This is a genomic window from Nitrospinota bacterium (genome assembly GCA_016208975.1).
Taxonomy (GTDB): domain Bacteria; phylum Nitrospinota_A; class UBA7883; order UBA7883; family JACRLM01; genus JACQXA01.
Genome location: JACQXA010000004.1, coordinates 555,172 through 612,203 on the forward strand (window position 1 = coordinate 555,172; position 57,032 = coordinate 612,203).

General features: G+C 56.3%; 56 protein-coding genes and 2 tRNA genes (2 of these 58 only partly in view). 28 read left to right on the forward strand and 30 right to left on the reverse strand.

Translation table 11 applies throughout. The annotated features are described in order from the left end of the window. Positions 1-368 carry the end of a hypothetical protein gene (locus HY751_06250; protein ID MBI4665991.1) on the forward strand. The gene continues 1,960 nt to the left of window position 1, outside the view, so the window shows 368 of its 2,328 coding nt (coding positions 1,961-2,328); its start codon lies beyond the left edge, outside the window; its stop codon occupies positions 366-368. 62 nt (positions 369-430) lie between these two features. Here the strand turns inward: HY751_06250 and HY751_06255 are convergent, their stop codons facing one another. Beyond that, positions 431-808 carry a prepilin-type N-terminal cleavage/methylation domain-containing protein gene (locus tag HY751_06255; protein ID MBI4665992.1) on the reverse strand — a complete coding sequence of 126 codons (378 nt, stop codon included), beginning with the start codon at positions 806-808 and terminating at the stop codon, positions 431-433. A 520-nt stretch (positions 809-1,328) separates the two neighbouring features. Here HY751_06255 and HY751_06260 point away from each other — a divergent pair. From HY751_06260 to HY751_06285, 6 genes are all read left to right on the forward strand, one after another. Beyond that, on the forward strand, positions 1,329-1,976 hold the full coding sequence (locus HY751_06260; GenBank protein ID MBI4665993.1) for a histidinol phosphate phosphatase domain-containing protein: 648 nt from the start codon (positions 1,329-1,331) through the stop codon (positions 1,974-1,976). A 98-nt stretch (positions 1,977-2,074) separates the two neighbouring features. Beyond that, a complete protein-coding gene (locus HY751_06265) occupies positions 2,075-2,899 on the forward strand; it encodes a DUF72 domain-containing protein (protein ID MBI4665994.1) in 825 nt (274 codons plus the stop codon). 1 nt (position 2,900) lies between these two features. Further along, positions 2,901-3,710 (forward strand): twin-arginine translocase subunit TatC, encoded by an 810-nt coding sequence (tatC, locus tag HY751_06270; protein ID MBI4665995.1) that lies wholly within the window; start codon positions 2,901-2,903, stop codon positions 3,708-3,710. Between the two features lie 7 nt (positions 3,711-3,717). Beyond that, the gene (gene pyrF / locus HY751_06275) at positions 3,718-4,440 is read left to right on the forward strand and encodes an orotidine-5'-phosphate decarboxylase (protein ID MBI4665996.1); all 723 of its coding nucleotides are present in this window, start codon (positions 3,718-3,720) and stop codon (positions 4,438-4,440) included. A 293-nt stretch (positions 4,441-4,733) separates the two neighbouring features. Further along, positions 4,734-5,069 (forward strand): PilZ domain-containing protein, encoded by a 336-nt coding sequence (locus tag HY751_06280; GenBank protein MBI4665997.1) that lies wholly within the window; start codon positions 4,734-4,736, stop codon positions 5,067-5,069. 106 nt (positions 5,070-5,175) lie between these two features. Beyond that, positions 5,176-5,265 (forward strand) — tRNA-Ser (locus tag HY751_06285). 23 nt (positions 5,266-5,288) lie between these two features. Here the strand turns inward: HY751_06285 and HY751_06290 are convergent. The 5 genes from HY751_06290 to HY751_06310 form a co-directional block, all read right to left on the reverse strand. Next, positions 5,289-5,807 (reverse strand): GNAT family N-acetyltransferase, encoded by a 519-nt coding sequence (locus HY751_06290; protein ID MBI4665998.1) that lies wholly within the window; start codon positions 5,805-5,807, stop codon positions 5,289-5,291. Between the two features lie 4 nt (positions 5,808-5,811). Beyond that, positions 5,812-6,081 (reverse strand): hypothetical protein, encoded by a 270-nt coding sequence (locus HY751_06295; protein ID MBI4665999.1) that lies wholly within the window; start codon positions 6,079-6,081, stop codon positions 5,812-5,814. 179 nt (positions 6,082-6,260) lie between these two features. Then, the gene (locus HY751_06300) at positions 6,261-6,653 is read right to left on the reverse strand and encodes a DUF4339 domain-containing protein (protein MBI4666000.1); all 393 of its coding nucleotides are present in this window, start codon (positions 6,651-6,653) and stop codon (positions 6,261-6,263) included. Positions 6,654-6,680: 27 nt separating this feature from the next. Beyond that, a complete protein-coding gene (gene glgP, locus HY751_06305; protein ID MBI4666001.1) occupies positions 6,681-9,245 on the reverse strand; it encodes an alpha-glucan family phosphorylase in 2,565 nt (854 codons plus the stop codon). Between the two features lie 48 nt (positions 9,246-9,293). Further along, a complete protein-coding gene (locus tag HY751_06310) occupies positions 9,294-10,820 on the reverse strand; it encodes an Rne/Rng family ribonuclease (protein ID MBI4666002.1) in 1,527 nt (508 codons plus the stop codon). A gap of 183 nt (positions 10,821-11,003) precedes the next feature. On the opposite strand from HY751_06310, the gene HY751_06315 reads away from it, so the two are divergent. From HY751_06315 to HY751_06325, 3 genes are all read left to right on the forward strand, one after another. After that, the gene (locus tag HY751_06315; GenBank protein ID MBI4666003.1) at positions 11,004-13,268 is read left to right on the forward strand and encodes a bacteriohemerythrin; all 2,265 of its coding nucleotides are present in this window, start codon (positions 11,004-11,006) and stop codon (positions 13,266-13,268) included. Between the two features lie 698 nt (positions 13,269-13,966). Continuing rightward, positions 13,967-15,247: a DNA polymerase IV gene (dinB, locus tag HY751_06320; GenBank protein ID MBI4666004.1), complete on the forward strand. Its 1,281-nt coding sequence runs from the start codon at positions 13,967-13,969 to the stop codon at positions 15,245-15,247. Between the two features lie 373 nt (positions 15,248-15,620). Then, positions 15,621-16,286: a hypothetical protein gene (locus HY751_06325; GenBank protein ID MBI4666005.1), complete on the forward strand. Its 666-nt coding sequence runs from the start codon at positions 15,621-15,623 to the stop codon at positions 16,284-16,286. A 14-nt stretch (positions 16,287-16,300) separates the two neighbouring features. Here HY751_06325 and HY751_06330 read toward each other — a convergent pair whose 3' ends face one another. From HY751_06330 to polA, 6 genes are all read right to left on the reverse strand, one after another. Continuing rightward, positions 16,301-17,365: an energy transducer TonB gene (locus tag HY751_06330; protein ID MBI4666006.1), complete on the reverse strand. Its 1,065-nt coding sequence runs from the start codon at positions 17,363-17,365 to the stop codon at positions 16,301-16,303. Beyond that, on the reverse strand, positions 17,362-18,036 hold the full coding sequence (locus tag HY751_06335; protein MBI4666007.1) for a phosphoribosylanthranilate isomerase: 675 nt from the start codon (positions 18,034-18,036) through the stop codon (positions 17,362-17,364). Before HY751_06335 ends, HY751_06330 begins: the two co-directional genes overlap by 4 nt. A 30-nt stretch (positions 18,037-18,066) precedes the next feature. Then, positions 18,067-18,636, reverse strand: coding sequence for a hypothetical protein (locus HY751_06340; GenBank protein MBI4666008.1), 570 nt, complete (start codon positions 18,634-18,636; stop codon positions 18,067-18,069). A 92-nt stretch (positions 18,637-18,728) separates the two neighbouring features. Next, positions 18,729-19,598 (reverse strand): glycine--tRNA ligase subunit alpha, encoded by an 870-nt coding sequence (glyQ, locus tag HY751_06345; GenBank protein ID MBI4666009.1) that lies wholly within the window; start codon positions 19,596-19,598, stop codon positions 18,729-18,731. A gap of 88 nt (positions 19,599-19,686) precedes the next feature. Next, positions 19,687-21,105 (reverse strand): amidophosphoribosyltransferase, encoded by a 1,419-nt coding sequence (locus tag HY751_06350; protein MBI4666010.1) that lies wholly within the window; start codon positions 21,103-21,105, stop codon positions 19,687-19,689. Positions 21,106-21,260: 155 nt separating this feature from the next. Further along, positions 21,261-23,936 (reverse strand): DNA polymerase I, encoded by a 2,676-nt coding sequence (gene polA / locus HY751_06355; protein ID MBI4666011.1) that lies wholly within the window; start codon positions 23,934-23,936, stop codon positions 21,261-21,263. A 118-nt stretch (positions 23,937-24,054) separates the two neighbouring features. On the opposite strand from polA, the gene HY751_06360 reads away from it, so the two are divergent. The 3 genes from HY751_06360 (at position 24,055) to HY751_06370 (ending at position 26,165) form a co-directional block, all read left to right on the forward strand. After that, positions 24,055-24,687, forward strand: a complete 633-nt coding sequence (locus HY751_06360) for a hypothetical protein (GenBank protein MBI4666012.1) — start codon at positions 24,055-24,057, stop codon at positions 24,685-24,687. An 84-nt stretch (positions 24,688-24,771) separates the two neighbouring features. Further along, positions 24,772-25,584, forward strand: coding sequence for an RNA polymerase sigma factor RpoD/SigA (locus HY751_06365; GenBank protein ID MBI4666013.1), 813 nt, complete (start codon positions 24,772-24,774; stop codon positions 25,582-25,584). Next, positions 25,581-26,165 carry a hypothetical protein gene (locus tag HY751_06370; protein MBI4666014.1) on the forward strand — a complete coding sequence of 195 codons (585 nt, stop codon included), beginning with the start codon at positions 25,581-25,583 and terminating at the stop codon, positions 26,163-26,165. Before HY751_06365 ends, HY751_06370 begins: the two co-directional genes overlap by 4 nt. A 12-nt stretch (positions 26,166-26,177) precedes the next feature. On the opposite strand, the gene HY751_06375 is transcribed toward HY751_06370, so the two are convergent. From HY751_06375 to HY751_06390, 4 genes are all read right to left on the reverse strand, one after another. Then, positions 26,178-28,391, reverse strand: coding sequence for a bifunctional (p)ppGpp synthetase/guanosine-3',5'-bis(diphosphate) 3'-pyrophosphohydrolase (locus HY751_06375; protein MBI4666015.1), 2,214 nt, complete (start codon positions 28,389-28,391; stop codon positions 26,178-26,180). 248 nt (positions 28,392-28,639) lie between these two features. Beyond that, positions 28,640-29,881, reverse strand: coding sequence for a nucleoside:proton symporter (locus HY751_06380; GenBank protein ID MBI4666016.1), 1,242 nt, complete (start codon positions 29,879-29,881; stop codon positions 28,640-28,642). Positions 29,882-29,968: 87 nt separating this feature from the next. Continuing rightward, positions 29,969-31,963, reverse strand: a complete 1,995-nt coding sequence (locus HY751_06385) for an EAL domain-containing protein (GenBank protein MBI4666017.1) — start codon at positions 31,961-31,963, stop codon at positions 29,969-29,971. A gap of 304 nt (positions 31,964-32,267) precedes the next feature. Further along, positions 32,268-33,491, reverse strand: coding sequence for an MFS transporter (locus HY751_06390; GenBank protein MBI4666018.1), 1,224 nt, complete (start codon positions 33,489-33,491; stop codon positions 32,268-32,270). A gap of 196 nt (positions 33,492-33,687) precedes the next feature. Here HY751_06390 and HY751_06395 point away from each other — a divergent pair, with 196 nt between their 5' ends. The 14 genes from HY751_06395 to HY751_06460 all read left to right on the forward strand — a co-directional run bounded on the left by HY751_06395 (position 33,688) and on the right by HY751_06460 (position 46,140). Continuing rightward, positions 33,688-35,151, forward strand: a complete 1,464-nt coding sequence (locus tag HY751_06395) for an adenylate/guanylate cyclase domain-containing protein (protein ID MBI4666019.1) — start codon at positions 33,688-33,690, stop codon at positions 35,149-35,151. A gap of 15 nt (positions 35,152-35,166) precedes the next feature. Beyond that, positions 35,167-35,892: a TrmJ/YjtD family RNA methyltransferase gene (locus tag HY751_06400; protein ID MBI4666020.1), complete on the forward strand. Its 726-nt coding sequence runs from the start codon at positions 35,167-35,169 to the stop codon at positions 35,890-35,892. A gap of 63 nt (positions 35,893-35,955) precedes the next feature. Next, a tRNA-Gln gene (locus HY751_06405) sits at positions 35,956-36,029 on the forward strand. Positions 36,030-36,162: 133 nt separating this feature from the next. After that, positions 36,163-37,569, forward strand: coding sequence for a PocR ligand-binding domain-containing protein (locus tag HY751_06410; protein MBI4666021.1), 1,407 nt, complete (start codon positions 36,163-36,165; stop codon positions 37,567-37,569). A 315-nt stretch (positions 37,570-37,884) separates the two neighbouring features. Further along, positions 37,885-39,237 carry an ABC transporter substrate-binding protein gene (locus tag HY751_06415; protein ID MBI4666022.1) on the forward strand — a complete coding sequence of 451 codons (1,353 nt, stop codon included), beginning with the start codon at positions 37,885-37,887 and terminating at the stop codon, positions 39,235-39,237. 97 nt (positions 39,238-39,334) lie between these two features. Next, positions 39,335-40,210: a branched-chain amino acid ABC transporter permease gene (locus HY751_06420; GenBank protein MBI4666023.1), complete on the forward strand. Its 876-nt coding sequence runs from the start codon at positions 39,335-39,337 to the stop codon at positions 40,208-40,210. Positions 40,211-40,214: 4 nt separating this feature from the next. Beyond that, positions 40,215-41,225 (forward strand): branched-chain amino acid ABC transporter permease, encoded by a 1,011-nt coding sequence (locus HY751_06425; GenBank protein ID MBI4666024.1) that lies wholly within the window; start codon positions 40,215-40,217, stop codon positions 41,223-41,225. After that, complete coding sequence (locus HY751_06430; GenBank protein MBI4666025.1) at positions 41,222-41,944, forward strand: ABC transporter ATP-binding protein; 723 nt, start codon at positions 41,222-41,224, stop codon at positions 41,942-41,944. The genes HY751_06425 and HY751_06430 overlap by 4 nt, the downstream gene beginning before the upstream one ends. Continuing rightward, the gene (locus HY751_06435) at positions 41,937-42,641 is read left to right on the forward strand and encodes an ABC transporter ATP-binding protein (protein ID MBI4666026.1); all 705 of its coding nucleotides are present in this window, start codon (positions 41,937-41,939) and stop codon (positions 42,639-42,641) included. The genes HY751_06430 and HY751_06435 overlap by 8 nt, the downstream gene beginning before the upstream one ends. Before the next feature lie 19 nt (positions 42,642-42,660). Next, positions 42,661-43,350: a CBS domain-containing protein gene (locus HY751_06440; protein MBI4666027.1), complete on the forward strand. Its 690-nt coding sequence runs from the start codon at positions 42,661-42,663 to the stop codon at positions 43,348-43,350. A gap of 275 nt (positions 43,351-43,625) precedes the next feature. Continuing rightward, positions 43,626-44,906: a hypothetical protein gene (locus tag HY751_06445; protein ID MBI4666028.1), complete on the forward strand. Its 1,281-nt coding sequence runs from the start codon at positions 43,626-43,628 to the stop codon at positions 44,904-44,906. Positions 44,907-44,922: 16 nt separating this feature from the next. Then, positions 44,923-45,315 carry a cytochrome c gene (locus tag HY751_06450; protein MBI4666029.1) on the forward strand — a complete coding sequence of 131 codons (393 nt, stop codon included), beginning with the start codon at positions 44,923-44,925 and terminating at the stop codon, positions 45,313-45,315. Beyond that, positions 45,312-45,923 carry a NapC/NirT family cytochrome c gene (locus HY751_06455; GenBank protein MBI4666030.1) on the forward strand — a complete coding sequence of 204 codons (612 nt, stop codon included), beginning with the start codon at positions 45,312-45,314 and terminating at the stop codon, positions 45,921-45,923. Before HY751_06450 ends, HY751_06455 begins: the two co-directional genes overlap by 4 nt. Further along, complete coding sequence (locus HY751_06460) at positions 45,907-46,140, forward strand: hypothetical protein (GenBank protein ID MBI4666031.1); 234 nt, start codon at positions 45,907-45,909, stop codon at positions 46,138-46,140. Before HY751_06455 ends, HY751_06460 begins: the two co-directional genes overlap by 17 nt. A gap of 28 nt (positions 46,141-46,168) precedes the next feature. Here the strand turns inward: HY751_06460 and HY751_06465 are convergent, their stop codons facing one another. Together HY751_06465 and HY751_06470 are read right to left on the reverse strand one after the other, a co-directional pair. Further along, complete coding sequence (locus HY751_06465) at positions 46,169-47,953, reverse strand: menaquinone biosynthesis decarboxylase (GenBank protein ID MBI4666032.1); 1,785 nt, start codon at positions 47,951-47,953, stop codon at positions 46,169-46,171. A 35-nt stretch (positions 47,954-47,988) separates the two neighbouring features. Continuing rightward, the gene (locus HY751_06470) at positions 47,989-49,512 is read right to left on the reverse strand and encodes a 2,3-bisphosphoglycerate-independent phosphoglycerate mutase (GenBank protein ID MBI4666033.1); all 1,524 of its coding nucleotides are present in this window, start codon (positions 49,510-49,512) and stop codon (positions 47,989-47,991) included. A gap of 230 nt (positions 49,513-49,742) precedes the next feature. Between HY751_06470 and HY751_06475 the strand changes: the two genes are divergently transcribed. Continuing rightward, complete coding sequence (locus HY751_06475) at positions 49,743-49,910, forward strand: hypothetical protein (protein MBI4666034.1); 168 nt, start codon at positions 49,743-49,745, stop codon at positions 49,908-49,910. A gap of 155 nt (positions 49,911-50,065) precedes the next feature. Here HY751_06475 and HY751_06480 read toward each other — a convergent pair whose 3' ends face one another. From HY751_06480 to HY751_06535, 12 genes are all read right to left on the reverse strand, one after another. Then, positions 50,066-50,518: a thioredoxin fold domain-containing protein gene (locus HY751_06480; GenBank protein ID MBI4666035.1), complete on the reverse strand. Its 453-nt coding sequence runs from the start codon at positions 50,516-50,518 to the stop codon at positions 50,066-50,068. 15 nt (positions 50,519-50,533) lie between these two features. Then, complete coding sequence (gene soxB / locus HY751_06485; protein MBI4666036.1) at positions 50,534-52,231, reverse strand: thiosulfohydrolase SoxB; 1,698 nt, start codon at positions 52,229-52,231, stop codon at positions 50,534-50,536. A gap of 76 nt (positions 52,232-52,307) precedes the next feature. Then, complete coding sequence (gene soxA / locus HY751_06490; GenBank protein MBI4666037.1) at positions 52,308-53,090, reverse strand: sulfur oxidation c-type cytochrome SoxA; 783 nt, start codon at positions 53,088-53,090, stop codon at positions 52,308-52,310. 17 nt (positions 53,091-53,107) lie between these two features. Further along, entirely contained in the window at positions 53,108-53,437 is a 330-nt protein-coding gene (gene soxZ / locus HY751_06495; GenBank protein ID MBI4666038.1) for a thiosulfate oxidation carrier complex protein SoxZ, read from the reverse strand. Positions 53,438-53,455: 18 nt separating this feature from the next. Beyond that, entirely contained in the window at positions 53,456-53,911 is a 456-nt protein-coding gene (gene soxY / locus HY751_06500) for a thiosulfate oxidation carrier protein SoxY (GenBank protein ID MBI4666039.1), read from the reverse strand. 35 nt (positions 53,912-53,946) lie between these two features. Continuing rightward, a complete protein-coding gene (soxX, locus tag HY751_06505) occupies positions 53,947-54,423 on the reverse strand; it encodes a sulfur oxidation c-type cytochrome SoxX (protein MBI4666040.1) in 477 nt (158 codons plus the stop codon). Beyond that, on the reverse strand, positions 54,420-55,007 hold the full coding sequence (locus HY751_06510; GenBank protein MBI4666041.1) for a thioredoxin fold domain-containing protein: 588 nt from the start codon (positions 55,005-55,007) through the stop codon (positions 54,420-54,422). Before HY751_06510 ends, soxX begins: the two co-directional genes overlap by 4 nt. Before the next feature lie 153 nt (positions 55,008-55,160). Further along, positions 55,161-55,670, reverse strand: coding sequence for a HyaD/HybD family hydrogenase maturation endopeptidase (locus HY751_06515; GenBank protein ID MBI4666042.1), 510 nt, complete (start codon positions 55,668-55,670; stop codon positions 55,161-55,163). Between the two features lie 16 nt (positions 55,671-55,686). Continuing rightward, positions 55,687-56,253 carry a hypothetical protein gene (locus tag HY751_06520; protein ID MBI4666043.1) on the reverse strand — a complete coding sequence of 189 codons (567 nt, stop codon included), beginning with the start codon at positions 56,251-56,253 and terminating at the stop codon, positions 55,687-55,689. Then, positions 56,232-56,462 (reverse strand): hypothetical protein, encoded by a 231-nt coding sequence (locus HY751_06525; protein ID MBI4666044.1) that lies wholly within the window; start codon positions 56,460-56,462, stop codon positions 56,232-56,234. Before HY751_06525 ends, HY751_06520 begins: the two co-directional genes overlap by 22 nt. 75 nt (positions 56,463-56,537) lie before the next feature. After that, positions 56,538-56,969 carry a HEPN domain-containing protein gene (locus HY751_06530; protein ID MBI4666045.1) on the reverse strand — a complete coding sequence of 144 codons (432 nt, stop codon included), beginning with the start codon at positions 56,967-56,969 and terminating at the stop codon, positions 56,538-56,540. After that, positions 56,956-57,032, reverse strand: partial view of a nucleotidyltransferase domain-containing protein gene (locus HY751_06535; protein ID MBI4666046.1) — the 3' end only. 241 nt of this gene lie beyond the right edge of the window; the window shows 77 of its 318 coding nt (coding positions 242-318); its start codon lies off the right edge, out of view; the stop codon is at positions 56,956-56,958. Before HY751_06535 ends, HY751_06530 begins: the two co-directional genes overlap by 14 nt.

Sequence of the window (57,032 nt, forward strand, 5' to 3'; positions counted from 1 at the left end):
ACATTCCGGCCCTGTCCCGCTTCCGCCTCATCGCCGACAGCCCATACGACGATAGGGATGAGACCAGCCTGAAACTTTATGAGTTCGTGAAAGGCGCAAGGCTATCGGTGGCAGGGGTTAAAAAAGGTGGCTCATGCTCCATCACCTACAAGTTTGTTTCCAGCGCAGGACGGGAACGGATTTATACGGATACAGCCATGGCCGGTGAGGATGGACGGTTGAGCTTTCTTCTCCCCTATTCCTCCGAACGGCCCGAGTACGGCCATACCGCCGGTTACGTCATTACATGCGGCCAGGGGTTTTCGGCTAACATCCACATCCGTGAAAAAGATGTGGTGGATGGCGGGCTGGTGGAAATCAGGCTATAAAAAAAACGGCGCCCGGCCGCAAAGCCGGACGCCATTCCAAGCCCAGGATGTAATCCCGGTTTTTACTGCATACCGCCAGCAGTGGAGTCCCAAGTGAAGACATCCGCCGTGCCGTCGTTGTTCGCGTCACAGTTGGCATGGGTAGCCGTGGACGAGAAGCCGCTGATGCCGATCAAGGAGACAGCGCCGGTCACCAGGGTGCCGCCGGTGTTCGTGTAGGTGAAACCGACAAGGGTGGCGGGGTCGGTGGTGTAGGCGTTGTTATCGGTGAAGTAGGCCTCTTCGGCTATGGCCAGGTTGGCCAGGTCGGACTTAACAGCGGAACAATAGGATTTCGCGCGATAGGCCGCGAATTGCGGTATGGCGATGGCGGCCAAAATGCCGATGATCGCGACGACGATCAGAAGTTCCACCAGTGTGAAGCCTTCTTTTTTCTGGATAGAGCGCAACATGTTGTTTCCTCCAATACTTTTGCGTATTTCATCCGGGTTCCCCGTGACCCCCACGGGATGCTCCCTGCCAAACCATAGTTACAATGCCTGTGCCATATTGGGTTAATGCGGATTTATATTGATATGCCCTTGTTTTTCAAGACATGCTACATATGTTAACCCAAATACTTCTGCCCCGCTCTCCACTCTGGCTATTACACTAATTGACAAAGAGTGACGATTTTTGTCACCAAGGGTTTTCACCGAAAACCGCCCCGCCATACCCAATATTTTTCAAAAGATTGGAACTGTTCTGGACATCTGTCCAACGGGCCGCAAATTGTCACATACGCTTATCTTATTGTTATTACAATCATTACTCGATAAACCGAATTGTCCGTCATAGTCTTTCCGAAAAGCCTGCCTCTTGGAGACATCAACTGCGGTACACCCTCTTATCTTTGGTTCAAGAAACTTTGCGCCGGTGATAACATAGTTAAATCCGACATGACATGAGGGTTATATAACCGTGATCGACCTGCATACGCACACACTGTTTTCCGATGGGGAGCTTGTTCCGTCAGAGCTGGCCCGCAGGGCCCAGGCCGCCGGTTACCGGGCGCTGGGATTGACAGACCATGTGGATTACTCCAACTTCGATATGGTGATCCCGCAGATTGCGCGGTTCTGCCGGGAGATGGCCGGAGGGGAGATCACTGTTTTGCCCGGAGCCGAAATAACCCACGCCCCGCCCTGGCAGATAGCCAAACTGGTAAGGCTGTGCCGCGAGGCTGGGGCCAGCGTTGTGGTCGTCCACGGTGAAACAATAGTGGAGCCGGTGGCCCCCGGCACGAACCGGGCCGCCATAGAGGCCAGTGTGGACATTTTGGCCCATCCGGGTTTTATAACCGAAGAAGAGGCGCGTTTGGCGGCTGAAAAAGGGGTGGCCCTGGAAATCAGCGGCCGTGGCGGGCACAGCTTCACCAACGGCCATGTGGCGGCCATTGCGCGTAAAACAGGGGCCTCGCTGGTGTTCAATACCGACACTCACGCGCCAAAAGACCTGATGGGGCTTGAGATGGCCCGCAGTGTGGCCATGGGCGCAGGGATGAGCGAGGACGAGACCGGGGCCATGTTCGAAAACTCCCGGAAGCTTTTAAGCCGCCTGACCCGGTAGCGCCCGTGGGCGGCGGCTGGCGTTAATGCCCGCTTATTTTCCCATTCCGGCCTCCTGTCTTGCTATCCTATTAGGCTTATGAAGTTTTTATGGCGCTAATGGAACAGAAAAAATCATCAATATTGATCGGCACCTCCGGGTTCTCCTATGACGACTGGATAGGCCCCGTGTATCCGGAAGGGATCCAAAAGGGGGACATGCTCCGCTATTACTCCCACGAACTGGGATTTAAAGTTGTGGAGCTCAACTTCACTTATTACACCATGCCTTCGCCCAGGGTTTTCGAGTCCATGCTAAAGGAAACCCCGGAGGACTTTTATTTCGTGGTGAAGGCCCATTCCTCCATGACCCACAAGATAAGGGCCGAGGATGGCTCTTTTTTGCGGGACGAGGGGGCGTTCGAGGCTTTCTTGAAAGGTGTGGAGCCGTTAACCCAGGCCGGGCGGCTGAAATGCGCGCTGGCCCAGTTCCCCATGAAATTCAACCGCACGGCGGACGCCGTTGAGCATTTAAAGTGGGTCGCCGAAAGCCTGAAATCCATCCGGCTCACTGTGGAGTTCCGCAACTCCGCATGGGTGTCCCAGTCTGTCTTTAACACCCTTAAAAGCCTGGACGTGGGCTATTGCGTTGTGGACGAGCCGGATCTGCCGGGCCTTGTGCCATTCACGCCGGTGGTCACCGCATCCCCTGCCTATGTGCGGTACCATGGCAGGAACCCGAAGTGGTTCAACACGCCCATCAATGTGAGGTACGATTACCTTTACCCCGAATCGGAGTTGAGGGGGACGCTGGGCGACATGGCCAGGATCACCCGCTCGGCGGACGAGACGCTGGTTTTCTTCAACAACCATTTCAGGGGTTCTGCGGTAAAAAACGCGAAAATGATGATCGAGTTATTGGGCGCGGGGCAAGAGGCGGTTTGAGATGACGGAAGAAAAATCTAAAGAAGCGGAAGGCGGGCAAACCGGCGCGCCGGATGGGCGCAAGAAGGTGGTGCGGCGGGTCAATCCCGATGAAAAACTCCCTTTCACCTCGCATTTGGAAGAGTTCCGCTGGCGGCTGATTTACTGCCTTGTCACCGTGGGGGTGGCGTTTGCCCTGCTTTATGGCGTGTCCGACCAGATATTCCTCTTCATAAAAAAACCCATCGGTGTTGATCTGGTTTTCCTGGCCCCCGCCGAGGCCTTCTTCGTTTATTTAAAACTGGCCTTGTACATGGCGGTCATCGTTTCCATGCCGGTCATCCTCTATCACACGTGGGAGTTTGTGGCCCCGGGCCTTCTGGATACGGAGCGGAGGTTCACGGGGCTTTTCGTGGTGTTCGGCGTGCTGTTCTTCGCGGCCGGGGCGGCGTTCTGCTATTTCGTGGTACTGCCTTACGGCCTGAAGTTCCTCATAGCCTACGGCGGCGAAGGCTTAAAACCCATGATCTCCGTGGGGAACTACATATCCTTCGTTTTCATGTTCCTGCTGGCGTTCGGCCTGATTTTCGAGATGCCGCTGGTAATCGTATTCGTGACAAGGCTTGGCATCACCACCCCGGAATGGTTCGCAAAACAACGGTCTTACTTCGTGGTGGGCAACTTCGTGGTGGCCGCCATCCTCACCCCCACGCCGGACGTGGTGTCGCAACTTATGATGGCGGTGCCGATGATGTTCCTTTTCGAGCTGGGGATAATAGCCGCCAAAATCCTGCGCCCGCGAAAAAACAGGGAAGCCGTGGGAAATGAGTGATGACCCCATGAAGGACCCGGCGGAACGGCTCATGGTGGCTTTAGACCTTCCCACAGCCGACGAGGCTTTGCGGATGGTGGATTCCCTGGGAAATATCGTGCGCTGGTTCAAGGTGGGCAGTCAGCTTTTCACCGCCTGCGGCCCTGACATTGTCATAAAGATAAAGGGAATGGGGTTCAAGGTTTTCCTGGACCTGAAATTCCACGACATACCCACCACCGTTTCGCTGGCGGGCGTTTCGGCGGCGAAGCTGGGGGTGGACATGTTCAATGTCCACTCCATGGGCGGAACCAGAATGATGTCGAAAACGGTTAGCGGTGTGTCGGATTTTTGCGCGGACAAAGGATTAAAACGGCCCATTATAATCGCCGTCACCGCCCTCACCAGCATGACCGGGCCCGACTTGAACGAGATTGGCATCGGCGGCCAGGCGGCGGATGCCGTGAAAAACCTGGCGGGTCTGGCGAAAAATTCCGGACTGGACGGGGTGGTGGCATCGCCGGAAGAGGTGGCTATGATAAAGGACGCCTGCGGCGAGGGTTTTGTTGTGGTCACCCCCGGAGTGCGCCCTGTATGGGCCGAACGGGACGACCAGGCCAGGGCGCAAACCCCTTTCGGGGCCATCCGCAACGGTTCCGACTACCTGGTGGTAGGCCGCCCAATCCTAAAAGCCCAACACCCGGCGGACGCCGCCCAAAGGACGCTGGACGAGATAGCCGCCGCCCTCTAAAAAACCGGCCTGTCCAAAAGGTGGTGTCTCAGTTTGAATCCCAAATAACAGACAGATCCTTCACTTCGCTTGCGCTTCGCCCAGGATGACAATGTTATCAGCGGCTTTTATATTGTCATTCTGGGCGTAAGTGAAGAATCTCCCCTGTACTTCCAAACTGGGACACTACCGTCCAAAAACGTTGTTTTCCAATCCGCCGGAAAACGGGTAGAATGGAAAACCAGAGGGAAATATACAGTCCGGTTTCCAGCCATATTATCTTTACAACCGCCATGTAATGGGTTTTGGCAAACATGACTACAGCAGGGCATGTGGACAAACGCCGTCACAGAAGAAGCGACGAGTTCGCCGGAACGGTAGTAGATGTTATGGTGGAGGACAGGAGCAATTACTCCATAATCCACGGGGCGGTCATCCAGAACCATTCCGAAGGCGGCCTGCAAATGAGCTTTCCGGACAGCCATGCCCTTTGCGTGGGGGATACTGTGGTAGTCTTCGCCTACGTGGGCTCACCGCCGCGAAAAGAGAGGCTGGACGCCCACGTGGTGTGGATGAAAGAGAACGCCGGCAAAACCCAGGCCGGCCTGGAATTGGTAAATCCCCTCATGGGCGTACCCTATTATTTCTAGCCCGCCGGTCTTTTTAGTTAAGCTTAAGCGCCCTTAATTTTATCAAAACCGGAACGCTAAATAATTTCACAGCCCGCCCGGTGACAGGTTATAATAGCCCCCTTGCGGAGAGGTGACCGAGCGGTTGAAGGTGCACGCCTGGAACGCGTGTGTGCTGGAAACGGTACCGTGGGTTCGAATCCCACCCTCTCCGCCAGTTGAACCGCAAATACCCCTCCTTCACCCCTTAATTGCCTGAATAATCGTTCCGATCGGAAGAAAAAGGGATGCAGGTTGCGGGCGGTCGCCCAACCATCCACTTTGCAGGTTGAGCGGCGCAAAACCGAGTTTTTCATAAAAAGCCGCGGCTTCCGGTTTCGCGTCCACCACCACCCCGGCGCAGGCTATTTTTTCATGGAGATCCACGGCGGCCAAAAGCATTGCCCGCAACAACGCGCTACCCACCCCTTGTCTTTGATACCGGAGAGCCACCCCAAGCCTGGCTATCCTGAAGACAGGAATTGGATAGGATGGAAGTTTTTTGCGGATTGCGATGGCAATCTTATCGGTGGTCAGCTCACCCACCGAAACGGTAACGAAACCGAGAATCACACCATCGCGGGTGGCTATATAGGTTGAACCCAGGTAGTGCCGCCACTGGTTCTGCCCGGCGTATTTCCTGAAAAACCGGTCAAGGTCTCCATCACCACAGGAAAAGCCTGAACGGTCGTCGGAAGGTTCGAGCTTTCGAATCTCCATCCGCCTATTTGCCGCGTATCAGTTCTTTAAGCGCCTTAGGCGGTTTCGGGGCGCCGGACAGGCTGGCCGCCACCTGTTTCATGCTGTCATCGGAAATCACCAGCCGCGAGGGTATCACCAGTTCCTCAGGGATCTCGCGGAGCGCCTGGAGGTGATGCAGCAACGCCTCTTCGATGAAATAGGCCTTCTTTAAACCACGTCCCCGGACGTAGGCTTCCAAGGCGTCGAGCGTGTCATCCGAAATAATCGCCGATATTTGCCGCGAGCCGGACATAATGATCCTCCAATATATTTATCTACATTTTTGTAGATAAATATATTTATTCACAAGACAGGATGCAAAGTCAAACGCATCTGTTCTTCTCGCTATTTTACTAACAGCGATGGAGAAATAATGTCTCCGGCATTCCTGTATCTGATTTGGCAATTTGGAGGAACGTAGAATTCAACACCTCATCCCCCCATTCCCATCAGGGCCATGGACATGCCGCCGAAAATGGCCATCAGGAACCCCCCTATCATGAAAAGGATTATCAGCGCGGGGATGGAGGCCAAGGCCCATTTGATCATGAACACCACCATGGAGCCGAAGCTCATGTTGATGTCGGCCACGTAAACTTTCACGGGCCGGTCATCGTGCCGGGGATTCATCGCGGGCGGGTTCGGGGCTGGCGGCGTGGGTGGAATGTGGCCGAGTTCCCCCAGCCTTTTCCACTCGGCCATCCCCTCGGCCCAAACCATGGTGACAGGCGTTACCGCGCCCGAAACCTTGAGGGCGTTTAATTCCTCTTCGGTTACCGGGCCGGCCTTTTCGCCCTTTTCATTTACGTAATGCCACTGCGCCATTAAAATGCTCCCGTCTTTTTCCTGCCCTTAGCTCCAGATGGCGTAACCGGGCTCTATCCTGTCGAACAGGTCCGGGTGGTTGGGCATGACCCGGATGGAGAACCCGTGACGGCCGCTTTCCGTAAGGGGTATGGAGCCTTTGAACACCCCCTTGTCCCCCTCCTGGGTGGCGAAGGTCATGGGCGCGGGCTTGCCATGGCTTAAATGGTCGCGCGAGTCCAGCGAGCCGAAGTATATCTCCACCTTCAGGCTGTCCGGGGTAAGCCCGCCGAGCCTTACTGTTACGATAACCTCCAGCATCTGGCCCACCCGCAGGTCCTCGGAGTGCATTTGCTTGACATCTTCCACCGCCACGCCGGACCATTTTTCGGCCACCTTCTTCTTCCATGCCGCCAGGTCCTTCAACCGCTTCCTGGTATCCTGCGACAGCGCCTGCGCCCGCATGGCGCATGGCAGGTAGAAGTTGGTGGTGTAGTTCCTCACCATGCGGTTGGTGTTGAAGAACATGTTCAGCTTGGACATGGATGATTTCATGAGTTTTATCCAGCCCCGGGGCATGTCGTCCCGGCCCCGGTCGTAAAACAGGGGAACCACTTCCTTCTCCAGCAGGTCGTAAATTTCCTTGGACTCTATAAGGTCCCACTCGGCCTCGTTGGGATAGTCCCGCGCCTCTTTCCCGCCGCCTATGGCCCAGCCGGTGTCCGTGCCGTAACCCTCGCACCACCAGCCGTCCAGCACCGAAAGGTTCAGCGCGCCGTTGGCCGAGGCTTTCATGCCCGACGTGCCGGAAGCCTCCAGCGGCCTCCTGGGGTTGTTCAGCCACACGTCCACCCCCTGCACCATGTAACGGGCCACGTTGATGTCGTAATTCTCCAGGAAAACTATCCTGTTCCTCAGCTCCTCGTCGCGGATGAGATGGATAATGTCCTTGATCAGGGTTTTACCCTCGTTGTCCCTGGGGTGGGCCTTTCCGGCGATGACAAACTGCACGGGCTTGTCTTTGGCGCACAGGATGGCCTTGAGCCGGTTCAAGTCCTTAAACAACAGCTGGGCGCGTTTGTAAGTGGCGAACCGGCGGGCGAACCCTATGGTGATGGCGTCGGGGCGCAGGGCCTCGTCGGCCATGCGGATTTCCCCCACGGGGGCGCCCCGTTTCACCAACTGCTCCTTCAGCCGCTCCCGGGCGAACCCCACCAGCCGCTCGCGCCGCCGCTCATGGGTGCGCCAAAGCTCGGCGTCGGGTATGTCGTTGAGCCGTTTCCACACAGTGTCGTTGGATGGCTCGTGCACCCAGTGATGCCCCAGGTAGCGGTCGAACAGCCCCCACATGTCGTCGGACAGCCACGAGCGGATGTGCACGCCGTTGGTTATGGATTTTATGGGCACATCGTGCCCGTCCAGCCCTTTGTATATGCCGTGCCACATCTGCCGCGACGTTTCGCTGTGAAGCTCCGAAACGCCGTTGGTGAAGGTGGAAAGCCTGATGGCCAGCACCGTCATGCAGAAAGGCTCCTGATCGTTGGCCTGGTCTTGCCGGCCCAGGCCCAGGAAGGTTTTATGGTCTATCCCCACGGATCGCTCGTACTCGCCGAAATACTCCTGCATCAGCGGCGCGGGGAACATGTCGTTCCCGGCGGGCACCGGCGTGTGGGTGGTGAACACCGATGAGGTTATCACCTCTTCCCGCGCCTCGTCGAAGGTCATTTTCTCCTCCGCCATCAGCAGGCGGATGCGCTCCAAAGCCAGAAAGGCCGAGTGCCCCTCGTTCATGTGGTACACGGCGGGGTTGATCCCGAGGGCCTTGAGGGCCATCACACCGCCCATGCCCAGCATTATCTCCTGCTCTATGCGCACCCTTATGTCGCCGCCGTAAAGCTGGTGGGTTATGGCCCTGTCCGCGTCGCGGTTATCGGGTATGTTGGAGTCCAGCAGGAAAAGCGGCGTCCTGCCCACCTGGGCGCGCCACACGCGGGCGGTAACGGTCCGGCCCGGGTAGGGGATGCGCACCTTCACTTCTTTTCCCTCGGCGTCCCGCTCCGGGAACACCGACATGTTATAAAAATCGTTCTCCGGGTATAGCTCCTGTTGCCAGCCGTCTATGTTCAGATACTGCTGGAAATACCCCTGCTGGTACAACAGCCCCACCCCCACCAGCGGCAGGCCCAGGTCTGAGGCGGATTTTAAATGGTCGCCCGCCAGGATGCCCAGGCCGCCCGAATATATTGGCAGAGACTCGCTGACGCCGAATTCGGCGGAAAAGTAGGCTATCTTTATGTCTCCCACCCGGGGCGCGTGGGTCTTCTGGAACCAGAAGGAGGACTCCATATAATCGGTGAGGGAGTAGATCACCCGGTCCATGTGGGTGGTGAACCCGTCATCCTCGGCCAGCTGGTCCAGCCGCGACTGGCTGATTAGCCCCAAAAGCTTCACCGGATTGTGGTTCGTCTCCACCCACAGGTTCGGGTCCAGCCTGCTCCACAGGTTCACCGCGTCCGGATGCCACGCCCACCAAAGGTTTTTGGCCAACCCCTCCAGCGGGCGCAGGCGCTCCGGGAGGGAGGGATGGATCATGTACTCCTGAATTTTCCGCATGACGCAAAGCTCCGATTAAAAAAGTTATTCCAAGGCGTCTGCCAAACCCTACGCGGGCCTCACCTCAAACTTCTCCTGATGCAGTTTCTCGTCGGGGGTGATAATCACCTCCACGTTCAACGCCTCCTCCAGATGGTCCAGATAGGCGCTTTCCTCCTCGAACATTATGTCCGCGACTCCGGGGTTGACCGAACATATTATCCCCCTTTTGGCCCCCCCGTCCCGGGCCGCCACCCGGCGTATTTCCCTGTAAACTTCATACAGTACCGTAAGGTTGGATTTTACCACTCCCCGCCCCTCGCAGTACGGGCAAGTGGTGGTGAGGGCGCGGGTAAGCGAGTCTCTCACCCTCTTGCGGGTCATCTCCACCAGGCCCATGTCGGAAATCTTCAGGATGTTGGTCCGGCTCCTGTCCGTCTTCAGCGCCTGGGCCAGCGCGCCGAACACCTTCTCCTTGCTTTCCTCTTTTTCCATGTCTATAAAGTCGATTATTATCAGCCCGCCGATGTTCCTCAGCCGGAGCTGGTACACGATTTCCTTCACCGCCTCCAGGTTGGTCTTAAGGATTGTCTCCTCCTGGTCGCTCTTCCCTACGTACTTGCCGGTGTTCACGTCTATGGCGGTGAGCGCCTCGGTCTGGTCTATCACTATGTACCCGCCGGACTTCAGCCAAACCCTTCTGCCCAGCGCCCGCTCGATCTCTATCTCCAGCCCGTAGGCGTCGAATATGGGCTCGGCCCCCTGGTAAAGCTCTATTTTCTCCACTATGTCTGGCACATAGGAGGAGCAGAAGGAAACGGCCCTGTCAAACTCCTCCGGGTCGTCTATTATCATCCTGCTCACGTCGCGGTTGAAAAGGTCGCGGATGGAGCGCTGGATTATGTTGAGGTCCTGGTATATCAGGCTGGGGGCCTGGGCTGTCTCGTATTTTATGGCCACATCGGCCCAAAGCTTGTCCAGAAACTCCGTGTCCCGCAGAAGGTCTATCTCGTCCTTCCCCTCGGCGGCGGTGCGGATTATGTAACCGGCCCCGTCTTTCTTCAACCGGCGCAATATGTCGCGGAGCCTCTTCTTCTCCCCTTCCCCTTCTATCCTGCGGGATACGCCTATCTGCCCCGCGCCTGGCATGTACACCAGGTACCGCCCCGGCATGGCTATATAGCTTGTGATCCTGGCGCCCTTGGTGCCCATGGGGTCTTTGGAGATCTGCACCATGATGTCCTGACCTTCGTAGAGCAGGTCGTCTATTTTCAACTGGTCGCCATTGGCCTGGTACGGGTCCATCTCCACGTCTTCATCGTGGGCGGGGTCTCCCGCGCCGCCGGCCAGATAGCCGGTCATGGGGCTGGCGGAACGGTCCACGTCGGATATGTACAGGAAACCGGCTTTCGGCATGCCTATGTCCACAAAGGCCACCTGCATCCCCGGCAGGACTTTCATCACCTTCCCTTTGTAGATGTTGCCCACGATGCCCTGGTCCGAGGCGCGTTCGATGAAAAGCTCGGAGAGGGCCCGGTTCTCCAGAAGGGCCGCGCGGGTTTCCCTGGAGGTGACATTGCAAATTATCCTGGACACTTAAACCCCACCAACTCCCTTAATGTCAATTTCGTGATTGTAACATACCAAGCCGCCACCGCTCCCGTCCGGCGCCCCGCAAAACTATCTCTTTTAGCTTTGAATAACCAGTTAGAAGTGTTTTAATATGTCAGCGGCAAAGCCTTATGAAACCTCCCTCTTAAAAAAACGGAGCATCCGCGTATGAAAAGCCTGCAGGCTAAGCTATTGGGGATTGTTTCCCTGATGTTGCTCGTCTCTCTCATTCTTGCGTCGTTTCTCATTAAAGGATCCCTGGAAACCCGGACAAGTTCCAGCCGCTATAACATACTCAACAAGATCGCCGGGCATTTGAACGTGGCGGCGGGCTGGCAGGCCATTGAACGGGGCACGGGCAACACCATCATAGGCAGTGAAAGCCCTTCACCGGAGCTTTTGTCGCGGTTCGACGAGGTTGGCGCCAAAGGGGATGAGGAGGCTCAAAAGGCCCACGCTTTGATAAACCAACTGCTGGACATGGGGGAAAACTCGGATTTTAAAACCCAGGCCACAGCTTGGAAATCCAGCTATGAGGGGATGAAATCCCTCCGGTCGCAGGTTAAGGGCAAAAGCATCGCCAGCAAAGACTGGGTGGCCAAAAGCACCGAGAACATAGACGCCGAGTTCCTGCTGAGAAACGTGAGTTTCGCTCCCGATGATCCCCAGGGGAAAGTGCTTTATTACAACAGCGTCCTCCGGGCGGACGTGGCCACGCTGGCCGAGTACGCCGGGCGCGAACGGGCGCAGATCGGCGGAGCCGTGGCCACTGGCGCCCCTATCGCGCCGGAAACGCTGGAGAAGCTTAAAGCTTTCCGCGCCATTGTGGACAACTCCGCTGGAAAGATAGTCGCGCTCAAATCGCTAAAGTCCACGCCCCCCGCCCTGTCGTCGGCCATCTCCGGCTTCGAGACCGAATTTTTAAAGACATACCAGGAATTGAGGCTTTCGGTATATAAGGCCAGCGAGGAGGCCCAGCCATACCCGGTGGACGGGCCCACATGGATAGCCAAATCCACCCAGGCAATAAACTCCGCGCTCAACATCTCCAACGTGGTGGGGGATTTGTCGGACGAATCTGCCCAGGGTCTCCAGGCCGCGGCGCGCAACGAGATAATACTCAACACCACCCTTTTCGGCCTGGCGGTGCTGGTGTTCGTGTTTGTGGCCATTTTCATCCGCCGGGCAGTAGTGAATCCGGTGAACAGGATTATTGATGTCCTCAACGAAGGCACAAGCCAGATAGTGGCGGCTTCCGGCGAGGTGTCGTCCGCCAGCCAAACCCTGGCCGAAGGCGCCACCGAACAGGCCTCTTCCATAGAAGAGACATCCGCGGCGCTGGAGCAGATAACCGGCAGGACACGGCAGAACGCCGACCAGGCATCCAACGCTAGCCGCCTGGCCACGGATACCCGGGAGGAAGCCGAGAAGGGCGCCCATGCCATGGGCGAGATGATAGCCGCCATGAAGGCCATCAACACCTCGTCCCACGAGATAAACAAGATAATAAAGGTGATCGAGGAAATAGCTTTCCAGACGAACCTTCTGGCGCTAAACGCCGCCGTGGAGGCGGCCCGGGCCGGTGAACACGGCAAGGGTTTCGCCGTTGTGGCCGAGGAAGTAAGGAACCTGGCCCAAAGGTCCGCCTCCGCCGCAAAGGACACGGCTTCGCTTATAGCCGACGCGGTGAAAAAGGCCGAGGCTGGCGGCGATATGGCCAACAGGGCTGAGAAGGTTTTGCAGGGCATCGTGGGAAGCGTGAACAACGTGACCGACATCGTGGGGGGTATCGCCGGAGCCTCCAACGAGCAGGCGCAGGGGGTTGGCCAGGTGAACATAGCCGTGGCGGAGATGGATAAAGTCACCCAGCGCAACGCCGCGGCCGCCGAGGAAATAGCCGCCGCCGCCGAGGAGATGAACGCCCAGGCCGAAAGCATGACCGAAGTGGTTAAAGACCTTCTCCACCTGGTTCACGGCTCCGATGTGGAGGCCGCCAGCGCAATGTTGCTGGGAGGCGGGAAATTGTTGCTGGAATGGGATCCGGTGGAGCTTGGCATCAGCGTGCCGGAGATGGACCGCCAACACAAAAAACTGGTGGACATAATAAACAACCTCAACCGCGAGGTGCAATCCGGCTCCCATGGCAACGGGGCCGCCAAGGCGCTGGACGCGCTGATGGAATACGCCGCCACCCACCTTAGGGAAGAGGAAGCGTTCCAGAGGAAGATAAAATATCCAGATTACGAGACCCACAAGAAACTTCACGACAGCCTGCGCTCCAAACTTACCGGCCTGAAGGAACGGTACGAACGGGGCGACAAGGACGTTGTCGTGGAGCTAATGATGTTCCTGAAAGACTGGCTGGTAAACCACATCAAGAAGGTGGACAGGAAATACGGGGAGCACTTCACCCACACGAGAGGGTTGAGATAACCTTGATGTAGGGGCGGCGCGCCCGGGGTTCCCTCGGGAGGTTCCGCCTCGCCACTAAAGAAAACACCCGCTCAACCCATCGCCCACGTTGTCGCCATTTGCTCGTTTCCCCGTAGCCGCTTTTCGATCGCTTCCCCGTGGTCACCATTTAATCGCTTCCCCGTGGCCGCCTGACCACGGATTTCCCCTCTTTTGCTTCCCCATGGTCGCCCGACCACGGGGAAGCGCAACATTTTATTGCGGCTCGTTCCATGTCACCCTTCGATAAACTTGCGGTACGCCAAGTGTCATCCCGGCCAAGCGACAGCGCGAGCCGGGATCAGGGCCTAAAAGAAGGAGCCCCGACGCCGGGTCAAGCCCGGCATGACAATATCCCCCACCATCTTCCGCTGTGCAAAGAATCCCGGTTCCATTTTCAATTGAAGCCCTGTCGAAAATTTCAAACTGAGGAGTTACCTAAAAATCCGGTAGTGTCTCAGTTTGAAAGTACAGGGGAGATTCTTCGCTTACGCCCGGAATGACAATATAAAAGCCGTTGCTAACATTGTCATCCTGAGCGAAGCGCAAGCGAAGTGAAGGATCTGTCTATTATTTGATATTCAAACTGGGACACCACCAAAAACCCCCTTGCTTTTCGCTTTTTATTTGCTATCATGACTATAGCGAACATTATACGAACATATAATGACGAGGCGGTAATGATGGAACTTTTAAGCGAAACGGGCCCGGATGGGGAGTTGGGGGAAAAAATCATCCTGCATGTGGACATGGACGCGTTCTTTGTGTCCGTGGAAGAAGTTTTGAACCCCAAACTAAAGGGAAAACAGGTAATTGTGGGGGGCGACCCGAACGGGCGCGGGGTGGTTTCCTCCGCCTCTTACGAGGCCAGAAAAATGGGCGTAACCTCCGCCATGCCCATGAAAACCGCCAAGCGCCTGTGCCCCCGGGGAATATTTTTGAAAGGCTCCCACTATGTTTATGGGGATTTTTCCCGCAGGATAATGGAAATTCTCCGGCGGTTCACCCCGGCGCTGGAACAAGTGAGTGTGGACGAGGCTTACTTGGACCTTACCGGGTGCCAACGGGTACACAAGGCCGGGCCGGTGGCCATAGCCCAGAGGATCCACGACGCCGTGCGCGATGAGGTGGGTGTGCCCTGCTCCATCGGCATAGCTTCTAACAAGGTTACCGCCAAAATCGCCTCCACCCTGTCCAAACCCCATGGGTTGATCTATATAAAACCGGGCTACGAGGGGGCTTTCCTGGCGCCGTTGCCCATAGGCAAAATGCCCGGGGTGGGGCCCGCCACGGAAACCGGATTCGTGAAAATGGGCATCCGCACCATTGGCGACCTGGCCCGGTTCCCCCAGGAGGCGCTTTCTAAAGTTTTCGGCGTCCGCGCCACGGAGCTTTCGGACCGGGCCGGTGGAAAGGGGGGAAGCGAAGTGGATCCGGAAGGTGACGACGCCAAATCCATCGGGCGGGAGCTTACATATTCCACCGACACTGACGACCCGGAGCTTTTGCTGGCCACCCTCTCCTATCTTTCCGAAAGCGTGGGCACGCGCCTGCGGCGGGCCGGGTGTGTGTTCCGCCGGGTGACAGTGAAACTGCGGTACGCCGATTTCAACACATACACCCGTTCCAGGACGCTGGAAGAGCCTTCCGGCGACACCCGGGCCATATACAAATCCGCCTCGGACCTTTTAAGCCTCCTGCATCATCGGGGCAGGGGCGGCGTGCGGCTGGTGGGTGTATCCGTTTCCATGCTGGCCGAACCGCCGCGCCAGGCCGGGCTGTTCGAAAACAGGAGCGCCAAAAAGGTGGAACGGCTGAATTTCTCCGTGGACAGGGCGCGGGAGATGTTCGGATTCGAGTCGGCCATGACGGCCCGTTCATACATCCACGCGTCCCTGCGCGCGTCATCTAAAGACGGGGTAGCGGCAGTAGCTGTGAACCGCGGTGCGCGGGCGGCGTAACAAATTATGCGAATAATGTGGTAATTTTACAACGCCAGTAGGATAATTTTAGAAGTAGTTATTATTGTTTTCCTGAAAGGAGAGGGGACATGAAAGGCAAGAAGAAGATCGTAACCAAGAAACTTCTCCGGGGCTTTCTCCCAGAACCGATGGGTTGTTGCGGTGGAGCGCAAGCCAGATTCGTATAACGCGGTTTGGCCAGATAACCGCCGGTTCGGCGTCTGGTGAACCCAACTCGGGCCGCTTGGCTTATAATCATCAGGCGGCCATTTTATTACCTTCCTTATTGACTCTCCCCGCGTATGGATGAACAATAGCCCCATAGAGTTTTTCGGCGCGCCAGCGTAAACATAAATTAAGGAGAGCCGGACCCATGAGCAATACTTTCGACCTCCAGCGGTACCTGAAAGAGGGGTGGGAATTATTCAACGCCAACATGGCCAACCTGGTGGTTGCCACCCTGGTATTCCTGGCGGTAAATTTCGCGGCCAGTTTCATACCACTAGGGCTGGGATCCATACTGGTGTCCGGCCCCATCACGGGCGGCATGTACTTTCTGCTATTAGACCTTATGAAAGGTGAGCCGTTCAACGTGATGCGGATATTCGACGGGTTCAAGAAGTTCGTTCCATTAGTGCTTGTGGGGCTTCTTACCTCCATATTCATAGCGGCTGGAATGATTTTCCTTATCCTTCCTGGCCTGTTGGTGGCCGGGTGGTACCTGTTCCCCTATCTTTTCGTGGTGGACGAGGATATGGATTTCTGGCCCGCCATGGAAGCCTCGCGGGAGATAGGCTTTCAAAACCATCTCAACGTGTTTTTAATGATAATCGTCTTGATAATGATCAACATCGCGGGCGCGCTGGCTCTGCTTGTGGGGCTTCTCGTAAGCATCCCGCTATCGTTCTGCGTGATACTCAAGGCTTATCAGGACATTCACGGCATTAAAGGGCTTGCCGTCCCGGCCACCAGCTCCGGAGCCATGGGTTTCACTCCGCCCCCGCCGCCTCCTCCGCCGCCGCCCTCTACCCCTGAATAAGGGGGCAAGGGGGGCTAACGCACGTTGTTGAAGGTGGGCTGGTATATGAACGTGCCCACAATGTGCAGGCGCTTTTTGTTCAGGGTTTTGGGAAACGGGTTGTAAGGGCCGGCCACTTTCACCGCAAGCTGGGCCTCGTCGTCCAAAATCTTGTGTCCGCTGGTGCGCATCAGCCTCACGTCTTCCAGCTCCCCGGCGCTGTTGAGCGTGAACTTCACCACCGCCGCCCCTGACATTCCGTGGATGATAGCCTCCTCGGGGTACGCCCACACAAGCTCCACCGCTTTCTTGATGGAGGTGAAGTAATCAATATACTTGAACGATGAGGTGTTCAGCGAGACTATGGCCTCGTCCCCCATCTCAATCACATCGCCCGTGGACGAGGAGGCGAACTTTGCCGCCTCGGCGCCCTTGAATCCTTTCACTCCCGACAGGCGCGTGGCGTCGGCCGAAGGCGTGGGCTGGTCGGTCATTTTGGCGCTCAGCTGGCGTCTCTGCTCTTCTCTGGGTTGCGCGTCTTTTTCAAACCTGCGGGCCTTGTCGGTCTCCAGGGCTTTCCTTATGGCTTCCTCGGAGAAGAGGTTGACGTCTTTAACGCTGTCCTTGCGCCCGAAATCCAGCCTGGGTTTTGTTATGGCCGCCACCTGTGTCTTGGGTTTTTCCTTGCGCGTTTCGGTCAGGTCCTGTTTTGCCCTGGTAAGCGACGGGGCGGGAATCTCTTTTTCCTCCCGGGGGATGGCTGTCTTCCGGGCCTTAAGTTTGTCCCCCTTCTCGGGTGAGTGGGCCTTGCTGTCGTATTTGGAGAGTATGTCGGCCTTCGCCGGTTTGTCCACCTTTGGCGGCATGGGCAGGTCTTCAATGCGCCCCTCTGGCATGTCCTCCTGCTTTGGGATGTCCATATACGCCAGATTCACCTTGATGGGGACCGCCGCGTTTTTCCCCGGCACGGCCACCAGCAACGTGGACAACGCCAACAGGGAAAGATGGAGAAGTGCAGAAACGCCCATGAACTTGTACAGGGGCTGTTTTGCGTAATGGGGGCCCAAAACCGGCTTCGGATTTCCGGACGGCTGGCTCATCGGCCCGCCTTAAGGGTTTCGGCTATGGTGGAGAACAGGCGGGCCACTTTGGCCTCGGATTTTTTCCCTTTCTCCTCCTCCACTCCACTGGCCAGGTCTATACCGCTAATGCCCGGCACTTTTACAGCCTCGGCCACGTTATCCGGGTTTATGCCCCCCGCCAGAAAAACCGGCAGGGGCGAGACGGCCACTATCCGCGCCGCCAGGCCCCAGTCGCTTTTTTTGCCCGTGCCGCCAAACATCCCGGCTGAGGATGTGTCCAGAATAAAACCGTCTATCCCGGCCTTGGCGTACTCCTCCATCCGCGATTGGATAGAGGCCACATCCACATCCCCCTCGCCCGATGGCGGCAGATGGATGGATTTGTACACAGCCCTGCCAGCGCTGGCCCGGGCCAACCCGGCGGTTTCAGGCGTCTCATGCCCGGTCAGCTGAAGGGCCAGGGGATTGAGTTTTTCCACTGCGGACAGGTAAGCTTCGTCCACTTGGCGGTTAAATGTGAGCATGAAGGTTTTCGGGCGGAACTTCTCGAATATCCCCTTGGCCTGGTCAACGGTGAGCGACCGGGGGGTCCATGGCACATCCACCACCACGCCAAGATAGTCCGCCCCGTGGGCCAGGCTCATGGCGCAATCCTCCACGGAGGTTTGCCCGCAGATTTTAACTTTCATGGCGTCCTTGCGGAGAAATGGCGGGACTCGTTAAAACTGCTGGATCAGGGTTTGCACCTGTTTGGAGCGGTAGATGTTCACGCTCCCCGCCGATACCATCTCCCCCGAGGCGGAGTGGATTATCTTCACGGTCAGGTCCACGTCCGACCCTTTTTGCAGATCCGCCACCATGCCGGTGGCTATAGCGTCCACGTCCAGTTCCGTTCCAAGCTTTTCGGCCTGCTCCCGGGTAAGCTCCGTAACGCTTGTGATCTTGAGTTTGGCCAGCGCCTCTCTCACCTGCCCCTGCGGGGTAACCTTGAACGACTGTTTAGCCAGCGCCCGCTCGGAGAATTTGCCGGTAAGATATCTACCCAGTTCGGAAACCTGCCCGTTGGGGTTGATGAAATCCAGCGCCGCCACCCGGCGGAACGTTTTTGTCTGGCTGGCCCTTATCCTGTCCAGCAGAAGGTCGGTCTGCTTATTAAAATATACGGAATCCGTCACGGGCGGCGGAGCTTCGGCAAGCCCAAGGGAGACCATCGCCGGGTTCACGGCCGCGCAACCTGCCATGCCGGTTATAAGGAATATGGATGCTGAGAAAACAAGGATTTTTCGCATGGGGATATTTTTAACATATTTACGCCCATAGCGACAGGGGGAAGCATAATTGCCCCAAGCATGCGGCTCGCCGTCCAGCCTGGTTTCCACCTTTACCCTTTCAACATCGGGAAGCCCATCTGCTCCCGCAGGGCCAGGTAGCTCTCCGCCGTCTTTCGCGCGATGGCGCGCACCCTGGCTATATAACGGGTGCGCTCGGCCACGGAAAGGGCGCCCCGGGCGTCCAGCATGTTAAACGCGTGACTGCATTTCAGGCAGAAATCGTACGATGGCAGGACAAGCCCCGCCTCGATAAGCCTCAAGGCCTCCCGCTCATACTCGTCGAACCATTTCAAATGCAAGTCCACATCGGCGTGGTTAAAGTTATAGTCCGAAAACTGAACCTCATCCCGGTGATGCACGTCACCGTAACTCACCCTATCGTTCCATTTCAGGTCGTACACATTGTCGCACCCCTGAAGATACATGGTGATGCGCTCCAGCCCATAGGTAAGCTCCGCCGTGACAGGCTTTAAGTCTATGCCGCCCACCTGCTGGAAATAGGTGTACTGGGTTATCTCCATACCGTCCAGCCACACCTCCCATCCCAAACCCCAGGCGCCAAGGGTGGGGGACTCCCAATCGTCTTCCACGAAACGGATGTCGTGCTCTTCCGGCTTTAAACCCAGGGCGCGGAGCGAGTCCAGATAAAGCTCCTGGGTGTTCTCCGGGTTGGGCTTCATCACCACCTGGAACTGGTAATAGTGCTGGAGCCGGTTGGGATTCTCGCCATAGCGGCCATCGGTGGGGCGGCGGGATGGCTCCACATATGCCGCGTTCCATGGCTCCGGCCCCAACGCGCGCAAAAATGTGTGCCGGTTGAACGTGCCCGCGCCCACTTCAATGTCGGTGGGCTGGAGTATCAAAAGGCCCCGTTCGGACCAGAAATTCTGAAGACGCAGGATAACATCCTGAAAATACATCTTTATGAAACCCTATTAATTGGAAAAAGGATACTGAAGGATAACGCGCTTTCAGCGGTTTTTGCAACACGGGGCGCGGGGTTTTATTTTACCCTGCTGGCTTGGGTTCCGGCTCTTTGTCGAAAATGGCCAGCTGGGCTTCGATGGCCGGGGTTGTAACAGGGTAATCGCCGCTGAAACATGCCTTGCAGAAATCGCCCTCCCTGCCCGGCACGGCCGTCAGCATACCCTCCATGGAAAGGTAGGCCAAAGAGTCCACCCCCAAAAACCGCGCGATGTCCTCCACGGAATAATTGGCGGCGATAAGGTCGGACCTGGCGGGGGTGTCTATCCCGTAAAAGCATGAGTAGGTGGTGGGCGGCGAGGAGATTCGCATGTGCACCTCCAGCGCCCCAGCGTCCCGCACCATTTTTACAAGCTTCCTGGAGGTGGTGCCGCGCACTATGGAGTCGTCCACCAGAATTACCCGTTTGCCCCGGATTATCTCCCGCACCGGGTTCAGCTTAACCTTCACCCCGAAATGCCTGATGGACTGGGTGGGTTCGATAAACGTCCTTCCCACATAGTGGTTCCGTATAATGGCTTTTTCGAAAGGGATACCGGACCGCTCGGCGTATCCCAGCGCCGCCACGATGCCCGAATCCGGCACAGGCACCACCATATCGGCGTCCACAGGTTTTTCCATGGCGAGGCTCCGGCCGAACTGTTTGCGCACAAGATGCACGTTGGCCCCGAACACCAGCGAGTCTGGCCGGGCGAAATAAATGAACTCGAAAATGCAGTGGTTGCGTGGCTCCTTGGGGAAGGGGAAATGGCTGAACATGCCCTCATCGTTCACCACCACCACCTCGCCCGGCTCCAGTTCCCGCACGAAAGTGGCGTCTATCAGGTCGAAAGCGCAGGTTTCAGATGCGAAAACGTAAGATTTGCCCAGCCTGCCTATACACATGGGACGGAACCCGTGAGGGTCCCTGGCCACGATAAGCTCGTTGGCGGCCAGTATGGCTATGGAGTAGGCGCCGCGTAGCTGGGAGAGCGCCTCCACCACCTGGTCGTAAAGCCTGGGCCTCCTGCTTTTGGCGATAAGGTGGATGACCACCTCCGAATCCATGGTGGAGCGGAAAATTGAGCCTTCTTTCTCCAGCCTGTCGCGGACGGATTGGGCGTTCACCAGGTTTCCGTTGTGGGCCAGCGCCAGCGGGCCGGAGTGGTACATTATGGAGATGGGCTGGGCGTTTTTTATTTCAGACTCGCCCTGGGTGGAGTAGCGGTTGTGCCCGATGGCGGCAAACCCTTCCAGGGTTTGGATGTTTTGCTCGTTGAACACGTCGGACACCAGCCCCATGCCAACCTCGGCGAAGTGGCGTTTTCCGTCTGTGGACACTATTCCCGAAGACTCCTGCCCCCGGTGCTGGAGGGAGTAAAGGCCCAGATAGGCCATGTTGGCGGCCTCATGATGGCCCCAGATGGCCATCACCGCGCATTCTTCGTTAAACTTGTCCACCATTATAGATACGACTAAAACAGGCGTTGAAGCTCAAAAAAACCATTATACATTAATGAGGCGCGGTTTTGCGGGGCCCTTTTTAACAATCCATGGTTTCCGGGCCGGGTCAAAGCGTCAGGAATACCTTGTTGTGGCCTCGGGCCGGGTTGACGGCGTTAGTGGGCCTCGTCCCAGTTCTTGCCGGATTTTACTTCCACCACCAGCGGCACATTAAGCTTGTAAGCGCCCTCCATCTCTTCCCGGACCATGGCCGCAAGCTTACCCGCCTCCTCCTCCGGAGCCTCGAAAACAAGCTCATCGTGCACCTGGAGGATCATTTTGGCGCGCCAACTCTCCCTCGCCAGCCTGCGATGGATGGACACCATGGCTATTTTTATAAGGTCAGCGGCGCTCCCCTGCATGGGGGTGTTCACGGCGTTTCGTTCGGCCATCTGGCGCGCTATCTGGTTTTTGGCGGTAATGTCCGGCAGTGGCCTGCGGCGGGACAGGATGGTGGAAACCCAACCCGCCCGCCGGGCTTCGGCTATTACGGTTTCTATATATTTGCGGATGGCCGGGTGGCGCTTGAAATAACCGTCTATATACCTTTGCGCCTCGGCCCGGGGAATTTTCAGTTCCCGGGCCAAGCCAAATGCAGTTTGGCCGTAGATGACCCCGAAATTAACCGTCTTGGCAATCCGCCGCATGTCGGAGGTTACAAAAGCGGGGCTCACGTTGAAAATCTCAGCGGCGGTTTTGGCGTGGATGTCCTCCCCGCGCGAAAACGCCTCCAGGTAAACCGGCTCGCCGGAAAAATGGGCCAGCAGGCGCAGTTCTATCTGCGAGTAATCCGCCGAGACAACCACATGCCCAGGCGGAGCGATGAAAGCTTGCCGGATCTTCCTGCCAAGTTCCGTGCGGACGGGTATGTTTTGAAGGTTCGGATCCGACGAGGAGAGCCGCCCCGTGGCGGCCACCGTCTGGTTAAAAGATGTGTGTATCCTCCCCGTGCGGGGGTTTATCATCCGGGGAAGGGCGTCCACATACGTTCCCTTGAGCTTCATAAGCTGACGGTACTCCACCACCAATTGGGGCAATGGATGAAGCGCCGAAAGCTCCTCCAACTGGTCTTGGCTGGTGGAGAAGCCTGTTTTCGTCTTCCGGCCGCCAGGCAGTTTCAGCTTGCCGAAAAGTATCTCGCCCAGCTGTTTAGGGGAGTTGATGTTAAACTCCTCCCCGGCGGCTTTTAAGATCGTCTCCTCCAGGTAGCGGATATCGTCGCCCATCTGGATGGAAAGCTCACCCAAAAGCTCCCTGTCCACCAGCATGCCGTTCATCTCCATGGCGACAAGGGTTTCAATTAAAGGTGTCTCCACCTCGTCCATGAGCTTTATGAATCCACCCTGCTCCAACTGGGGCCTCAAGAGGTCGTATAACCGCAGGGTCATGTCCGCGTCTTCGGCGGAATAGTTTGCGGCGACGTCCACCGGAACCATGTCGAACGTTATCTGCCTGGCGCCGGAGCTGCAAACTTCGGAGTACTCCACCATTTTTTCGCCCAACCGGCTCATGGCCACTTTAGACAGGCTGTGGCCGGTGGTGGGGTCCAGCAGATAATCGGCCACCATGGTGTCCATGCCTATGGGAGAGACGTTTATCCCTTCCCCCGCGAGGACTATCATGTCGTACTTTATGTTGTGCCCCACCTTGGGTTTGGCCGTATCCTCCAATAACGGTTTTAGCCGCGCCAGCGCCTTTTCCACCGGTATTTGCGCAGGGGCTCCCGCATAGCTATGCCGCAGGGGGAGATAATATGCGTCCCCCTCTCCCACGGCGAAACTTATACCCACAAGGGTGGCGGCGGTGGGGCTTTGCGAAGTGGTCTCGGTGTCCACCGCTAACAACCTGGCGGCGGAAAGGGCGGAAATAAGGGATTCGTACTCATCACCGGTCAACACAAGCTTATAACGGCGCTCCACGGTTTTGGCGGGGGCTGGCGCCAGCTCTTTCAAAAGCGAGTCGAACTCCATCTCCGCGTATAGCGACCTCAGCGCCGAAACGTCCGGTTCGCCGAACCGCCAACTCTCCGGGTCGAATTCCACCGGGGCTTCGGTGGATATGGTGGCCAGCCTTTTGGAAAGCCGCGCCTGTTCGGCGAACTGAATCAGGTTTTCTGAGAGTTTCTTTTTGTCTATCCGGCCAGCGGCGGCCAGAACCCCTTCAATGTCGCCATACTCCCGGATGAGCAGGGAAGCGGTTTTCTCCCCCACCCCCGGCACCCCGGGAATGTTGTCCGAAGAATCCCCCATCAAGCCCAGCACGTCGGTAATTTTATCCGGCGGCGCCCCAAACCGCTCCTGCGCCTCGGCCTCGCCCAGGGTTTTGTCTTTCATCGGATCATACACTTTTACCCCGGGCCCTATAAGCTGGAGCATGTCCTTGTCCGACGAAACGATCATGGTGTCGAACCCCTTTTGCGCTCCTTGGAATGCTACTGTGCCGATAATGTCATCAGCTTCCCACCCGGGCAGACGCACTATTGGGATGCGGAAAGCATTTATGAGCTGGTCTATATACGGCAACTGTTCGGCCAGTTCTTCGGGCATCTGGGGCCTGTGGGCCTTGTACTCCCCGTACATGTCGTGCCGGAACGTTTTTTCCCGGCTGTCCATGGCGATGACCATGTATTGGGGGTCCATTTCCCTGGCGATCTTTTTTAGCATCAGCGCAAAACCGTAAACGGCGTTGGTGGGAAGGCCTTTTTTGTTGGAAAGCCTCTGCCGGATGGCGAAAAAGGCCCGGAAATAATATCCGGCGCCATCTATAACGCATATAACAGGTTTGCCGCTCATGGGGGTTACTTTACCAGAGGCTCCGAAAGTTTGGCTATCCCCACCGGCGCTGTTATACTAAAATCTAAAAATTAGCGCCATGCTGGCGGGGGTTCGGGATAAAAGCGGGGAATGCCAAATGAAACCTGAGATCAGGGTGAACGACCAGACCGTGGAACTAGACTTAAGCGGCGTCAACGACCTTGTGGGGATCGTGGAGACACTGCGGGATAACCAGCTGGCGGCGGGGGAACTTATGGTGGAGCTTACCGTGGACGGGCAAACGGTGGACATCTCCTCGTTGCGCACCGAAGGGAACCGCTCCCTGGATGGCGTCAAGGCCATAAGCCTGACCACCATGAAGAAACCGCTGGAGATGGCCGCCAGGCTCCTCCGGGAAATGGGGGGATACCTGGGCAGTCTATCCAACGGCGTAGGCAAAATAGCCGACGGGTTCCGCATGGGCAACGAGGACGATGGCAACCTTATGCTGGTGGACGCCCTGGACGGGATCCACGCCTTCGTAGAATTGATCGATACCGTAAAAACCCTTTCCAAGACAGACCTTGCCGGAATTTCCATAGGCTCCGGCACCGTGGCGGAGAAAGAGGAAAAACTGACCTCGGTACTGCGCCAACTGCAGGAAGGGCAGGTCACCAAGGACTGGGTAATGGTGGCCGACCTCCTTGAATACGAGATGGCGCCCCTGATAGACGAATGGCGCGAAATCCTGCCACTGGTGGAAAAGGAGCTGTTAAAGAGCGATAATTAATTGTCCCGCCGGTTTTCGCAGAAGACTTTAGCGGATCGAACCAGCGGGATCTAGCGGTTTGCAGTAAACGCCTGAGGTTCGAAAATGGAAGACTCTCTGCGGGCTTATCTTAAGGACATAAGCGGGATAAATCCGCTTACCCGCAACGAGGAAGTGGAGCTGGCCCGGCAGGGCGGCGAAGATTCCATCCGAAAGCTTGTGGAGCGGAACCTCAAATATGTGGTAATGGTGGCCAACCATTACAAGGGGATGGGGATGTCCATCGCCGACCTCATCAACGAGGGCAACATTGGCATGATGGTGGCCGCCCGCAGGTTCAACCCCGAGAAGGGGGTTAAATTCATCACATACGCCGTGTGGTGGGTGCGGCAGGCCATATTGAGGGCGCTGGCCGAGCAGGCCCGCATAGTGCGGTTGCCCATGAAACAGGCCGGGCTTCTCGGCAGGATAACCAGAACGGTGGAAAACCTGACCCATACGCTGAAAAGAGAGCCAACGCTGGAAGAGGTCGCAAAAGCGCTTCACATGAAACCCAGGTCGCTGGATACGGTGATGAGGGTGTACCGCGATTACATGAGCCTGGATTCGCCCATAAGCGACGATAACGGGACCAGCTTCATAGACCAGTTGCAGGGCGAAGCGGTAACCTCTGTTGAGGAGGATTTCATCCGCCTCTGCTTCCATCACGACATGGAGAGGATTTTAAACGAGCTTCCAGACCGGGAAGCGGCGGTGCTGAGGATGCGCTACGGGTTTGACGACCCGCCAATGACCCTGGAGCTTATCGGCAAAAAGCTATCGCTTACCAGGGAGCGGATACGGCAGATAGAAAAATCGGCCAAGGAAAAGCTACGGGAAAGAACCAAGATAAACATTCTGGAGGATTACCTGCATTGAAACCCGCCCTTCGCGCATTGGCGCTTGCCGCCACCGTAACAGTTTCCGCTTGCGCCACCACGCTGACCTCCAGCTACCAGTTCGCCGAAAACCCGTTGAGCGGAGCCGTAAAGGAGCGGGGCCGGACGGCGAAACTGTATTACCAGATAGACACCATCGCGGTAATGGACGCCATTTTGTTCGACATGGGAGCCCGGCGCGAGTGGGTGGAGCAGGAGGCCGCCGCCAAAAGGCTGTCCGCCGGGGAGAAAACCGCCTTGATTGAGGAGCAGGAAAAGGACTACGCCGCCAACGTTACGTTCTTCCTGGCCTTATACACCACCGATGAAGACTGGAACGACCTTGTGAAGAAAGACACCCGATGGGCGGTTTTTATGGACACCCCCGGTGGGCCGGTCAGGCCGGTTTCGCTGGAGAGCGCCGATGTGGAAAAACTTCCGGTCCGCGACAACCTTTATTTCAACCCGGCATTCAGGAAGTTTTACAAAGTTAAGTTCCCGAAAGACAAGGCCGGGGCCCCGCCCCACACGCTATTCGTCTCCAGCCAGCTGGGGGAGATGAAGTTTGAATGGGGGAAATAACCGGCGGGCGGCTTAACCCCGCCTTTTCCCCCGGACCATGGAGGATTTCACCGCGTTGCGGTCCCGCACGCGATCCACGCTTATAACCCCGGGCTGGCGCAGAACCGCGCTCATAATCTTGCGAAGGTGGGCCAGGTCGGCTATCTCTATGGTGAGATAAATGTAGCCCCGCCGCTCCTGGCCGGAGCTTATGGTGGCTTCGGTTATGTTGGAGCCGTTGTCGGCTATGGCGGCGGAGACATGGGCCAGCATCCCCGGCTTGTCTTCGGTGACCACGGCGATCATCACCAGATGTTTCCCGGCGATCTTTACGTCCCACTCCACTTCAACGCGCCGCTCGGAGTCCATCCCCAGGTTCATGGCGTTGGGGCAGTCCGCCGTGTGCACCACAAGCCCCCGGCCCCGGGATATAAAGCCTATGATGGCGTCGCCGGGCACCGGGTTGCAACATTGGGCGAATTTTATCAGCACGTCGTCCATGTCTTGTATGCGCACCCCGGAGGGTTTGCCGGGTTTGGCGTGTTTCTCGCCGATTTTCTTCAGCGCGCCCTCGTCCGCCTGCCGCTCCCGCTCGGCCAGCGCCTCTTTTGGAAGCATTCGGGTAAGCACGTTGGCCAGCTTCAAACTTCCCAGCCCCAGGGCTATCAACATGCTCTCGGCGGACATGTAGCCCACCGCCTGAGCCGCCGGTAGCAGATGCACGTCTTCCATATAGTTCTGCGGCGACAAGCCCAGCGAGGCGATCTCTTTCTCCAGAAACTCGCGCCCCAGGGTGAGCGCCCTCTGCTTTTCGATTTGCTTTAAGTACGAGGTTATCTTCGTGCGGGCCTTTGCGGTTTTGACGGATTTCAACCAGTCGCGGTTGGGGTGCTGGCTTTGGCTGGTGAGTATCTCCACTATGTCGCCGTTTTTAAGCTCCTGCCGCAACGGCGCCAGCTTGCCGTTTATCTTGGCGCCTATGATGTGGGCGCCGATGTCCGTATGGATGGCGTAGGCGAAGTCTATGGGTGTGGCGCCCCGGGGGAACGCGCGCACTTCCTGTTTTGGGGTGAACACATATACCTCGTCGGGAAACAGGTCTATCTTCACCTTCTCCAGAAACTCGCGCGGGTCGGAGACCTCCTGTTGCCATTCCATCAGGCGGCGGAGCCAGTTTATCTGCTCGTCCACCTTGTCCTTTTTGGGGCCCGACTCCTTGTAACGCCAATGGGCGGCTATGCCCTCCTCGCAAACGGCGTGCATGCCGCGGGAGCGTATCTGTATCTCCACCGGTTTGCCGCCGGTGCCCACGATGGTGGTGTGCAGGCTTTGATACATGTTCGCCTTGGGGAGGGCGATGTAATCTTTCAGTTTGCCGGGGATGGGCTTGTACATGCCGTGTACCGCGCCCAGCACCGCGTAACACTCCTGGTCGTCGCTGGTGATGACGCGGACGCCCATCAGGTCGAAAACCTCTTCAAAGGTTATCTCCTGGCGGCGCATCTTGGAAAAGATGGAATAGAAATGTTTGGGCCGCCCCCGCACCTCGGCGCGGATGCCGTCGGCCGCCAGCCTGCCCTCTATCTCGGTGACGATGTTGGCTATGTAGCGTTCCCGCTCGGCCTCCACCTTCTCCACCTTGCGTTTTATCTCGGTGTAGTCCTTGGGCCACAGATATTTAAAACTGCCGTTCTCCAGCTCCGACTTTATCCAGCCTATGCCCAGCCGGTTGGCCAGGGGGGCGTATATGTCCAGCGTCTCCTGGGCTATTTGCCTTTGTTTTTCGGGTTTAAGATAGTCCAGAGTGCGCATGTTGTGGATACGGTCCGCCAGTTTCACCAGTATCACCCGGATGTCCTTGCTCATGGCCAGGATCATCTTGCGCACGTTTTCGGCCTGCCGCTCCTCTTTGTCCATGGCGGCGGATTCTATTTGCGAAAGTTTGGTGACACCGTCCACCAGCGCCAGCACGTCCTCCCCGAACATCTCGCGGATCTCGTCGGGAGTGGCGAAGGTGTCTTCCAGCGTGTCGTGTAGCAGGCCCACGGCCACGGAAACGTCGTCCAGTTTCATTTTGGCCAGGATGTGGGCCACTTCGAGGGGGTGGTTTAGATAAGGCTCGCCGGAGACGCGTTTCTGGCCCTTATGGCACCGGGCGGCGAAAGCGTATGCGCGCCACACCAGGTCCAGGTCGGCCCCGGGTATGTTCTTGCGCAGTTCCTCAACGATGAACTCTGGACGGATCAATCAGGTAGCGTCCTCATTTATCCCATGTTTTCAATATATTATCATACATGAGAAAAGGGGTTGGACGAAGGTGTCTGTAAATCTGGATAAATTAAGGATTTTCCTGTTTCCCCGTGGTAGCCGTACCACGGTCTTCACCGCATGACAGCGGGGAGGGGAAATGCTCGTTTGACGCTATCCGGGGGGGGCGACCCTGGAGAGGCGGCTCAGCCGCGCCCGTGGGCAGGGAAGCCCTTCGCCCTACAATATCACGCCACCATACCCACCACCGCCCCGGTCATGAGGGTGGCAAGGGTGCCGGAGACGATGGACTTTAACCCCAGCGAAACTATAAGGTCTTTCTTTTCCGGGGCCATGGCGCCAAGCCCGCCTATCATTATGCCAAGGCTCCCGAAATTGGCGAACCCGCACATGGCGTATGTCATTATCAGCCTGCTCCTTGGGCTTAACGCCTCCTCCGGCAGTTGGGCCATCTGGATATATGCGAGAAACTCGTTCAACACCGTTTTCACGCCCATCAGCGACCCGGCGGTGTGCGCCTCGCTCCATGGCACGCCGATAAGCCACACCACCGGCGCCATGACGTAGCCCAACAAATCCTGGGCCGTTAATGGCTTGCCATCTATTGAGCCAGCGTAACCCAAGAGCTGGTTTACCATGTCCACCAGCGCCACCAGTACCACCAGCATGGCGACTATGTTTATGAGCAGGGTGATTCCCTCGGCGGTTCCCTTGGTAACCGCGTCCATGGCGCTTTTCGCGTCCACTGGCGGGGCCACCTCCCCGGTGGTTTGCGCTTCGGTCTCCGGTATCATTATAAGCGCCACCATTATTGCCGCCGGGGCGCTTATGATAGACGCGGTTAGGATGTGCCCCATGGCGTCCGGTATGGCGCGGGAGAGGATGCTGGAATATAGGACCATAACCGTCCCGGCCACGGTGGCCATGCCCGCGGTCATAACGATGAAAATCTCGCTCCGGTTCATTTTCACAAGATAGGGGCGGATGAGAAGCGGCGCCTCCACCATGCCAACGAAAACGTTTGCCGCCGCCGAAAGCCCCGCCGGGCCGCCTATGCGCATGGTGCGGCGCAATACCCAGGCAAAGCCCCTGACGATAACCGGTAGCGCGCCCCAGTAAAAAAAAAGCGACGACAGGGCGCTTATTACCAGCACCAGCGGCAGGGCGCGGAAAGCGAAAATATATCCACCGCCGGGGGTTTTCTCGTCAAACGGGGCCGCGCCACCACCCAGGTAGCCGAACACGAAAGATGTGCCCGCGGTGGTGGCGGTTTCCAGGATGGACACCACCTTATTGAGGAGCAGGAAAAACTCTTTGAACAACGGCAGGTGAAGCATGGAGGCGGCCAGGATTATCTGCAACCCCACACCCACAAAAATCATCCTGAAGCTTACTTTCTTCCGGTTCTCGCTTATAAGCCAGGCGAAACCGCAAAGCGCAATAAGGCCGAAAATGCCGTGAATAGCCATATAAACCGTTTTTTAAGGAAAAATGCGAACGGACAGGGACGTGGAATTATACGACGGGGCAAAGGGGTGGCGGAACGGATTTTTCCGCTACTTGCCCCCTTCGGTTATTTGACGGCCGGGAACAGGCTTACCGTAATGGTAACCCTGGCCGTAATCCACCCCCATCTCTTTTAAAATCTTGTGGGCCTCTTCGTCTTCCACAAACTCGGCGATGGATTTTATCTTGAAGTCTTTGGCCATGCCGTGGATATGGTTCACCATTATCTTGTCCGACGGGTCCATGGCGATAGAACGCACGAAACTGCCTTCTATTTTTATGTAGTCCACGGTCAGATATTTTAGATAAACGAAGGAGGAGAAACCGCTCCCGAAATCGTCCAGGGCGAAACGTATCCCCGCCGAGTGCAGGTCTGAAATGAGTGAGTTAAGCTCGGCAATGTGCGGCAGGGCCTCCCGTTCGGTTATTTCAAACACCACATCTTCCGGACTTACGCCCGCGTCTTTCAGTTTCTCCGGCACGCTTCTCATGAAATCGGTATGGCGGAAGGTGCGGGGCGACAGGTTGAAGAAAAGCTTAACCCCGTTCAGACGGGAAGCCATCTTTTTAAAGTCTATGCCCTTCTCGATTATCCTGATATCCAGATGCTCCGAAAGCCCCGCCTCCTCGGCGGCCTCGATAAACTGGCTGGCGGGGATTATTACGTCCCCCTCCCTTATCCTGGCCAGGGTTTCATAGGCGAACACTTTGCCGGTTTTAACGTCCACAATGGGCTGGAAATGGGCCTCCACCCTGTCGTCGTCCAGCGCCCGTTTTACCATTACGGTCTGGCTGTATGACTCCACCACCATTTCCCTGTCGGACTCCTCTATGGTGGCTATGCGGTTTTTTCCGCCTTTTTTGGCTTTGTACATGGCCACGTCCATGGCTATTGATATGTCCGCCATGCTGGTTCCGTTCAAGGGGAACTCCACCAGCCCGAAGCTGGCCGTCATGCGTATCTTTCCGCTGGGCACTTCCATAACCGCCTCGTTGAGCCACGCCCGGATTTTCCTGGCGGCTATCATGGCGTTGTCGCCGTGGGTTTCCGGCAGGATTATGGCGAACTCGTCCCCGCCTATCCTGGCCACGATGTCCGTGTTCCGGGTGGCCTGCTCCAGCGTATTGGCGATTTCCTTCAGCGCAAGGTCTCCAATGGGGTGGCCGTAAGTGTCGTTAATGTGCTTGAAGTTGTCCACATCCATCATGATCAGCGAGAACGGGTGTTTGTGGCGCAAAGACCTGTTCACCTCATAATCCAGGAACTGCTCGAACTTCCTCCGGTTGTAAAGCTTGGTGAGCGGATCCCGGATGGAAAGCTCCTCCAGCTGTCTGCTGTAATCCTGCATGGTAGAGAGCATGTTGTTAAAGTAGGTCGAGAGCATTTCGAACTCCGTCACCCACCCTGTCCTTTTAGGCAGTCTTCTGCTGAGGTCGGTATGCTCTATTATTTCCTGGATAATGCCCACAAGCTGGATGAGCGGCTTGGCCAGCAGGAACCGCAAAAGGAACTGGAGGAAAACGAAAATCAGGATAAGCACCAGCGCGAAATACCCGCTCACAACGTTTAGCATGAAGTTGAGCGATATTTTCAGGTTTTTGACGGGGAAGTCTATGTCTATGGCGCCGTTTATGTCGCCCACGTTCGCCTCGGTGTGGCACCGCAAGCACTCCTGTTTCACCTTGACCGGGTAGATGTAACGAATCCTGTCCCCCTGCGTGAAGAGGTAATCGTCACCTTTTATCAGCGCCTCCATCAGGTGCCTGTCCGCCTGGCGGACGGCCTTTTCCCCTTCGATTTCGCCGAACTGGCGGATTACCGGGAAACCCCGCATAACCCTTATCTTCATCTCCCATTCGTTCTGGTTGAGACGGGTGATAATCTCCTGGATTTCATCCTTGTTCCACCCCTTGCTCATGGCCGAATAAAGGCTTTGGAACACCAGGCCGGATATCTGGCGGGCGTCGTCCTGGGCCAGGTCTGTTATGGCCCGGTCTTTTAAATAAACGGAAATTGAATATATGAAAACAAATGCCAGGGCCATAGAGAGCGTGAAAAGGATAAAAAGGAGTTGAGCCAGGCTTATCGAAGCAAAAAAGCGCCTTTTCACGTAATCCCCTATATTTCCCCAAGGACATGCCTGCGCAAGACGCAAACTTCCATTGGCCTGCAATAATTAGCCGGTTGTTGTATGGAACGACACCGCCGGTTTGAAAAGTACTCCCCCGGCCCGGACGGTTTTCATAGTATCAATTGTTTCCAGCCGGATTTCAAGAGGGTTAATTGGGGCGGGTCTATTCAATTGCCGAAGTCCAAATCCTGTCTTTTTCGCGCACGAGATATAACCGTTACCCGGTGGGCGTTATTTTCCTGATCAGCCACAACCCGCCGCCGATAAATATGGCCAGGGAAAGCACCGCCAGCCTGTGCTGAATCGTACCGCCCAGAAAGGAAAAAACATAAACAACAACGCCCCATACCAACGGGCCCGTTATGGAGGCGGCTTTCCCCGCCACGGAGTACAGCCCGAAACACTCCCCTATGGCCGATGAGGGGGCCAGGTTCACAAGCATCACCCTCCCTGCCACCCACACTCCGCCCAGGGCCACCCCGGCCATGGGCCCCACGGCCCAGAATATCGTTTCCCCGGTGGAGAAGGCGGCCAATACCAGCGTGGCCAGCCACATCCAGCACACGTATATCATGGCCCGCCGGGCTCCGGCTTTGTGGGTTATCGTCCCCCATATAAAGGAGCCCACCGCCGCGCCTACTGTGGATGTTATAAGAAACACGTTCAACCTGCCGCCGGAAAGGCCAATGACGGTATTGGCGTATATGGACATGAAGGCTATGACCGTGTTCACGCCATCCAGAATTAAAAAATTGGCCGCCAGGAACAGGAAAAGGTCCCGCCGTTCCTTTACCATCTTGAATGATGTTAATAGGGTTTTGAACGCTCCGGCTATATCCGCCCTGGCGAAGGGGGCCGGATTTTTATCTTTAACCCACAGGAAACATGGCACAGCCGAAAGCATGAACAGGACAGCCGTGGGGAAATATACGGCGTTCGGGCCAAAAGCCGATTCCACGGGGGCTATAAGCCCCAATCCTGCGATAGCCCCCACATACCCCAAAGCCACACCGTATCCAGACACCTTGGCTATGGATCCCGAACCGGTCACGTCCGGCAGAAGCCCGTCATAAAACACCAAGGCAGACTGGTAACAGTAGTTTGCCAAGGCGAACAACACAAGCCCGGCCATGAGGGTGGGGGAAAACCCTATCAAGGCCGTGGCTAGTACGCAACCGGCTGTAAGATAAAAAAGCGGTTTTACCCGCTGGCCCGTGTCGTCTGAAATGGCCCCCAGCGCAGGGGATGTTATGGCCACGAGAAACATGGACAGGGAAAGGGACACGGAGAAATAAATGTCCGGCGCGCCATGCTCCCCGGTCACCCAAAGAGGGAAATAGCGGGACACGATGTTCATGGAAAACATGGTGTTGGCGAAGTCATATAACGCCCAACCGGCTACGGTCCGGTTCCAGTCTGCTCGTCGCGAGGCGGTTTCCATCCGGTTCTTGTCTTGAGTTGGCGTGGTAAAGTCTAGTATATTAACAAATTGTGGGAAAAGAAGTTGAAACCTGTCCAGGGGCTTTGGGCTGTGTTAATGCCCGGCCGGGAAAGAAATCTGGAGGGGCCCAAGTTTGCGGCTCTTGGCAATGGGTGGCGCGGCCTTATTCCACGCCGGTAAGATTTGTGACGCCTAGATGAACGAAGAAAAAAATTCACCCGGTGAAAAATCCGAGGAAGTGGACTTGGAGACACTTCTTCGGGAGAAGGAAAAGCTTGATTCGCTTATCAAGCGCAAATTCACCCGTGAGATAACCGTTCTTTTCACCGATATTTGCGGTTCCACCCGGTTGGCCGAAGAGCTGGGCGACATTGCGATGCGCACCCTGCTCAAAAACCATAACGACATCATATTCCCCATCGTTGAGGCCCATAGGGGAGTGCTGGTGAAAACCATGGGGGACGGCACGCTGTCTTATTTCGAGAAAGCTCCGGACGCGGTGCTGGCGGCGGTGGACATCCAAAAAGGTTTTGAAAAATATAACGAAAAATCCGCCCACCCGCCCATAATCCTCCGGTGCGGCCTGAATACCGGCCGGGGCATCGTGGAGAAGAACGACGTTTATGGCGACGTGGTGAACACCGCCCAGCGGTTCGAGGCTATGGCCAAACCAGGGGAAATACTCATATCCGCCGACACAAACAAGCTTTCCCATGAGGAGAAGGAATTAAAAATTGTCTTTTCCGGGGAAACCCAGGTTAAGGGCAAGGCCGGGATGCAGAAGGTTTACAAGGTGGTATGGAGGGAGGAATCCGCCGAGGAGCAGTACAAGACCAGCGTTAAGACCGCTCCTCCCTTGCCCCCCGCCACGCAAGTGACCACCGAGATGCCTCTGGAGTGGGATGGCAAGCGGCCCACCACCAGTTCCATCACTATCGGCGCTGGCAAAGAGGCCAAAGTAATCGTGGCCGAGGAGGGTAAAGAGCCCAAGGAGTACGACTTGAACTCGGCCCCGGTGATTATTGGGCGTTCCACCAACGCCAACATACATCTGGACGAGACTTATGTGTCCCGCAAGCACGCCAGGATAATCTTCGAAAACGGGAAATATTACATAGAGGACCTGCACAGCCATATCGGCACCATCCACGCAGGGGTAAAGATAACCCGGTACGAAATGCGTGATAAGGACGAGTTCATAATAGGCTCCGTAAAGCTTGTGTTCCTGCAAGGGGCCGAAAAACCGGCGGAAAAAGAACAGGTTTTCATGGATGGCGAAGTCACCATGGAACTCAACGTGCGGGAGATACTGAGGCTGTTGGTTGAAGGCGAAGGAGGGGTTGTGGCCCAGTACGACCTAACCCCGTCCCCCATGGTGATCGGCAGGATAGCGGAGGCGGACATAAGGCTGGACAACCAGATAGTCTCCCGCAAACACGCCAGGATATTCGTCAAAGAGGGCAAAGCCGTTATCGAAGACCTGAAGAGCAACAACGGCACCTATGTGAATGGCCAGAAAATAGAAAAAACCGAGGTCGCCCCCGGTGAAGAGATTGGCATAGGCCCATTCATCCTTCGTGTGGTGGATCCTACCAAGCCAACACCCAAGGGAGAGCCCAGCCTTGTGAAGAAGGTGTTTTCGTTCCTGAAAAAAACCTAAGTTGGAGCTTGGGCCATACCTTCCCATTACCCTCCCATCATTATCCTTGTTAATACCCGCCACGCCGGGAACATAGGCTCCGTGGCGCGGATAATGAAAAACTTCGGTTTTTCTTCCCTTACCCTGGTCAATCCCACCAGCCGGGCCCACCTGGAGGCTATCAAAATGGCGCCGGGGGCGGAGGAAATAATAGAACAGGCAATGATGGCGGGTTCTCTGGATGAGGCGCTGGAGCCGGCTGTGGCCGCCTATGCCGTAAGCCGCCGCCCTCGCCACACCCCTAAACCAGTCTTGAACCCGGAAGTGGCCGTTAAAGACTTGTGGAGCCTTGGCGGCCCGGCGGGACTGGTGTTCGGTTCCGAGAAACTGGGATTGTCCAACGAAGACATCCGCCGGTGCGGGGCAATAATCCAGATTCCTTCGACGGAGGCCCACCCGTCGTTAAACCTGGCGCAAGCCGTGGCGGTGATATTGTACGAGGCCAGAAAAACCTTGACCGGCGCGGAACCCGCCCCGGCTGAGGGAACGCGGGCGCCCGCACCCATGGCGGAACGCAGAATGTTTTTCAATCTTATGGAAGAAGTTCTGGGCGAAACCGGTTTTTTCGAGGGGAAAAACCCGACGGGTCTTCTTTCGCGGATGGAAGCGCTGTTCAACAGGGCAAACCCGGACGTGGAGGAAGCGCGAATCATGCTGGGCGCCTTGCGGAAGATAAAGAGGGGCATAAAACCCGTGGATTGAGGGGCAATTACTCCTTCACATATTGATTTGCCGGGGACGTTTTGATATATTAATCCATTCTTTTGGCCCCTCGTCTAATGGTAGGACAGTAGACTCTGGATCTATACGTCGAGGTTCGACTCCTCGGGGGCCAGCCATTTAAAACCCCCTTCATCCGCTCCTGATCGCCTCTTTCCGGCAAAAGTCGTTTTGAATCCCTTTTGCCACGCGCCGGATAGTGGAATACACTAATTAATGTATGGGGCGTCATTAAACCGGGGATTAAACGCTATGTCCAGCGATTCTACCGAAGGCGGGGCAAATTCCGAGCTTTTCATACGCACACCCCAAGTAAGCCAGATGCGAGATCCGCTAAAGGCGGACTGGAACGTATCCATCGGCAAAGAAACCGGGGCTGACGCGCAAACTGCGCCGGAGGCGGGCGAGACCGACCTGGCCTCGCTCATAGATTTCGGGCAGATAAACCAGGTTTTCCAGAACTTCCTGGAAGTGGTGGGCCTGCCCGTGGCCATTCTCAACCTGAAAGCGAAAGTTTTGGCCTCCTCCCGTTGGCAACGGGTGTGCATGGACTTCCACAGGGTGAACGAACAGACCTTAAGCCGGTGCCTGGAAAGCGACATCAGCCTGTCCCGGCAGATGCAGGAGGGGAAGAACTACGCGATATACCGTTGCCGGAACGGCCTTACAGATTGCGCCACCCCCATAGTTATAGAAGGCAAGCACATAGCCAACCTTTTCATAGGCCAGTTTTTCGTGGCCCAGCCGGACCTGGAGTTTTTTAGAAACCAGGCCAGGGAATTCGGCTTCCCGGAGGAGGATTACCTGAAAGCCATTTCAGAGGCCCCAATAGTGGCCGAGGAAAAGTTGCCCAGCATCCTTAATTTCCTTACCGGGTTCGCCCATCTAATAGCCACCCAAAGCCTGGCCCAGAAACGGGCCATGCAAACGCAGGCGAAAATTGAGAAAGAAGTCGAGAATCGCACAAGAGAGCTGATAGCCCTCAACAAAGAACTGGAGGCGTTTTCCTATTCGGTTTCGCACGACCTTATGTCGCCTCTGAGGGCAATTGACGGCTTCACCAAATATATATTGCAACGCCACGGGGAACATTTGCCCGAAGACGCGCGTTCGATGTTCGACATGGTGCTGACCGGCGTATCCCAGATGACAAAACTTATCGGCGCCCTGCTTGAGTTCGGCCGCATGCGCCACAGCGAGATGAAAACCATAGTGATGGACATGGGGGAGTTGGCCAGAACGGTAATAAACGAGATGAAGCCATCGATCCAGGGGCGGGATGTCGTTTTCGAAGTGGGCGACTTGCCACCATCGAGAGTGGATGGAATCATGCTTCACCAGGTGTTGGCCAACCTTATATCCAACGCCATAAAGTTCACAAAAAACCGGGACAAGGCGGTTATCAAGCTTGGGGCCGCCAGGGATGGCCCGCATGTCATATACAGCGTAAGCGACAACGGCGTGGGGTTCGACATGGCGTACTCTGGCCGCCTGTTCGACGTTTTCCAGAGGCTCCATTCAAGGTCGGAGTTCGAGGGAAGCGGCGTGGGGCTGGCCCTTGTGCGCAGGATTATTGAACGGCACGGCGGCAGGGTGTGGGCGGAATCGGAACTTGATAAGGGGACAACGATATTTTTCACCATTCCGGATCTGGGCTAGTCGATACGGATTCCTGAATCTCCCTCCTTCATTTAAAACGCCACCAATTCTCCATGCATACAAACTCCCCCTCCTGTCACCGGTATGGATTTTATTGATAACTTTATAAATGGCGCCATAATGAACAAAAATGGAGGGTGTTCGTATTATGCGCTCCGCCATCGTATCCAGTCTTTTCCATGGAGTGCCGCGGAAAGGCTTAAGCTCCCCGGCCAAAACACCCCCACCACATAATGCGCCCGGCGCCCGGCATTGGACGCTGGTTTCTCCTTTAGATGTCTTAATATTCACAACAATCTATCTTGAAGGTGGAATATGAAGAGGTCAGGCGTTATCGGAACTGTTTCCGGCTGTTTGGCGGCCGCCGCCGTTTTCCTTATGCCGGGGCCGGGCGTTTTCGCCGCGGAACCCGTCAAGGTGGGCATAGTGCTTCCCCTTACCGGCTCGGAAGCCAATTTCGGGGAGATAGAAAAGCAGTCTTTCGAAATGGCGGTGGAGGAAATAAACGCCAAGGGGGGCGTAAAGGGCGCCCCGATAAAACTTATTATCGAGGATGACCAGAGCAAGCCGGACGTGGGGCGCAACGCGATCGAAAAACTTATCCAGCAAGACAAGGTGGCGCTGGTGGGTGGCGGGTACAGTTCATCGGTCACCGCCGCCATGGCTGGCGTGGCCATCAACAAATCGTTCCCCCTGCTCATTAATACAGGCTCGGCGGACAACATAACCGAGCCCTCCTCCTACACCCCCAGCGGGCAGATGGCGACCAAGAAAAAGAAACAGATGGATGAGGAGAAAGACCCCGCCAGGAAGGCGGAGCTGAAAGCGGAAATGGACGCGCTTAAGGCCAAATCTGGCGAGGAAGTGGCCTCCATAATGCCGCGTTACTCCATTTTCAGGCTCAACCCGCCCGCCAGCGAATACGCCGACGGCATCGAGGGGTTCCTTAAAGAGGTGGTAAAACCGGCCACCGCCGTTATCCTTTACGAGAACAGCCTTTTCGGCACATCTTCGGCTTCCAACGTGGAGGAGCGGTTCAAACGGCTTGGAATAAAAATCCTCATCAAAGAGGGTTACGACAAGACCACGCTGGACTTCAAGCCAATCCTCTCCAGGGTTAAGCAGGAGAACCCGGACATCATCTACATGGTCTCCTACTCCAACGACGCGGCGCTGTTGATGAACCACTCCATGGAGTTGAAACTTAATCCGAAACTTTTCGTCGGCGGCGGGGCCGGGTTCACCCTGCCGGAGTTTTATGAAAGCGCCGGGAAAGCCGCAAACAAGGTGATCTCGGCCACGCTGTGGCACCAGTCATTGCCCCATCCCGGGGCCAGGCAGTATTTCGACAACTTCGTGAAGCGGTACAAGAAGGACACCGAATATCACGGCGCCGAGGCCTACGCGGCCATGTATGTGATAGCCGACGCGCTTAAACGGGCCAAGTCCCTGGAGCCGGTGGATGTCAAGAAAGCCCTGGCCGCGACGGACATGATGACGGTTTTCGGGCCGGTTAAGTTCGTTTCCGAAGGGAAGAAGGTAAACCAGAACAAAATGGATACCTACGTTGTGCAATGGCTTGGCGGCAAGCTGGAGGTGATCTGGCCCAAGAAGTCCGCCACCGCCAAATACGCTTATCCGGTGGACTGGGCCAAGGAACGCAAGTAAAAGCTATTTCATTCCCGCGGGGCTGGAGCGCCAGCTTCGCGGGGTGTCTTTTCGGCTGTGACCCGGTGGATCAACCGTTCACCTTTGCAGGTGGCAGATGGACCTATTCCTTCAAACCCTTGTGTCGGGTTTTCTGAAAGGAGGGCTTTACGCTCTCATCGGCATGGGGATGACCCTGATAATGGGCGTGATGGGCATTATCAACCTGGCCCACGGCCAGATAATGATGGTGAGCATGTATCTCACTTACTCCCTGTTCACCCTGCTGGGCATAGACCCGTACCTGTCCCTGTTCCTGGGCGCTCCGGTGATTTTCACCTTGGGCCTTCTAATACAGCAACACCTGCTGAATCCTCTGCTGAGGGTGGAGACCATCCTTCCCGAAAACCAGGTGCTGATGACCGTGGGGATAGGCATGGTCCTCACGGAGATAATGCGGTTCATATTCAGTTCCGACTTCAAGTCCGTCAAAACCCCTTACTCCAACGCCACGATATTCTGGGGCGAAATATCTTTCAGCGTGCCGCTGATGATAGATTTCGCCATCGCCGTGGCGCTGACGGCGGCCCTCTTCTTTTTCCTGGTCAAGACGGACCTGGGCCGGAGCATCCGCGCCACGGCGCAAGACAGGACCGCCGCGTCGCTTATGGGGGTGGATACGGAGCGGATAACATACATAACCTTCGGCATAGGCTCCGCCCTGGCGGCGGCGGCGGGCACTCTGCTTATGCCCATTTTCTACCTGTACCCGGACATGGGCGGCCCCTTCACAAGAAAAGCGTTCGTCATATGCATACTTGGGGGGCTGGGCTCCACGGTGGGGGCCATTTTCGGCGGCATAACGCTGGGATTGGCGGAAGCTTTCGGGGCAACCTATGTGGGGATGGAGTACGAGGACATGATTGGGCTGGTGATATTCCTGCTGGTCCTGCTCTTCCTGCCCGGCGGGTTCCGGTGGCTCACAAAGGCTTAGGGGCATGTTGAAAACGGGCTGGCTCCCATTGCTGATAGCCACGGCGTTGATGGCCCTGCTACCGCTTTTTGTGACCAACGACTATTACCTGCACCTGATAATCCTCACGCTGATGTGGGTGGTGATAGGCTCCGCGTGGAACCTTCTTGCCGGATACACCGGGCAGGTGTCTTTCGGCGACGCGGCTTTTTTCGGTTGCGGGGCCTATACGGCGGGCCTGCTGACAACACATCTGGGCTGGTCGGCCTGGTGGGGGCTTGCGCTGGGCGGGATAACGGCCACGCTTATAGCCTTCCCCTTTGGCTGGATATGTTTCAGGCTCCGGGGGGCCTATTTCGCTTTGGCCACGCTTGCGCTCAACGAGGTGATGCGCCATATCGCCACCATCTGGGAATCCTTCACCCAGGGGATGGTTGGGATCATGATAATGCAGACGTTCATTTCCAAGTTGCCATATTATTACATCGCCCTGGCGCTGGCGGCGGGTTCGGTGGCGCTGGTAAAACTGGTTATGGCCAGCAAGCTTGGCTATTATTTCATATCCATCCGGGAAGACCAGGACGCCGCAGAGAGCATTGGGGTGGACACCCATTTCTACAAAATGGTATCGCTTGGCATAGCCGCCGCCCTCACTGGCGTGGCGGGGGCGCTCTATATGAACTACATGGGCTTTATAGATCCCCATGTGGTTTTCTCACTCCACGACATTTCCATAATGGCCATCCTCGTGGGCATAGTGGGCGGAGTGGGAACCATATACGGCCCCACGGTTGGCGCTTTCATAATGGTGCTGACGCAGGAAATGTTCCGCACGGGGGCTTTCGGGTATTTAGAGGCCGGGGCAAAAGCGGTGGACTGGCAATGGCTCATCACCGCCACCGGATATGTCACCAAGGCGCACATCCTTGTATTCGGCGTACTTGTGGTGATGGTCATCCGGTTCATGCCCAACGGCGTTGCGGGTGACTTTCCCAAGCTCTTCCGGCTTTTTTCAACGGGCAGGAAAACGGCATGAGCTACTTCCAACTGGAGAGCGTGGTTAAGTACTTCGGCGGTCTGGCCGCCGTGAACAGCGTGAGCCTTGAAGTTAACAAAGGGGAGATTTACGGCCTCATCGGCCCTAACGGCTCCGGCAAGACCACCATATTCAACCTTATCTCCGGATTCCACAAACCAACCTCCGGGCGGATATATTTCAAGGGGACGAGGATAGACGGATTGAAGCCCCATAAGGTGAACCGGTTGGGCATAGCCCGCACTTTTCAGGTGGTGCGCCCGTTAAAACGGATGACCGTGGAGGATAACGTGATAGCCGCCACCTTCGCGCGGACAGGCTCCATAAGCGAGGCGCGGACCATGGCCCACACGGCCCTTGAGTTCTGTGGGTTGTCGAAAAGGAAAGAGATGATCGCAGGGGGCCTAACCATAGGCGACAGGAAACGGCTGGAGATAACCCGGGCCCTTGCCACCAAACCGGAGCTCATCCTGCTGGACGAGACTTTCGCCGGGTTAAACCCCTCCGAGCAGAATGAGGCCATAGGGCTTATCCGGAAGATAAAGGACTCGGGGGTGACCATAGTCATCGTCGAGCACATAATGAAGGTGATCATGTCCATATCCGACCGGGTGCATGTGATCAACTTCGGCCAGACCATCGCTGAAGGAACACCGGCCCAGGCCGTGTCGAACCCGGCGGTGGTGGAGGCTTACCTGGGGGAGCCTTACAATGCTTAAGGTGATGGGGGTGGACGCGTTCTACGGCGACATGCAGGCGTTGTGGGACGTTTCGTTCGAGGCGGAGAAGGGGGAAATAGTGGCCCTTCTGGGGGCCAACGGCGCGGGCAAGTCCACCTGCCTTAGCGTGATATCCGGCCTTCTGCGCCCGGCCAGCGGCGCCGTGGAGTTCGACGGGATCCGGCTGGACCAAATCCCGGCGGATAAAATACCACGCCTGGGAGTGGCCCACGCGCCAGAAGGAAGAAGGCTATTCGCCGACATGACCGTGGAGGAGAACCTTGCCATGGGCTCCCTTTCCCCCGAAGCGCGGCGAAAAAGGAAAGAGACCATGGAATGGGTATATGCCCTGTTTCCAAGGCTCCGGGAACGGATGAAACAGGCCGCTGGCACCTTGAGCGGAGGGGAACAGCAAATGGTGGCCGTGGGCAGGGGGCTAATGTCCCTTCCAAAGTTATTCATGCTAGATGAGCCCTCGTTGGGCCTGGCTCCGCTCCTGGTGAAGGAGATTTTCCGCATCATAAAAGTTATTAACGAAAGCGGGGTCACCGTTCTTCTTGTGGAGCAGAACGTTAAGCACAGCCTGGCCATCTGCCACCGGGCTTACGTGCTGGAGAACGGGCGGGTCACATTAAGCGGGCCGGGCCGGGAGCTGGCCGAGAACGCTCACGTTAAAGAGGCTTATCTGGGGCTATAGATTTTTTCCGGGAGGCGCCATGCTGATAAACGACTGGATGACCAAAAACGTGATAACGGCGGACGACGAGATGTCCATAATGCAGGCGTCGGCCATCATGAGAAGCAAGAGCATCCGTTACCTGCCAATAGTGGACGCCGCGGGCAGGCTTGCCGGAGTTGTGACCGACAGGGATTTGAAGGCGGCGGCCCCTTCCAAGGCCACCTCGCTGGACGTGTTCGAGCTCCACTACCTGCTGGCCAATGTGGAGGTTAAAGAGATAATGACCCGCAACGTGATATGGGCCCGCCCGTCGGAGACTGTGGAGTTGGCGGCGGTGCTGATGATAGACAACAAGATTTCGGGCATGCCGGTGGTGGACACGGAAATGAGGGTGGTGGGGGTCATCACCCAGGTGGATATTTTCAGGGCGCTGGTGACAATCACCGGAGCGTACCAGGACGGCGTGCAGTTCGCCTTGAACCTCGATGACCGGCCGGGCTCTTTAAAAGAAGCGGCGGACGAGATACGGGCTCACGGTGGAAGGATCGTTAGCGTGTTGACGCATTACCCAAATGCGGGAGGGGGGCTCAGGGAGGTCTATTTCCGCATCCACCGGGTGGAGCCGCCGAAGCTTGCTGAACTGAAGGAGGCGCTGGCTTCTAAATTCCGCCTGTTAAACGTGGTGGAGGATTTCGTTGAGGAAACGCGGAGAAGGCGCAAGAAGTAACCACGATCGCGGGCGGATAGGCTCTATTGGCCCGGGAACGCGGCTAATTACTTGACTATTTTTACCAGCGGGCATACATTTTTATTATTGTGCGGATCCAATGCCGGAACAATTTAGGAGAGATATGGAATAAAAGTTTGCATTCGTCCAGTCCTGACCAGCGGAAGAGTTACTGAGGGAAATTGGCGCGGAATGATGGGCGGTTAGCCCAAGGGGTCACGACGCGCAGGCTACTTCTTCACGGGGCGCTTTAAAGGATTGAGAGGAGTACCGCAATGCACACTTCAAGGACAGCGCCGGCCGCAGGCGCCGGATTACTTGCTACTTTCATCTTTCTTTCATCAACCTTCCTGATTACCCACGACGCCAACGCGCTCTCGCAATGGGCAAGAAAATACAAGACATCCTGTTTCACCTGCCACACGGCATTCCCACGGCTGAATTATTACGGGGAACGGTTCTTGTGGAACGGGTATCAGGATCCGGACAATGAACAGCCCGACGGCGACCTGATGAAAAAGGTGATAAACAACGAGTTGGTCCTAGATGATGTGACAAACCTGCTGGGATTCAGGCTGAACCTCACGCCGTTCAGGCTAAGAGAAAAAGCGCTGAACCTCGGCGGGGACGAAAAAGACCAGATCACCATAGGCGGGCCGGACTGGATACAGTTCTTCGTGGGGGGCTCCATATTCAAGAACGCGGCTTTCTTCATGGAACTGGAGTTCGCCGGGGAGACAGTCCACTACAACTGGTGGCATTTGAGCTACCACAACATGTTCGGCACACCGGCAGTGAACTTCCAGCTGGGCAACGTGTCGGCGCTGGAATTTTCCGCCCAGACGGACAGGCTACGGATTTTCCCCAACTACTCTTCCCCTCTTTACGCCGTTAAAACCTCCAATGGCACCGGTGACGACAGCCTTGGCATAAGCCAGGCCCGGCCGGCGATCCAGTATTATGGATACGCGGGGCCGGCGCTGTGGTGGGCCGGGGTAAGCTCCGGCAAGACCGCCGCCGACGTGAACGACAAGATGTTCTACTGGGGCGGGCTCCGCTACACCGTAACCGAAGATATGGAGAGCGCCATAGAGGGGAGCAGTGTAACCCTATGGGCCTTCCAGGGGGAGGACGGGAAGAACACCGCCGCGTCGGACACCGTGTCCGCCTCTTACCTCACTTCCACCAGCAAGAGGTACCAGGCGGCTGGTAACCTGCGGTGGAGGGATATTGACGTCATCGGAAGCTACGTATGGGGCGACGATGAGGACGGAAAGCTTTCAACCTCCGCCAATGACAAGTTCGAATTCAAGGGTTACAGTTTCCAGGCGGCCTGGCAGATAAACAAGATGTGGTACACGGGAGTGATGTACGACAAGGTGGAGAAAGACACCGGCTCCGGATTCACGGTGAGCGACCACCAGGTGATCCCGCAGATATCGTTCCTGCCCAAGGAAAACATGCGGCTGGGTTTCTACGTTAAGTTGGACATCAACGACGAGACTGGGCACACGAAGAAGAACGACTATTGGGTCAACTTCAGGGTGATGTTCTAAGTTGGAGGCTTCCCCAATGAACGCTATTACCAGGATCGCCGTTGCGGCGGCATCCGTCTGGCTATGCTCGTCACCCCCGGCGCTGGCCGGGGATGACGGCAAGACCTTATTTATAAACGAGGGTTGTGTAAACTGCCATTCGGTGAAATCGGCAGGCATTACAGTGATGGAATCCGCCGAGGCGAAGGAGGAGTTGAAAGAGCAGGCGGCGGAAGGGGCCAAGGCTCCGCCGGACCTCTCCGGTTTGGCGGCGAAGCGTGACGCTGATTTCCTGGACAAGTACCTTCGCAAGAAGATAGCCATTGACGGCCGCAAACACAAGAAGAGGTTCAAGGGGAGCGACGCGGAGCGTGAAACGCTTATCACGTGGATCTTGGCCCTTAAACCAGCCGCCGGGCAGGGTAAATGAAACTGGCGCTCCTCCTGCTTGCCATGTGTAACGCGGGCTTCATCGCTATCTTGTGGAAAGAGTGGGGCTTGCTAGGCGGGGGCGCCAGAAAACTTCTTGCCTTCATAAGCCTTGGGGTGTTCCCTTTGGTGTGGGGGGCCGGGGTGCTGGGCCAGGGGCTGGAAGAGGCGCAGAAGGTGGCATTCTGCGCCCAGTGCCACGTCATGACAGATTACGTGAAAAGCCTGGAGGTGGACGATGACGAGCCGCTGTCCGCCTTCCATTACCAGAACAACCTGGTGCCCAAGGAAAAAGCCTGTTTCGCCTGCCACACGCAATACACCATGTTCGGCCCAATACGGGCCAAGCTACAGGGGCTGAGCCATCTTTACGTTTATTACATCAAGGGCGCTCCGGCGGGAAAGATCAGCCTTTACTCCCCATACGATAACCGGGAATGCTTGAGATGCCACGAGTCGTCCCGGAAATATCAAAAACTGCGCATGCACAACAAGCCGGAAGAGATGTTCAAGAAGCTTGCGGACAATAAGCAATCATGCCTCGCCAAGGGTTGCCACGACCTGGCCCATCTTATCGAGGAGGAGGAATCAGATGACTCCGCAGGATGAGCAAGCGGCAGAAGCGGCAGGGATACCACGGGGAATGAAAACAGCCCTGATTACCAACATGGCCGGGATGGTTTTCATGTTATTGTCGCTTTACGCCAAAAGCCCGTTTCAGTTTGTAGTGACGCTTGTCTCCGGCACCGGTTTTCTGCTGGCAAGCTTTGCGTTATGGCTATGGATGGTGTTCACCGAAGCGCGTGTTAAAGGGATGTTCAGATGATGGCGGTTGGGTTTGACCGCCAGGCCCTTTAAAGCCCCAGCCGGGGCCACATTTCGTTAACCCTCGTTTTCACCGCCGGGATCATCTCAAGATCGTCTGGCCATTCCCTTGGGTGCCCCTCCTCCACCAGTTTTTTTGTGGCGTCTATTATCATGCGGCCATCCTCGAAAACCATGTCCCGCCGGGGATCCACGTTGTTGAAAAATTTCCAGAGCGCCACGGAATAGTTCGCCGGGTCTATTTCTTTATCCAGAGCGATCACTATTTTTATCGAGCGGGCCGTATCCGCCTTAAGCGCCTCAGACGGGATCCTGCGCCCATCGAAAGGCGCCCGCTTGTCCACAGCGATAATGGCCAGTGGATTGGCTACGTCCTCATACGGTATGGCCCAGGAGATTACATCGGCCCTCTGCCGCAAGGCGTTGATGAAGGGTTCCAATGGCCTGCCACCCCAATATTCCGGAGCCTTCCGGGATTCCCCCTCCACCGGCGACGTTACATCTATCCCCAGCTTGGCGCCATACAGGGCTTTTGGCGCCGAATGGTCCAGCACGTCCAGTACCCCTTCGGAGATAGTGATATCTTCCTCCATGTTCAGCCTGTTGAGCAGGACATGCGCCACCTCGGCGTAATCATGCACGTTAACCCCGGCGTCCATGGTCATTATCATCTTGGCGAAACTCATCTGCCCCGCGCCCCATAGCGAGCTCATGAGCTGTTTGGCGTTGGCCGGGTACCGCTTCTTCACCGACACGATGACGCAGTTATGGAAAACCCCCTCCCAAGGCAGGTCGTAATCCACAATCTCCGGATGGAGGGTTTTGAGCAACGGCAGGAATATGCGTTCGGTGGCTTTCCCCATGTAACAGTCTTCCATGGGGGGTTTGCCAACGATGGTGGTCGGATAAATGGGATTCTTCCGGTGGGTAATGGCGGTTACATGGAATACCGGGTACATACCGGTAAGCGAGTAATAGCCGGTATGGTCGCCAAAAGGCCCTTCCAGCCTCGTCTCGTCCGGGTTCACATACCCTTCAATAACTATCTCCGCCGTCCGGGGAACCTCAAGGTCCACCGTGCGGCATTTCACAAGCTCCACCCCTTTGCCCCGGATGAAGCCAGCCAATAGAAGCTCGTCCACCCCAGGCGGCATGGGCGCCGTGGCGGAGAATATCACCGCAGGATCGCACCCCAGGGCCACGGCCACTTCCATCCGCTCCCCTCTGGCGCGATGCTGGTCGAAAAACCGCGCGCCGTCTTTATGGATGTGCCAGTGCATCCCCGTGGCGCGGGCGTTATAGACCTGCATGCGGTACATCCCCACGTTGCGCCGGCCGTCCACCGACTTTGTAAAGACACACGGCAGGGTGATGAACCTTCCGCCGTCATCGGGCCAGCATTTCAAAACGGGAATGGCGGTAAGGTCCACATCCCCTTCCAGCAATACAACTTCCTGGCAAGGGGCGTTTGCGTCGTTCACGGTTTTAGGTGTGAACCGGGCCATCTTGAAAAGAGTGGGCAACATGGCCAGTTTTTCCTGCCACGTTTCAGGGGCTTTCATCTTGATGAGCCAGTCCAACCCGGCGGCGATTTTCTCCACATCGTCCACGCCAAGGCTTGCGGCCATGCGCTTGCGGGATCCGAAAGCGTTGATGAGGACCGGCATGGAAGAGCCTTCCACGTTCTCGAAAAGCAACGCCTTCCCCCCGCCGGGCATTTTGCTCACCCGGTCGGTTATCTCGGTTATCTCCAGCTCCGGCGAGACTTTTTCGCTAATGCGCACAAGTTCCCCCATCTGCTCCAGATGGGCCATGAATTCGCGGATGGAGTCGAATCGAATCGTGTTAATCACTCCAGCAAACTCTTTCCTGTCATTTCTTCCGGTTGTGGCAGTCCCAGAAGTTTTAGCATCGTAGGCGCGATGTCCGCCAGCCTGCCGCCTTCCCGCAATTTAAACCCGCCGGGGCCTATGTAATAAAACGGCGCCGGGTTGGTTGTGTGTGCGGTCATGGGTTTGCCGTTCTCCACCATGCATTCTATATTGCCATGGTCGGCGGTGATTAAAAGGTGCGCTCCGGTTTTAGCGCAGGCTTCCACTATGCGCCCCACCTGGGTGTCCACCACGTTCACGGCTTTCAACGCCGCCTCCCATATGCCGGTATGCCCCACCATGTCGCCATTGGCCAGGTTCACTATAATCACGCCGAAATTGCCGGACTCCACCGCTTCCACCACCCCGTCGGTCACTTCAGGGCAACTCATCTCCGGCTGGAGGTCATACGTGCGCACCCGGGGGGATGGCACCAGCTTGCGGGACTCCCCCTCGAAAGTGGTCTCCATCCCGCCGTTGAAGAAAAAGGTGACGTGGGCGTACTTTTCCGTTTCCGCCGTGCGGAACTGTTTTAATCCGTTCCGCGCCAGAACCTCCCCCAGCCCATTCTTGGGGATATGGGTTCCATAGGCAACAGGCAAGGGAAACTTGGCGTCGTACTCCGCCAGACAGGTGATAGAGACCCTTGGAAACGCCTGCCGGGGAAACTCCGCGAAGGCCGGGTCGAACAACGTCCGGGTGATCTCCCGCATCCTGTCGGCCCGGAAGTTGAACATTATCACTTCGTCGCCGTCCGATAGCGTGCCCACCGGCTCGCCATCGGCGCCTGTGATAACCGACGGCTCCACGAACTCGTCTGTCACTTTCCGCGTATAGGAATCGGCCATGGCTTCTTGCGCCGTGGCAAATTTTAAACCCGCTCCCCGGGTCAGACAATCGTGGGCTTTGTTCACCCGTTCCCACCGGTTGTCCCGGTCCATGGCGTAGAACCGGCCAGTCACCGTGGCTATCTTGCCCACGCCCTTGGCGGCTATTTGGGCTTCCAGCTGTTGAATGTACCCCAATCCCGAGTCCGGGGGAGTGTCTCTGCCGTCCATGAATGCGTGGACGAACACATTAGAAAGCCCATGGCGCTTGGCCAAGTCCAGAAATGCGTAAAGGTGCTCGATATGACTATGTACGCCCCCATCGGAAACCAGCCCCATAAGATGCAACGCGGAGCCTTTCTTGACCGCCCGTTCCACGGCGGATTTTAACGCCTCGTTCTCGAAAAAAGAGCCGTCCCGGATGGAGACGGTCACCCGGAGAAGGTCCTGGTACACCACACGGCCCGCGCCAATGTTAAGATGCCCCACCTCGGAGTTGCCCATTTGCCCCGCAGGAAGCCCCACTTGCTCGCCGGAGGCGTCTATGGCCACATAAGGGCGCTCTTTGTCCAGCCGGTCGAACAGCGGGGTTACGCCCTGTGCGATGGCGTTCCACTGGGTATCTTTTGATATTCCCCATCCATCCAGGATTAGAAGAACTACGGGACGAGCCATGGGTATTGATTCTCCTTATGGTTCAAGATTCACTCTACTATCCGCCAAGGCCCCCGTCAACGCTCCAAAAAAAGCCCCCAAGCCCGGCCCGCGTAACTAGACCGCCAAAACCCTGGCTTTTTTAGACATGGATATTCAACAAGTTACACAAGAGTCCAAGGCATCCCCCAATAATACAGAAAAGGATTATATTTAAGGTAGGAATAAGGACCCTTATAAGGAGATCTGTCATGGCAACTACGTTGCACCATTTCGGGGAAGGTCATCCTGAGGATTTAGCCCACCGGGATGAGAGCGTTCCAATATTGGTGGTGGTGTTTGGCATGGGAATTTTCGCCGCCGCCCTGATGTTCGTGATAATGCTAGGGATGTACACAACCACCTTGTACGGTGGTTGACCGGCACATCGTGATTTTTTGAAAGTAAGCCGCCCGAGGGGCCGGGGGTAAGAAGAGAGCGTATTAAATTTTCTAAACACCCTGCCCCGATAGGGTAAGGCCATCAGGAAGTTGGTGATGGCCTTTTTTATTGCCCAGCGTCATCACAGATAGCGTTAACCACCCCTTGCCAGACGTTCCAGGTATTTCTCGAAACTCTCTTCAACGTAATGCTTCCGGGTAACGTACTTTAACATCTCCAAAAAATCCCGGGTCTCGAAAAACCCACGGATGCGGGCTATCTCGTTTCCTTCGGATGTTTTGAAGACCAGCGTCGGATAAATGTCCACCCCCTGCTCCCTGGCCAGCTGTTGTTGAGGTTTCCCGCCTTTGCCCGGGTCCACCGGCGCGTTGGACGAAATGTTCACACGCACAAAGTTCAGGGTTTTTAGTTCCCCCAGCACGGTTTGGTCTTTCAGCGGCCCGGCTTCGAACCTTGCGCAATATATACAACCCTGCTGGAAAAAATATAGCGCCGTTATTTCCGGGTCCGCCGTCTTTGCGGAATCCGCATACGCCCCGGCGCCCGCGAGCAGAGCCAAAATCACCGCGCCCAATAACTTCCTCACAACCACTCCAAATCTTTACGCGCCCACAACCCGGACGTTGGACGTAACCGGGGCGGACACTTTGCCGCGGCTACGGATATACTCCGCTACCACGTCATACACAGGGGCGGATTCCGGCCGAAGGTTCTCGCCGGCCCGGTGGAGATTGCCACCCCACGCCGAAAGCTTATATTTGCGTTGAGCCTCCAGCGGTTTGCCGTTCACCAGAACGTTATGCAACCTGTCGAAAGGCTCGCCGTTCACGTGGCAATCGTAAGTCACGCCCAACAGGCGGCTCATGTCGCCCCCTTGCTGGAAATAAGGATCGCGGTTGAACACGTTGTCCACCACGTCCTCCAATATCAGCTTCAGCTGTTCCCCCTTCATGTCGAAGGTGTAAACGTTGGGGTAAGTGACGGCGGTCATGTCGTAAACGTCGTCCATGGTTATTGGCGCCCCCGCCGGGATGGTGGAGCCCCAGCGGTAACCGGGGGAGAAGACTATCTCCGAGTCATATTTTGAGCGGATGGACTCCATTATCACGTGGTCGAACGTTCCATAAAATGTGTCGCGCCGGTAAAGAGTGGTCTCCGCCACGCCCAGCTTCTCGGATAGCTTTTGGGCGTATGGGGCGTAGGCCCGGTCTATCAGCGATTGCATCTCCCCGTCCGGTTCGATGGATTGGGAAAGCACGGGGATGAGTTTGTAACGGTACTTTCCCACCTTGCCGTTTTTCACTTCCGCGTCTATCCGGCCCAGGAATTTCCCGTGGGTACCCGCCTGCGCCACAACCGTTTTGCCGACGATGATGGGCGCGTAAACCGCATCGTGCGTGTGGGCGGAGATTAGGAAATCAATACCGGATACCTGCGAGGCCAGTTTCTTGTCCACCTCCAGCCCGTTATGGGAGAGCGCCACCACCACGTCCGCCTTCTTGTCCCGGACCTCGTTCACATAAGCTTGCATCCGTTCCGGCTGTACGCCGAAGGTGAGCCCCGCCGAGAGGTCCCCCGGATGGGCTATGGGCACATACGGGAAAGCCTGGCCGATAACGGCCACTTTAACGCCGCCGCGTTCGTAAATTTTGTACGCGGGATAGACCATCTCGCCCCAGTCCGCGTCACGGATGTTCTGGGCCAGGAAATCCCCCTTCAACTCACTTACGCGTTGATCCACCTTGTTTCTGCCGTAGGTGAACTCCCAATGGGGAGCCATGGCGTCCACCCCTAGCAGATTTTGCGCCTCCACCATGGCCTTGCCCTCGGTCCACATGGCCACGGCGGTTCCCTGCCAGGTATCGCCGCCGTCCAGAAGTAGAATCCTGTCGGCCCCCCGGCTCTTCCGGGCGTTTTTCACCAAAGTGGCTATATGGGCGTATCCGCCCATCTTTCCGTATTTTTTCGAAAGCTCCTCGAAAGCCACGTTGGCCCCGAAATAAGCCCCAACCGAGCCTTTTTTTACCTTGTAATAGTTCAGGAAATCCTCACCGGTAAGATGCCCCGGGGTCTTGTTCATGTTGGACGGCCCTATGTTTATGGAAGGCTCCCGGTAATAGTGGGGTTTTAGATGGCCGTGGGGGTCGGTGACAAATAACAGGGTCAGATTGCCCAGCGGCTCAAACTCCAGGAATTTTTCCGGATCCACAGCCGCCAGCGCCTCCAGCGGGTCCGTGGTGGCCAGCAGGCCCGCCGCCGCCGCCAGATGCATAAAGTCCCTACGGGTAAGGTTGGACATGTGCCCGCTCCATAAAAAAACCCGGGAACCCCTTTATAGCTGGGTGTCCCCGGGCCGGTTTAACAAATCAGGATACCTAGCGCACCCAGCCCGGTGTTTCCATGGGACTGCCGTTGGCCAGCGATGTCACATAAAGCTCCAGCGCGGTCATGCGATAGTCACCCATGGGGAAGGGCGCCAATCGCGCGTTGCTCATGCATTGCTGGAACCGCCTTTGCAACTGCGTGGTCTCGCCATTCACCATGCGATAGGCCGGCCAATGGGCCGCCGCGCCGTTAATCTTGTTCAGCGCCTGCATACGAAGAGTGGAACCCACCAGATCCTCGTGGCAAGTGGCGCAGGCCAAATTGCGCTGGCCCCGCCGGGTGGCGAAAACCTTTCTGCCCAGATCGAAGGTATCTTTGGCTTCACCGCCAGTTGAGACGTTCACCTTCATCCCTTTGGACAGGGAGCGCACATAGAGGGATATGCCCGTCATGGTGGCGGACTTCATCTCCAGCTTCTCGGCCCCCATCCCGCCGGTTACGCACATGTTGATGCGGTCCTCCAAGGTGACGACCTTTTTGGCCGAGGCTATCCATTTGGGGAAAGTGGCCGCGGAGCCTTTCAGGCTCTTCTTTGCCGCTGGCCCCTCATGACACGCGGCGCAGGATGTTTTCTTTTCACCCTGTTCTTTTCTAAAGAACGCCTCGCCCGCGTCCACATCCGCGTCGGCGGGGTTGATCCCCGTTCTATACAACGCCATATCCGCGTCGGATATGGAAGTGGTGACCCCCGCCTCCTGGGCCATAATGGCCGGAGAGAACGCCACGATGGCGGCGAGCGCCGCCGCTACTGCCGGAACGAACCCCTTCATCATTGCCGGGCCTCCTTTGTTTAGGCTAAAGTGACGTCCGCACTCTGCTCGAAAACGCCACCCTTGTTGTCTTTCCAGGTCATCTTCAGCTTGCCGGGCTTGTCGGTCTTCAGGCTGTATGAGAAATACGGGTCTTTGCTGATGGAGCCGCCCGTCTTTATCTCGTACACCGCCTCGCCGTTGAACTCCACCTTCACGCTCTCGATGAAATAGGCGGGTATTACCTTGCCTGTCTTCTCATCTTTCACAAACCCAGTGTCGTTTGGGTGGATGATTATGGACTGTATCTTCGCGGTCTCCCCCTTGCTCATCTTCTGGAGCCGTATTATGGCTTTACCTATATCGGCCATTTTTATAAACCTCCTTTTTTAACCGCAACCGCCGATGGTGACCTTCACGGTCTTCGTGTCGCCATGGAGCGCCCCCTTGGCGTCGTAGGCGTAGGCCCGCACGTTGGATGTTTTCCTCATCCTTATCCTGGCGCCGATAGCGCCGTCTCCGGCGTATTTGGCGTTTACTTTAGCGTCTATCACCAGGGGGGAGGGGTTCTCATCCACAATCAGGATCACCCGAGCCGGGGTGAACCCCTTGGCCTGTATGGAAACCGGCACCACCGCGCCATTCTCAGCGATAGTGGGGGCCTCCAGCGTCAACGCCCCCTTTGCCGCCTCTTTGCCACCCGTGGCTTCCTTTATGGCCGCGTCCGCCTTGGCTTTCTGCTCCGCCGCTTCGTCGGCGAAGGCTAGGCCTGGGCCGCTAAAAGCCGCCGCCGCGCCCGCCGCGCCGGCGATCTTCATAAAATCCCTTCTGCTAACCGATTTCATCCCTGTCCCTTTCCTCAATAACTCCTGGTAAAAGGTTATTTCAACGATTCTAAAAACGCCGCCACATCCGCCACCTGCTCCGCGCTCAACACGCTGGTGGTGATTGTGGGTGGCATGACGGTATCGGGGTTGTCCACCCTGGAGTCCGCGACTTTCTGGTAAATCCAGCTGGATGTGCGTTCTTTGCCCAGGTCCTTTTTGTACTTCACCAGCGACGGGCCGATGTTGCCGCACCCTTTCACCCCATCGGCGCAATGGCAGGCGGCGCAGTTGCCCTGGTTCACGTCTGAAAAAATCTTAAACCCGTTTTCCTTTGAAGATGTGTATCCGCCCGGGCTTTCATAATTTTTGGCTGGGGCCGGGATGTCTGGGAAAAGTTCCGCGTCACTCATCTTCAGCGCCTCCACCCCCAGCTTGGCGTCCTTTTTCTCCTGAGCCCACCCCTGGGGAGACAACGCCGCCGCCACGACGAATAGCGCCGCCACAAAGGTCATTACCAAGGTCTTTCTCATTCGGCCCCCTCCTTCGTTTCCGGTTTGAACCAATGGTATCTCAAAAACTCCTGAAAACTCATTTTCCCGTAATGCCCCTCCCGGGCGTAAACCATGGCGGCCTTGAAATGTGGAGCCTGCCAAAACCCGGGGAGCCGGAAAGTCTCCCTGCCTTCCTTGTCGAAAAACACCACCGTAGGTGTGTAGATAACTTTCATTTGCCCGGCGAAACTCTTTTCGGTGAACGGCTTCCCGGCGAAATCCCCCATTTCCTTTGAACCAAAAATGTTCACCTCCATCGGATGGAACTTTTCGGACAGCGTCTTTTTTATCTCCGGCGCACTTAAAACCTCTTTCTCCATTCTTTCGCAGTATGGGCATCCCTCTTGCCAGAAATAGACCATCAGGGTACTTCCTTCGGAGTTGGCAATCCCCAACTCCTCTGGCATGGAGCCAAAATGTAACTTAAAAACCCCTGTGGCGTACGGATCCGCCGCAAATCCGGGGCCGGGCAGAACGACAAGTAAAAATAGCGCCAGAGCCACAAAGCGCCTTACGCCCTGCGGAATGAAAAGCCCGCCCACGGTAAATACGCCTGGTGTCATACCAATCCCAGTGGTTGCGCCAACATCTTGATAATACTGGTTGTTCTACGCCACGCCCGGCTTTTAAACCCCTAAACCGGGGATGGATACGGCTAACTTCGCATGATAGGACGATTCTAACTTCAACTAGATGCGGAAGGCGGCGAAAAGATTCTAAAGAATATTCACTTTGGCTTTTTGGACCGGAACAACGCCCAGCTTTTTGAGTTCATCCAGCGCCATGGCGGTCAAATCTTCCAAGCGGGATTTGATCAGGCTGGACAACTCCATGGTGTAGGTTTTAATGTCGTGCGGTTTGACCCCGATTATGGTGACCGTTTTGGGTAACGCATCGTCCAACTCGGCCAAGGCCAGGCATTCTACGAAACCCACATCGTGGATGGACATTTTTTTGGGGATTACCCGTTTAAAATCCTCCGCTGAATAACGGTAGAGCGTTCCCGGCTCCCCCGGGCCGTCCACCGCATCCACCACTATCACATGGGTGGACTCTTCGATGTACGGTAGCAGGTAAAGCCCTGTGGCCCCTCCATCCACCAGGTTCACGTTGGGGGGAAATTCATATTCGGCCAGCAGTTTTTCAATGACCCGCACCCCGACCCCTTCGTCGCAGAGAAGGAGGTTGCCGATGCCGAGAATGGTGATGAAAGGGGAGAGGGTCATGTTTATTTATCCTAATTTAAACTGGCTCGGCTTCTTTTATCAAACGGTTCATTAGAGCCGTTATCCCCAACTTTTGCGCCCATGTTTTCATATAGTTAAAATCCAGCGTGGCGTATTGAAGTTCATACACCCTCAGCGCGTCCGTAAATTGTTTTTCGCTTCCGCCAGCCAGCATACCCCAACGCAATTTCATCAATATGGTGTCTTCAGGAGTGGAGATGTCTATCCCAACACCAAAAATGGTTTCCCTGATTTTTCTCTCAAACCGGGACCTGTCGAAGTCGTTCTCCGTAAGAAGCCAGAAATCAATCCTGTCACCGCTTTCCAAGTCTAGCATGTTGAACATGCCATTCTGGGAAATGGCTTTTTTGATGCTTTCAACATCAACGTGGTACCTGGGTGGCGGAAACGCATCCGCCAAATTAATCACGTCCTCCCGATTTACTGAAACAACAATATCTATGTCATGGGTAGAGCGGGGTTCCCCTTGAAGACTGGAAACCAGGGAGCCGGTAATCATGTAATCGATGGAAAGAGCGTCCAGCGACCGGACGGCTTTAATCAGTAATTCCTGTTGTGACATTTATCCAGCCGTTTCAACAGCTCTTCGCGAAACTCTTTCTCGGCAAGGCCTTTGAACTTTTTCCTTAATCCTTGAATGAATAGTTCCCTTGAGAAATCGGAAAGCTCAAAAGCTTTCATAAGCCTTTGTTCCGGTGTCATCCGCCGGAGCGTCTTGATATAAAGCCGGTGGTTGGGGCGCTCTTTCATGTCCATGCCGTCATTATACATCCCGGTTGCCGATGCCGAGAATGGTGATGAAAGGGGAGATGGTCATATTGCTAGCAAATCCCATATTTTAAGACATTATGCATGCCGATGGGCGCTCCTCAATATCCCCTTTGGAAACATCTTCCTTGCGGCATTTCTTACGCGGCGCGCTATGGTTACCGCTTTCCTGGCTTCATTCAATGTTATAGGCTCATAATCGCCTGGATACCGTGTTATGGTTGCATATTCTGTCAATACGTCCTGCTCTTCATCGCTGATTGGCAAATTAATGCTTTTTGGCAACAGAGCTAACAGATTCGCTATGCTGTGAATTCCAGGAAATTCCACGCCGTTCATTGTTAACACGGCTTTCCGATATTTTTCTACGCATTGTTGCGCATGGAAGCACACAGTATCAGTAGGACATTTGGATCCGAGCTTCAAAGTGTGAGCGGCGTTTATCAGATCGTTTTCAGCCTTGGAAATCCATTCGCGGGCGACTTTTAATAGGCGCTCACGGTTTTGCATACAGAACCTTGCCCTCTTTGTATGCGGGGCGCTCCAAGGTGCCAGGCACTTCCTTGCGCCACT

What these genes read in the sequence shown, in the direction of transcription:
- HY751_06360 (MBI4666012.1), top strand. Translation starts at nt 24,055, where the DNA reads ATGAAACCTGAGATCAGGGTGAACGACCAGACCGTGGAACTAGACTTA.
- HY751_06450 (MBI4666029.1), top strand. Translation starts at nt 44,923, where the DNA reads ATGAACGCTATTACCAGGATCGCCGTTGCGGCGGCATCCGTCTGGCTA.
- HY751_06315 (MBI4666003.1), top strand. Translation starts at nt 11,004, where the DNA reads ATGAAAAGCCTGCAGGCTAAGCTATTGGGGATTGTTTCCCTGATGTTG.
- HY751_06335 (MBI4666007.1), bottom strand. Translation starts at nt 18,036, where the DNA reads ATGAAAGTTAAAATCTGCGGGCAAACCTCCGTGGAGGATTGCGCCATG.
- HY751_06415 (MBI4666022.1), top strand. Translation starts at nt 37,885, where the DNA reads ATGAAGAGGTCAGGCGTTATCGGAACTGTTTCCGGCTGTTTGGCGGCC.
- HY751_06330 (MBI4666006.1), bottom strand. Translation starts at nt 17,365, where the DNA reads ATGAGCCAGCCGTCCGGAAATCCGAAGCCGGTTTTGGGCCCCCATTAC.
- HY751_06295 (MBI4665999.1), bottom strand. Translation starts at nt 6,081, where the DNA reads ATGTCCGGCTCGCGGCAAATATCGGCGATTATTTCGGATGACACGCTC.
- HY751_06530 (MBI4666045.1), bottom strand. Translation starts at nt 56,969, where the DNA reads ATGCAAAACCGTGAGCGCCTATTAAAAGTCGCCCGCGAATGGATTTCC.
- HY751_06350 (MBI4666010.1), bottom strand. Translation starts at nt 21,105, where the DNA reads ATGGTGGACAAGTTTAACGAAGAATGCGCGGTGATGGCCATCTGGGGC.
- HY751_06525 (MBI4666044.1), bottom strand. Translation starts at nt 56,462, where the DNA reads ATGTATAATGACGGCATGGACATGAAAGAGCGCCCCAACCACCGGCTT.
- HY751_06380 (MBI4666016.1), bottom strand. Translation starts at nt 29,881, where the DNA reads ATGGCTATTCACGGCATTTTCGGCCTTATTGCGCTTTGCGGTTTCGCC.
- HY751_06470 (MBI4666033.1), bottom strand. Translation starts at nt 49,512, where the DNA reads ATGGCTCGTCCCGTAGTTCTTCTAATCCTGGATGGATGGGGAATATCA.
- HY751_06420 (MBI4666023.1), top strand. Translation starts at nt 39,335, where the DNA reads ATGGACCTATTCCTTCAAACCCTTGTGTCGGGTTTTCTGAAAGGAGGG.
- HY751_06435 (MBI4666026.1), top strand. Translation starts at nt 41,937, where the DNA reads ATGCTTAAGGTGATGGGGGTGGACGCGTTCTACGGCGACATGCAGGCG.
- HY751_06425 (MBI4666024.1), top strand. Translation starts at nt 40,215, where the DNA reads ATGTTGAAAACGGGCTGGCTCCCATTGCTGATAGCCACGGCGTTGATG.
- HY751_06385 (MBI4666017.1), bottom strand. Translation starts at nt 31,963, where the DNA reads ATGGCCCTGGCATTTGTTTTCATATATTCAATTTCCGTTTATTTAAAA.
- HY751_06440 (MBI4666027.1), top strand. Translation starts at nt 42,661, where the DNA reads ATGCTGATAAACGACTGGATGACCAAAAACGTGATAACGGCGGACGAC.
- HY751_06300 (MBI4666000.1), bottom strand. Translation starts at nt 6,653, where the DNA reads ATGGCGCAGTGGCATTACGTAAATGAAAAGGGCGAAAAGGCCGGCCCG.
- HY751_06465 (MBI4666032.1), bottom strand. Translation starts at nt 47,953, where the DNA reads ATGGCCCATCTGGAGCAGATGGGGGAACTTGTGCGCATTAGCGAAAAA.
- HY751_06510 (MBI4666041.1), bottom strand. Translation starts at nt 55,007, where the DNA reads ATGACACCAGGCGTATTTACCGTGGGCGGGCTTTTCATTCCGCAGGGC.
- HY751_06290 (MBI4665998.1), bottom strand. Translation starts at nt 5,807, where the DNA reads ATGGAGATTCGAAAGCTCGAACCTTCCGACGACCGTTCAGGCTTTTCC.
- HY751_06515 (MBI4666042.1), bottom strand. Translation starts at nt 55,670, where the DNA reads ATGACCCTCTCCCCTTTCATCACCATTCTCGGCATCGGCAACCTCCTT.
- HY751_06410 (MBI4666021.1), top strand. Translation starts at nt 36,163, where the DNA reads ATGTCCAGCGATTCTACCGAAGGCGGGGCAAATTCCGAGCTTTTCATA.
- HY751_06395 (MBI4666019.1), top strand. Translation starts at nt 33,688, where the DNA reads ATGAACGAAGAAAAAAATTCACCCGGTGAAAAATCCGAGGAAGTGGAC.
- HY751_06520 (MBI4666043.1), bottom strand. Translation starts at nt 56,253, where the DNA reads ATGTCACAACAGGAATTACTGATTAAAGCCGTCCGGTCGCTGGACGCT.
- HY751_06390 (MBI4666018.1), bottom strand. Translation starts at nt 33,491, where the DNA reads ATGGAAACCGCCTCGCGACGAGCAGACTGGAACCGGACCGTAGCCGGT.
- HY751_06325 (MBI4666005.1), top strand. Translation starts at nt 15,621, where the DNA reads ATGAGCAATACTTTCGACCTCCAGCGGTACCTGAAAGAGGGGTGGGAA.
- HY751_06280 (MBI4665997.1), top strand. Translation starts at nt 4,734, where the DNA reads ATGACTACAGCAGGGCATGTGGACAAACGCCGTCACAGAAGAAGCGAC.
- HY751_06265 (MBI4665994.1), top strand. Translation starts at nt 2,075, where the DNA reads ATGGAACAGAAAAAATCATCAATATTGATCGGCACCTCCGGGTTCTCC.
- soxY (MBI4666039.1), bottom strand. Translation starts at nt 53,911, where the DNA reads ATGAAATCGGTTAGCAGAAGGGATTTTATGAAGATCGCCGGCGCGGCG.
- polA (MBI4666011.1), bottom strand. Translation starts at nt 23,936, where the DNA reads ATGAGCGGCAAACCTGTTATATGCGTTATAGATGGCGCCGGATATTAT.
- HY751_06455 (MBI4666030.1), top strand. Translation starts at nt 45,312, where the DNA reads ATGAAACTGGCGCTCCTCCTGCTTGCCATGTGTAACGCGGGCTTCATC.
- HY751_06475 (MBI4666034.1), top strand. Translation starts at nt 49,743, where the DNA reads ATGGCAACTACGTTGCACCATTTCGGGGAAGGTCATCCTGAGGATTTA.
- tatC (MBI4665995.1), top strand. Translation starts at nt 2,901, where the DNA reads ATGACGGAAGAAAAATCTAAAGAAGCGGAAGGCGGGCAAACCGGCGCG.
- soxX (MBI4666040.1), bottom strand. Translation starts at nt 54,423, where the DNA reads ATGAGAAAGACCTTGGTAATGACCTTTGTGGCGGCGCTATTCGTCGTG.
- glgP (MBI4666001.1), bottom strand. Translation starts at nt 9,245, where the DNA reads ATGCGGAAAATTCAGGAGTACATGATCCATCCCTCCCTCCCGGAGCGC.
- HY751_06460 (MBI4666031.1), top strand. Translation starts at nt 45,907, where the DNA reads ATGACTCCGCAGGATGAGCAAGCGGCAGAAGCGGCAGGGATACCACGG.
- dinB (MBI4666004.1), top strand. Translation starts at nt 13,967, where the DNA reads ATGATGGAACTTTTAAGCGAAACGGGCCCGGATGGGGAGTTGGGGGAA.
- soxA (MBI4666037.1), bottom strand. Translation starts at nt 53,090, where the DNA reads ATGATGAAGGGGTTCGTTCCGGCAGTAGCGGCGGCGCTCGCCGCCATC.
- HY751_06365 (MBI4666013.1), top strand. Translation starts at nt 24,772, where the DNA reads ATGGAAGACTCTCTGCGGGCTTATCTTAAGGACATAAGCGGGATAAAT.
- HY751_06340 (MBI4666008.1), bottom strand. Translation starts at nt 18,636, where the DNA reads ATGCGAAAAATCCTTGTTTTCTCAGCATCCATATTCCTTATAACCGGC.
- HY751_06430 (MBI4666025.1), top strand. Translation starts at nt 41,222, where the DNA reads ATGAGCTACTTCCAACTGGAGAGCGTGGTTAAGTACTTCGGCGGTCTG.
- glyQ (MBI4666009.1), bottom strand. Translation starts at nt 19,598, where the DNA reads ATGTATTTTCAGGATGTTATCCTGCGTCTTCAGAATTTCTGGTCCGAA.
- soxZ (MBI4666038.1), bottom strand. Translation starts at nt 53,437, where the DNA reads ATGGCCGATATAGGTAAAGCCATAATACGGCTCCAGAAGATGAGCAAG.
- soxB (MBI4666036.1), bottom strand. Translation starts at nt 52,231, where the DNA reads ATGTCCAACCTTACCCGTAGGGACTTTATGCATCTGGCGGCGGCGGCG.
- HY751_06445 (MBI4666028.1), top strand. Translation starts at nt 43,626, where the DNA reads ATGCACACTTCAAGGACAGCGCCGGCCGCAGGCGCCGGATTACTTGCT.
- pyrF (MBI4665996.1), top strand. Translation starts at nt 3,718, where the DNA reads ATGAAGGACCCGGCGGAACGGCTCATGGTGGCTTTAGACCTTCCCACA.